Origin of the sequence: Streptomyces omiyaensis (assembly GCF_014650895.1) — a bacterium.
In the GTDB taxonomy this organism is placed as follows: Bacteria; Actinomycetota; Actinomycetes; order Streptomycetales; family Streptomycetaceae; genus Streptomyces; species Streptomyces omiyaensis.
Window position 1 is genome coordinate 227,345 of sequence record NZ_BMVV01000010.1, and the last position, 56,218, is coordinate 283,562.

At 71.6% G+C, this 56,218-nt stretch carries 52 protein-coding genes and 1 pseudogene (2 of these 53 cut by a window edge); 29 read left to right on the forward strand and 24 right to left on the reverse strand.

What is annotated here, in order from left to right:
* The 7 genes from pulA to IE287_RS19205 form a co-directional block, all read right to left on the reverse strand.
* Positions 1–2,870: the 5' portion of a pullulanase-type alpha-1,6-glucosidase gene (gene pulA / locus IE287_RS19175; RefSeq protein ID WP_189850299.1), read on the reverse strand. The gene continues 2,425 nt to the left of window position 1, outside the view; only the first 2,870 of its 5,295 coding nucleotides appear in the window; the start codon lies at positions 2,868–2,870; its stop codon lies beyond the left edge, outside the window.
* 69 nt (positions 2,871–2,939) lie between these two features.
* Positions 2,940–4,664 carry a carbohydrate-binding module family 20 domain-containing protein gene (locus IE287_RS19180; RefSeq protein ID WP_189850300.1) on the reverse strand — a complete coding sequence of 575 codons (1,725 nt, stop codon included), beginning with the start codon at positions 4,662–4,664 and terminating at the stop codon, positions 2,940–2,942.
* Positions 4,665–4,821: 157 nt separating this feature from the next.
* A complete protein-coding gene (locus IE287_RS19185) occupies positions 4,822–5,889 on the reverse strand; it encodes a LacI family DNA-binding transcriptional regulator (RefSeq protein ID WP_189850301.1) in 1,068 nt (355 codons plus the stop codon).
* Positions 5,877–7,544: a glycoside hydrolase family 13 protein gene (locus IE287_RS19190; protein ID WP_189850302.1), complete on the reverse strand. Its 1,668-nt coding sequence runs from the start codon at positions 7,542–7,544 to the stop codon at positions 5,877–5,879. Before IE287_RS19190 ends, IE287_RS19185 begins: the two co-directional genes overlap by 13 nt.
* A 50-nt stretch (positions 7,545–7,594) precedes the next feature.
* Positions 7,595–8,479, reverse strand: a complete 885-nt coding sequence (locus IE287_RS19195) for a sugar ABC transporter permease (protein ID WP_229883577.1) — start codon at positions 8,477–8,479, stop codon at positions 7,595–7,597.
* Positions 8,476–9,489 (reverse strand): carbohydrate ABC transporter permease, encoded by a 1,014-nt coding sequence (locus tag IE287_RS19200; RefSeq protein ID WP_189850303.1) that lies wholly within the window; start codon positions 9,487–9,489, stop codon positions 8,476–8,478. Before IE287_RS19200 ends, IE287_RS19195 begins: the two co-directional genes overlap by 4 nt.
* A gap of 20 nt (positions 9,490–9,509) precedes the next feature.
* A complete protein-coding gene (locus tag IE287_RS19205) occupies positions 9,510–10,787 on the reverse strand; it encodes an extracellular solute-binding protein (protein WP_189850304.1) in 1,278 nt (425 codons plus the stop codon).
* Positions 10,788–11,211: 424 nt separating this feature from the next.
* Between IE287_RS19205 and IE287_RS19210 the strand changes: the two genes are divergently transcribed.
* Positions 11,212–12,255 carry a LacI family DNA-binding transcriptional regulator gene (locus IE287_RS19210; RefSeq protein ID WP_189850305.1) on the forward strand — a complete coding sequence of 348 codons (1,044 nt, stop codon included), beginning with the start codon at positions 11,212–11,214 and terminating at the stop codon, positions 12,253–12,255.
* Between the two features lie 75 nt (positions 12,256–12,330).
* A complete protein-coding gene (locus IE287_RS19215) occupies positions 12,331–13,242 on the forward strand; it encodes a phosphatase PAP2 family protein (protein ID WP_189850306.1) in 912 nt (303 codons plus the stop codon).
* On the opposite strand, the gene IE287_RS19220 is transcribed toward IE287_RS19215, so the two are convergent.
* Positions 13,226–14,794 (reverse strand): amidohydrolase, encoded by a 1,569-nt coding sequence (locus IE287_RS19220; protein WP_189850307.1) that lies wholly within the window; start codon positions 14,792–14,794, stop codon positions 13,226–13,228. The genes IE287_RS19215 and IE287_RS19220 overlap by 17 nt on opposite strands.
* Positions 14,704–16,254 carry an APC family permease gene (locus IE287_RS19225; RefSeq protein WP_189850308.1) on the reverse strand — a complete coding sequence of 517 codons (1,551 nt, stop codon included), beginning with the start codon at positions 16,252–16,254 and terminating at the stop codon, positions 14,704–14,706. Before IE287_RS19225 ends, IE287_RS19220 begins: the two co-directional genes overlap by 91 nt.
* Before the next feature lie 146 nt (positions 16,255–16,400).
* Here IE287_RS19225 and IE287_RS19230 point away from each other — a divergent pair, with 146 nt between their 5' ends.
* Positions 16,401–17,054: a TetR/AcrR family transcriptional regulator gene (locus IE287_RS19230; RefSeq protein ID WP_189850309.1), complete on the forward strand. Its 654-nt coding sequence runs from the start codon at positions 16,401–16,403 to the stop codon at positions 17,052–17,054.
* Positions 17,055–17,118: 64 nt separating this feature from the next.
* On the opposite strand, the gene IE287_RS19235 is transcribed toward IE287_RS19230, so the two are convergent.
* From IE287_RS19235 to IE287_RS19245, 3 genes are all read right to left on the reverse strand, one after another.
* On the reverse strand, positions 17,119–18,315 hold the full coding sequence (locus tag IE287_RS19235; RefSeq protein ID WP_189850310.1) for an NAD(P)/FAD-dependent oxidoreductase: 1,197 nt from the start codon (positions 18,313–18,315) through the stop codon (positions 17,119–17,121).
* 123 nt (positions 18,316–18,438) lie between these two features.
* Positions 18,439–19,383, reverse strand: coding sequence for an RNA polymerase sigma factor SigJ (sigJ, locus tag IE287_RS19240; RefSeq protein WP_189850311.1), 945 nt, complete (start codon positions 19,381–19,383; stop codon positions 18,439–18,441).
* Between the two features lie 61 nt (positions 19,384–19,444).
* A complete protein-coding gene (locus tag IE287_RS19245) occupies positions 19,445–22,432 on the reverse strand; it encodes a bifunctional [glutamine synthetase] adenylyltransferase/[glutamine synthetase]-adenylyl-L-tyrosine phosphorylase (RefSeq protein WP_189850312.1) in 2,988 nt (995 codons plus the stop codon).
* Positions 22,433–23,019: 587 nt separating this feature from the next.
* Between IE287_RS19245 and IE287_RS19250 the strand changes: the two genes are divergently transcribed.
* Positions 23,020–24,984 (forward strand): PIG-L family deacetylase, encoded by a 1,965-nt coding sequence (locus IE287_RS19250; protein ID WP_229883578.1) that lies wholly within the window; start codon positions 23,020–23,022, stop codon positions 24,982–24,984.
* A 25-nt stretch (positions 24,985–25,009) separates the two neighbouring features.
* Here IE287_RS19250 and IE287_RS19255 read toward each other — a convergent pair whose 3' ends face one another.
* Positions 25,010–26,266: a cytochrome P450 family protein gene (locus IE287_RS19255; RefSeq protein WP_373307865.1), complete on the reverse strand. Its 1,257-nt coding sequence runs from the start codon at positions 26,264–26,266 to the stop codon at positions 25,010–25,012.
* Complete coding sequence (locus tag IE287_RS19260) at positions 26,263–27,546, reverse strand: cytochrome P450 (protein ID WP_189850314.1); 1,284 nt, start codon at positions 27,544–27,546, stop codon at positions 26,263–26,265. The genes IE287_RS19255 and IE287_RS19260 overlap by 4 nt, the downstream gene beginning before the upstream one ends.
* 263 nt (positions 27,547–27,809) lie before the next feature.
* Between IE287_RS19260 and IE287_RS19265 the strand changes: the two genes are divergently transcribed.
* Positions 27,810–28,241 carry a VOC family protein gene (locus IE287_RS19265; protein WP_189850315.1) on the forward strand — a complete coding sequence of 144 codons (432 nt, stop codon included), beginning with the start codon at positions 27,810–27,812 and terminating at the stop codon, positions 28,239–28,241.
* A 4-nt stretch (positions 28,242–28,245) separates the two neighbouring features.
* On the opposite strand, the gene IE287_RS19270 is transcribed toward IE287_RS19265, so the two are convergent.
* Together IE287_RS19270 and IE287_RS19275 are read right to left on the reverse strand one after the other, a co-directional pair.
* The gene (locus tag IE287_RS19270; protein WP_229883579.1) at positions 28,246–28,746 is read right to left on the reverse strand and encodes a GNAT family N-acetyltransferase; all 501 of its coding nucleotides are present in this window, start codon (positions 28,744–28,746) and stop codon (positions 28,246–28,248) included.
* Positions 28,747–28,903: 157 nt separating this feature from the next.
* A pseudogene (locus tag IE287_RS19275) lies at positions 28,904–28,990 on the reverse strand (glutamine synthetase); the annotation flags it as partial.
* 177 nt (positions 28,991–29,167) lie between these two features.
* Here IE287_RS19275 and IE287_RS19280 point away from each other — a divergent pair.
* Entirely contained in the window at positions 29,168–30,196 is a 1,029-nt protein-coding gene (locus IE287_RS19280) for a RelA/SpoT domain-containing protein (RefSeq protein ID WP_189850317.1), read from the forward strand.
* Between the two features lie 116 nt (positions 30,197–30,312).
* On the opposite strand, the gene IE287_RS19285 is transcribed toward IE287_RS19280, so the two are convergent.
* From IE287_RS19285 to IE287_RS19300, 4 genes are read right to left on the reverse strand one after another with little or no spacing between them, the layout of a single operon-like run.
* Positions 30,313–31,491: a tyrosine-type recombinase/integrase gene (locus IE287_RS19285; RefSeq protein WP_189850318.1), complete on the reverse strand. Its 1,179-nt coding sequence runs from the start codon at positions 31,489–31,491 to the stop codon at positions 30,313–30,315.
* Positions 31,491–31,703 (reverse strand): helix-turn-helix domain-containing protein, encoded by a 213-nt coding sequence (locus IE287_RS19290; RefSeq protein WP_189850319.1) that lies wholly within the window; start codon positions 31,701–31,703, stop codon positions 31,491–31,493. The genes IE287_RS19285 and IE287_RS19290 overlap by 1 nt, the downstream gene beginning before the upstream one ends.
* A gap of 2 nt (positions 31,704–31,705) precedes the next feature.
* On the reverse strand, positions 31,706–33,097 hold the full coding sequence (gene repSA, locus IE287_RS19295; RefSeq protein ID WP_189850379.1) for a replication initiator protein RepSA: 1,392 nt from the start codon (positions 33,095–33,097) through the stop codon (positions 31,706–31,708).
* A gap of 26 nt (positions 33,098–33,123) precedes the next feature.
* Positions 33,124–33,471 (reverse strand): hypothetical protein, encoded by a 348-nt coding sequence (locus IE287_RS19300; RefSeq protein WP_189850320.1) that lies wholly within the window; start codon positions 33,469–33,471, stop codon positions 33,124–33,126.
* A gap of 168 nt (positions 33,472–33,639) precedes the next feature.
* Here IE287_RS19300 and IE287_RS19305 point away from each other — a divergent pair, with 168 nt between their 5' ends.
* On the forward strand, positions 33,640–33,996 hold the full coding sequence (locus tag IE287_RS19305; RefSeq protein ID WP_189850321.1) for a GntR family transcriptional regulator: 357 nt from the start codon (positions 33,640–33,642) through the stop codon (positions 33,994–33,996).
* Between the two features lie 129 nt (positions 33,997–34,125).
* On the opposite strand, the gene IE287_RS19310 is transcribed toward IE287_RS19305, so the two are convergent.
* Together IE287_RS19310 and IE287_RS19315 are read right to left on the reverse strand one after the other, a co-directional pair.
* Positions 34,126–35,361 (reverse strand): helix-turn-helix domain-containing protein, encoded by a 1,236-nt coding sequence (locus IE287_RS19310; protein ID WP_308436873.1) that lies wholly within the window; start codon positions 35,359–35,361, stop codon positions 34,126–34,128.
* Positions 35,362–35,924: 563 nt separating this feature from the next.
* Positions 35,925–36,377, reverse strand: a complete 453-nt coding sequence (locus IE287_RS19315; protein ID WP_189850323.1) for a hypothetical protein — start codon at positions 36,375–36,377, stop codon at positions 35,925–35,927.
* Positions 36,378–37,104: 727 nt separating this feature from the next.
* On the opposite strand from IE287_RS19315, the gene IE287_RS19320 reads away from it, so the two are divergent.
* Positions 37,105–38,253, forward strand: a complete 1,149-nt coding sequence (locus tag IE287_RS19320; RefSeq protein ID WP_189850324.1) for a hypothetical protein — start codon at positions 37,105–37,107, stop codon at positions 38,251–38,253.
* 146 nt (positions 38,254–38,399) lie between these two features.
* Positions 38,400–39,176 carry an NUDIX domain-containing protein gene (locus IE287_RS19325; RefSeq protein WP_189850325.1) on the forward strand — a complete coding sequence of 259 codons (777 nt, stop codon included), beginning with the start codon at positions 38,400–38,402 and terminating at the stop codon, positions 39,174–39,176.
* Here IE287_RS19325 and IE287_RS19330 read toward each other — a convergent pair.
* Complete coding sequence (locus IE287_RS19330; RefSeq protein ID WP_189850326.1) at positions 39,160–40,296, reverse strand: NsdA family TPR-like regulatory protein; 1,137 nt, start codon at positions 40,294–40,296, stop codon at positions 39,160–39,162. The two genes, IE287_RS19325 and IE287_RS19330, sit on opposite strands and share 17 nt — an antisense overlap.
* A 633-nt stretch (positions 40,297–40,929) precedes the next feature.
* On the opposite strand from IE287_RS19330, the gene IE287_RS19335 reads away from it, so the two are divergent.
* From IE287_RS19335 to IE287_RS19410, 16 genes are all read left to right on the forward strand, one after another.
* Positions 40,930–41,205 carry a hypothetical protein gene (locus IE287_RS19335; protein ID WP_189850327.1) on the forward strand — a complete coding sequence of 92 codons (276 nt, stop codon included), beginning with the start codon at positions 40,930–40,932 and terminating at the stop codon, positions 41,203–41,205.
* Positions 41,202–41,378 (forward strand): hypothetical protein, encoded by a 177-nt coding sequence (locus IE287_RS19340; protein WP_189850328.1) that lies wholly within the window; start codon positions 41,202–41,204, stop codon positions 41,376–41,378. Before IE287_RS19335 ends, IE287_RS19340 begins: the two co-directional genes overlap by 4 nt.
* Complete coding sequence (locus IE287_RS19345; RefSeq protein WP_189850329.1) at positions 41,375–41,614, forward strand: hypothetical protein; 240 nt, start codon at positions 41,375–41,377, stop codon at positions 41,612–41,614. The genes IE287_RS19340 and IE287_RS19345 overlap by 4 nt, the downstream gene beginning before the upstream one ends.
* Complete coding sequence (locus IE287_RS19350) at positions 41,611–42,807, forward strand: hypothetical protein (RefSeq protein ID WP_189850330.1); 1,197 nt, start codon at positions 41,611–41,613, stop codon at positions 42,805–42,807. Before IE287_RS19345 ends, IE287_RS19350 begins: the two co-directional genes overlap by 4 nt.
* A gap of 81 nt (positions 42,808–42,888) precedes the next feature.
* Complete coding sequence (locus IE287_RS19355; protein WP_189850331.1) at positions 42,889–45,138, forward strand: FtsK/SpoIIIE domain-containing protein; 2,250 nt, start codon at positions 42,889–42,891, stop codon at positions 45,136–45,138.
* Between the two features lie 228 nt (positions 45,139–45,366).
* On the forward strand, positions 45,367–45,966 hold the full coding sequence (locus IE287_RS19360) for a DUF6197 family protein (RefSeq protein WP_189850332.1): 600 nt from the start codon (positions 45,367–45,369) through the stop codon (positions 45,964–45,966).
* A gap of 12 nt (positions 45,967–45,978) precedes the next feature.
* Complete coding sequence (locus IE287_RS19365) at positions 45,979–46,122, forward strand: hypothetical protein (protein WP_189850333.1); 144 nt, start codon at positions 45,979–45,981, stop codon at positions 46,120–46,122.
* Between the two features lie 15 nt (positions 46,123–46,137).
* A complete protein-coding gene (locus tag IE287_RS19370) occupies positions 46,138–46,329 on the forward strand; it encodes a hypothetical protein (RefSeq protein ID WP_189850334.1) in 192 nt (63 codons plus the stop codon).
* 7 nt (positions 46,330–46,336) lie between these two features.
* Complete coding sequence (locus IE287_RS19375; RefSeq protein ID WP_189850335.1) at positions 46,337–46,687, forward strand: hypothetical protein; 351 nt, start codon at positions 46,337–46,339, stop codon at positions 46,685–46,687.
* Positions 46,688–46,717: 30 nt separating this feature from the next.
* Positions 46,718–46,906, forward strand: a complete 189-nt coding sequence (locus IE287_RS19380) for a hypothetical protein (protein ID WP_189850336.1) — start codon at positions 46,718–46,720, stop codon at positions 46,904–46,906.
* A 10-nt stretch (positions 46,907–46,916) separates the two neighbouring features.
* Positions 46,917–47,582: a hypothetical protein gene (locus tag IE287_RS19385; protein WP_189850337.1), complete on the forward strand. Its 666-nt coding sequence runs from the start codon at positions 46,917–46,919 to the stop codon at positions 47,580–47,582.
* A 122-nt stretch (positions 47,583–47,704) separates the two neighbouring features.
* A complete protein-coding gene (locus tag IE287_RS19390; protein ID WP_189850338.1) occupies positions 47,705–48,607 on the forward strand; it encodes a bifunctional DNA primase/polymerase in 903 nt (300 codons plus the stop codon).
* Positions 48,608–48,732: 125 nt separating this feature from the next.
* A complete protein-coding gene (locus IE287_RS38600) occupies positions 48,733–48,945 on the forward strand; it encodes a hypothetical protein (protein WP_229883580.1) in 213 nt (70 codons plus the stop codon).
* Positions 48,942–50,483, forward strand: coding sequence for a YfjI family protein (locus IE287_RS19400; protein WP_189850340.1), 1,542 nt, complete (start codon positions 48,942–48,944; stop codon positions 50,481–50,483). The genes IE287_RS38600 and IE287_RS19400 overlap by 4 nt, the downstream gene beginning before the upstream one ends.
* A 309-nt stretch (positions 50,484–50,792) precedes the next feature.
* On the forward strand, positions 50,793–51,017 hold the full coding sequence (locus IE287_RS19405; protein WP_189850341.1) for a helix-turn-helix domain-containing protein: 225 nt from the start codon (positions 50,793–50,795) through the stop codon (positions 51,015–51,017).
* An 82-nt stretch (positions 51,018–51,099) separates the two neighbouring features.
* Positions 51,100–52,365, forward strand: a complete 1,266-nt coding sequence (locus IE287_RS19410; RefSeq protein WP_189850342.1) for a tyrosine-type recombinase/integrase — start codon at positions 51,100–51,102, stop codon at positions 52,363–52,365.
* 75 nt (positions 52,366–52,440) lie between these two features.
* On the opposite strand, the gene glnA2 is transcribed toward IE287_RS19410, so the two are convergent.
* On the reverse strand, positions 52,441–53,802 hold the full coding sequence (gene glnA2 / locus IE287_RS19415; protein ID WP_189850343.1) for a gamma-glutamylpolyamine synthetase GlnA2: 1,362 nt from the start codon (positions 53,800–53,802) through the stop codon (positions 52,441–52,443).
* Between the two features lie 204 nt (positions 53,803–54,006).
* On the opposite strand from glnA2, the gene IE287_RS19420 reads away from it, so the two are divergent.
* The 4 genes from IE287_RS19420 to IE287_RS19435 form a co-directional block, all read left to right on the forward strand.
* Positions 54,007–54,453: a hypothetical protein gene (locus IE287_RS19420; RefSeq protein WP_189850344.1), complete on the forward strand. Its 447-nt coding sequence runs from the start codon at positions 54,007–54,009 to the stop codon at positions 54,451–54,453.
* A 71-nt stretch (positions 54,454–54,524) separates the two neighbouring features.
* Positions 54,525–55,202 (forward strand): thioredoxin-like domain-containing protein, encoded by a 678-nt coding sequence (locus IE287_RS19425; RefSeq protein WP_189850380.1) that lies wholly within the window; start codon positions 54,525–54,527, stop codon positions 55,200–55,202.
* Positions 55,199–55,834, forward strand: a complete 636-nt coding sequence (locus tag IE287_RS19430) for a DUF305 domain-containing protein (RefSeq protein ID WP_189850345.1) — start codon at positions 55,199–55,201, stop codon at positions 55,832–55,834. Before IE287_RS19425 ends, IE287_RS19430 begins: the two co-directional genes overlap by 4 nt.
* 117 nt (positions 55,835–55,951) lie before the next feature.
* Positions 55,952–56,218 carry the 5' portion of a CBS domain-containing protein gene (locus IE287_RS19435; protein WP_189850346.1) on the forward strand. Its footprint extends 153 nt past the window's final position, so 267 of the gene's 420 nt are visible here — the first part of the coding sequence; the start codon lies at positions 55,952–55,954; its stop codon lies beyond the right edge, outside the window.

The window sequence follows — 56,218 nt, forward strand, 5'->3', positions numbered from 1 at the left end:
CGGAGCCAGCGGCCCTCGCTGCTGAGGGCGCCGTCGGTGACGGTGATGCCGCCCTCGGGGGCGTACACCAGCTGCTGGCTGGTGGAGTCGTTCGCCTTCACCTTCCAGACGACGGTGTTCCGGTCGATCCACTGCGCCTCGGCCTTGGCCAGGTCGAGGGCGGGGGCGCCGCCGGAGGTCGGCAGGAGGTACTTCGGCTGTCCGGCGAGGAGCCAGACCTCGTGGCCGGTGGCGGCGAGGTCGAGCGACTGGTCGGTGGGGAGGTCCTTCTGGTCGCCCTTGTGGAGGATGTACGAGAGCGAGGTGGCGCCCTCGGCGAGCGGGACCTCGTAGACGGCGCCGTACGCGTCGACGCGGGTGGGCTGGAGGGGCTTGGACCAGTCGGTGGGCTGGGCGGCGCCGGTCCAGAGGTGGAGGCCCCAGCCGTCGTAGTCGCCGTCCGCGCGCTGGTAGTGGATGACGGCCTTGGTCTTGTCCTGCGGGGCGGGGGCCGGGGCGGTGTCGGACTGGCCGTCCTGGCCCTGGGTGATCCAGACCTCGCCGGTGCGGCCGAGGGCGATGGTGCGCTGCGGGCCGTCGGCGGTGCCGGCCTTCTCGACGGTGTACGCGACGGAGGAGGCGCCCTCGGGGAGCTTGACCCAGGCGAAGGCGCCGTGGGCGTCGCGGCCGGTGAACGCGGCCTCCTGGCCGGCGGCCCTGAGGGTCCAGCCGTCGTAGTCGCCGTCCTCGCGCCGGTAGTGGACGATCGCGTACGGGCGCTCGACGGCGACCGGCTTCTCGGGGGCGGGGGGCGCGCCGGCGGTGGTGGCGGCGGTGGCGCTCGCGGTGCGCCCGGCGGCGTCGACGACGACGGCCTTGTAGCGCAGGGCGGTGCCGGCGGGGGCGGTCACGTGCTGGGTGACCTTGTAGGGGGCGTGGTCGGCGGTGCCGAGGGTCTGCCAGCGTCCGTCGCCGACCTGGGCGGCGAAGACGACGCGGCTCAGGGCGTCGCCGGTGACGTCGGCGGTGAGCTCGACGGTGCCGGTGGCGCCGGCGGCCGGGGCCTTCAGGGCGACGGACGGCGCCGCGGCGGGGGCCGGGAGCGGCCGGTCGGCCCGGAGGACCAGGGTGGAGAGGGCCGGGACGGTGACGGTGACCTTGCCGTCCTTCGCCGTGACGGCGCCCTGACCCCCGTACAGGGTGCGGAAGGAGGCGGAGTCGACGGGGACGTCGACGGTCTTCGGCACGGTGGCGCTGTTGGCGGCGACCAGGTACTCGACGCGCTGCTTCGCGTCGGTGCGGGTGGCGGCGAAGACGGAGCCCTCGGCGTAGCGCTGCCGCTGGACGCCGTCGCGCAGGGCGGGGTGCTCCTTCGTCAGCCGCGACAGCCGGGCGATGGACCGGTAGACGGGGTGCGCGGTGTCGTACGCGTCGGAGGCGTGGGTGCGGTCGGTGCCGAGCTGGTCGTCGTCGAGGTAGTCGGCGACCCGGGAGGCGAAGAGGGTCTGGCGGGCGTCCTTGTCGCCGCCGGCGCCGGTGAAGCCCTGCTCGTCGCCGGAGTAGATCACCGGGTTGCCCCGGGAGAGGAACATCAGCTCGTTGGCGAGGCCGGCCCGGCGGACGAGTTCGGCGTCGGAGGCGTTCGGGTTGTCCTGCTTCAGGAAGGTGCCGAAGCGGCCCATGTCGTGGTTGCCGAGGAAGGTGACCTGCTCGTAGGCGTTGGCCTTGTCGGTGGTGTACCGGTAGTCCTCGGCGAAGACCCGGGCGAGGCGGTCGGCGCCGGCGCCCTGGGAGGCGAAGGCGCGGGCGGCGTCCTGGAAGGGGAAGTCGAGGGTGGCGTCGAGCCGGCCTCGGGTGACGTAGGGGGCGGTGACGGTGGTGTCGGCGGAGTAGACCTCGCCGAACATGAAGAAGTCCTCGCGGCCCTGCTTCTTCGCGTAGGCGTCGAGCGCGGTGGCCCACTGGGTCCAGAAGTCGAGGTCGACGTGCTTGACGGTGTCGATGCGGAAGCCGTCGATGTCGAAGTCGCGGACCCACTTCTCGTAGATCCTCTTCATGCCCTCGACGACCTCGGGGCGCTCGGTCCACAGGTCGTCCAGGCCGACGAAGTCGCCGTACTCGGCGGACTCGCCCTGCCAGGTGGAGTCGCCCCGGTTGTGGTACATCTCCGGGTCGTTGAGCCAGGCGGGGACCTTGGTGCCGGCCTTCTCGACGGGGGTGTACGGGAAGGAGTCGGCGTCGACCTTCCCGATCGCGGTGCGGTCGTCGAAGGGGCGGCCCTCCTCGTCGAGGTAGGGGTAGGCGCCCTTGGGGCGGTAGCCGTACTTCTTCTCGGCGTAGTCGACGGTGTCGGCGGTGTGGTTGGTGATGACGTCGAAGAAGACCTTCATGCCCTTGGCGTGGGCCGCCGCGATCAGCTTCTTGAGGTCGTCGTTGGTGCCGAAGTGCGGGTCGACCTGGGTGAAGTCGGTGATCCAGTAGCCGTGGTAGCCGGCCGAGGCGTCCTTGCCCTCGCCCTGCACGGGCCGGTTCTTGAAGATCGGCGCCATCCAGATGGCGGTGGTGCCGAGGCCCTTGATGTAGTCGAGGCGCTGGGTGAGGCCCTTGAGGTCGCCGCCCTGGTAGAAGCCCTTGTCGGTGGGGTCGAAGCCGGTGGCGGTGCGGCTGCCGGTGAGCCCGCCGCGGTCGTTGGAGGTGTCGCCGTTGGCGAAGCGGTCCGGGAGCACGAAGTAGAACTGCTCGCGGGTGAGGTCCTGGCGGGCCGGCTCGGCGGCGAGCGCCCGGTCCGACGGCGGGGCCGGCGGGCGGGGGGCGGCGGTGGCGGGGAGGGCGGGCACGAGGGCCGCGCACAGGGCGGCGGCGAGCGCCACCGCCGTTCGCTTGGGTATCACGGGGTGCTCCCTGGAGGTACGGGAAGAGGGGGCCGCCCCGGTCGGGGCGGCCCGTGCGTGAAGGTGGGGTCAGCTGCGGAAGGTGTCGTTCAGGACGACCTGGCCGGAGGCGGGGACGGTCGCGGTGCGGTTGGCACCGGACTCCCAGGTCACGTTCCCGGCCGCGTCCTTGCGGACGTACTTGTACTCGAAGGCCGTTCCGGCGGGCAGGTTCACGGCCAGCTTCCACACGGGGTAGGAGGCCGGGTCGAGCTTGAGGGCGGCGGCCGGGGCCCAGTTGCCCAGCTCGGCGCGGTTGCCGGTGACGTAGATGTTCTGGCCTATCACCGTGGTGGCGGTGACGTTGAAGGAGGCGCCCGCGGTGGCGGGGGGCGTCGTCGGCGGGGTGGTGGGCGGGGTGGTGGGGGTGGTCCCGCCGCAGTTCACGGCGCCGGTGTGCAGGGCGAGGGCGGTGTTGGCGCCGAGCGTGGCGGTGAACTGGCCGTTCGTGCCGACCGTGACCGGGGTGTTCGACTGCACGTCGCAGTAGGTGCCGGCCGGCAGGGAGGTCTGGAAGGCGCGGGTGAGCGGGGACGACTCGTGGTTGATCGCCACGTAGGCCTTGGAGCCGCGGCCGAACGCGATCGCGTTGTTGCCGTTGTCCCACCACTGGGTGACGGCCTCGCCGCGGGCCGTGTTGCGGAAGGCGACCATGGAGGAGATCTCGCGCCAGGCGTGCTGGCACTTCCAGCCGTCGGTGTAGCAGGCGTTCACCTGGCCGCCGTTGGGCGGTCCGGCGTCCTTGTCGGTCCACTCGTAGCCGGAGTGGACGTCCGGGGAGCCGTAGGGCCAGGCCAGCATGAAGACGGAGGCGAGGGTGTAGTTCGCGCCGTCCTTGTAGCTGAGGGTGTCGCCGCCGCGCTCGGTGTCGTGGTTGTCGACGAAGACGCCGGACTGGCCGGAGGGCATGTGGCCCCAGGCCTCGCCGAAGTTCTTGAGGTAGGCGAGCTTCTCGTTCTGGAGGACCCGCTTGAGGTCGCGGGCGTAGCGGAACTCCTGGACGTCGCCGCTGCCGAGGTACTCGCTCGGGGAGACGGCCTCGCCGGCGCCGTGGATGGCCTCCAGCTTCCAGTAGGCGTTCGGGTTGGTCAGCCGGGACTTGATGTTCGCCAGGTCGGCGGCCGGCATGTGCTTGGCGGCGTCGATGCGGAAGCCGTCGACGCCCAGCGAGAGGAGGTCGTTGAGGTAGCCGGCGATCTTCCCGCGGACGTACTCCTCGCCGGTGTCGAGGTCGGGGAGCTGGACCAGTTCGCAGTTCTGGACGTTCCCGCGGTCCTGGTAGTTCGAGATGACGGACCGGCAGTCGTCCATGTCGGAGCCGGAGTAGAGGCCCGGGTAGTCGTACTTGGAGAACGGGGTCCCGCCCGTTCCGGTGCCGGAGCCGTTGGCCATGTGGTTGATGACCGAGTCCGCGACGACCTTCACGCCGGCGGCGTGGCAGGTGTCGATCATGTTCTTGAAGGCGGCGCGGTCCCCGAGCCGCCCGGCGATCCGGTAGCTCACGGGCTGGTACGAGGTCCACCACTGGGCGCCCTGGAGGTGCTCCTGGGGCGGGGAGACCTGGACGTAGCCGTAGCCGGCGGGTCCGAGGCGGTCGGTGCACTCCCGGGCCACCGAGGCGAAGTTCCATTCGAACATCACCGCGGTGACGTCCTTCGTCCCCGGCGGGGTGGCCTGTGCCGGGGCGTTCGCCGTGACGGCCACAGCGGCTCCCGCCACGAGGGCGAGTGCAGCGGCCACGGTCTTTCTTGCCATGCTTCCTCCTGTACGACGTCCCTGTCGTGTCGCGAGTCCAACTCGCCAGAGTGCGGTTCGCAAGAAGTTGCCGAAACATTCAGCAACTGTTTTCAGCCGCGACCGTAGGGGCGTACAGGCGTGCGGTCAATACTTCCGGCACGCCCTTCGCAAGGGATTACGCAAGGAGTTGCGGGGGCTGCGCGGTGGAACCGCGCACGACCAGCTCCGGCTGGAAGACGAACTCGGTGCGCTGCACCGGACTGCCCTCGATCTCCTCCAGGAGCGCGCCGACGGCCGCCGTCGCCATGGCCTGCACGGGCTGGCGCACGGTGGTCAGCGGAGGGTCGGTGAAGGCGATCAGCGGGGAGTCGTCGAAGCCGACGACGGAGACGTCCCCGGGCACGTCGAGGCCGCGGGCGCGGGCCGCCCGGACGACGCCGAGCGCCATCAGGTCGGAGCCGCAGACGATGCCCGTGCACCCCTCGTCGAGCAGGATCTCGGCGGCGGCGTGCCCGCCCTCGACGCCGAACAGGGTGGGCCGCACGAAGCGTTCCGCCTCCGCCCGTTCCACTCCCAGCATCTCGTAGAGCTCGGCGGCGAAGCCCTCGGCCTTGCGGCGCGAGGGCACGTAGCGGGTGGGTCCGATCGCGAGCCCGATCCGCTCGTGCCCGAGCTCGGCGAGGTGCCGCACGGCCATCCGCGCCGCGGCCCGGTCGTCCGGGGAGACGAAGGTGGCGTCGATCCGCTCGTGGTAGCCGTTGATGAGGACGTACGGCACCCCCCGCTCGGTCAGCCGGGAGTAGCGCGCCGGGTCGGCGGTCGCGTCCGCGTGCAGCCCGGAGAGGAAGACGATGCCGGCCACCCCGCGCTCGACGAGCTGGTCGACCAGCTCGTCCTCGGTGGCGCCGCCGGGCATCTGGGTGCAGAGCACCGGCGTGTAGCCGTGCCCGGCCAGCACCTGCTCCACGACCTGTGCGAAGGCCGGGAAGATCGGGTTGGTCAGCTCGGGCACCACGAGCCCGACCAGGCCCGCGCTGCGGCGTTTGAGCCGGACCGGGCGCTCGTAGCCGAGCACGTCCAGCGCGGCGAGCACCTTGTGCCGGGTCGCGCCGGCGACCCCCGCCTTGCCGTTGAGCACCCGGCTGACGGTGGCCTCGCTGACGCCCGACTGGGCCGCGATGTCCGCGAGCCGCGGGGCACCGGCACCGGTGCCCCGCGGCGGGGGGATCGTCACACCGCCCACCAGACGGTGGTGTCGGCCGGCACCTCTACGGCGTCGTCCGCGATCCTGACGTCCTCGTTGGAGAGGAGATACCGGCCGGGCAGCGGGACGGAGATGGCCCGGCCGGTGGTGTTGGCGGTGCAGACGAAGCCGTCGCGGCGGAAGGAGAGCACGCCCTCGGGCGCCTCCAGCCACTCCACGGCCTCGCCCGCACCGAGTTCCGGACGCTCGCGGCGCACGGCGAGCGCGCTGCGGTACAGCTCCAGGGTGGAGCCGGGGTCGCCGGTCTGCGCCTCGACGCTCAGCGCGCCCCAGGCCGCCGGCTGCGGCAGCCAGGAGCCGCCGTCGCCGAAGCCGTACGAGGAGCCCCCGGCGGTCCACGGGATCGGCACCCGGCAGCCGTCGCGGTAGCCGTCCTGGCCGCTGGCCCGCCAGAAGGACGGGTCCTGGCGGACCTCGTCGGGCAGGTCGGTGACGTCCGGCAGGCCGAGCTCCTCGCCCTGGTAGACGTAGGCGGAGCCGGGCAGCGCCAGCATCAGCAGGGTCGCGGCGCGGGCCCGGCGCAGGCCGAGCTCGCGGTCGCCGGGGGTGCGCAGCTGGGTGCCGAGGCCCGCCGGGTTGGCGAAGCGGGTGGCGTGCCGGGTGACGTCGTGGTTGGAGAGCACCCAGGTGGTGGGGGCGCCGACCGGGCGCATCGCCTCCAGGGAGGCGTCGATCACGCGGCGGAGCTCCGCGGCGTCCCAGTGGGTGCCCAGGTACTGGAAGTTGAACGCCTGGTGCATCTCGTCGGGGCGCACGTAGTGGGCGGTGCGCTCGACGGTCGGCGTCCAGGCCTCGGCGACGAGGACGCGCTCCCCGTCGTACTCGGCGAGGATCCGCCGCCAGGAGCGGTAGATCTCGTGGACGCCCTCCTGGTCGAAGAAGGGCATGACGTCGTTGCCGAGCAGCTTCAGCTGGTCGTGGGCGCCGATGTCGGGCAGGCCGGGGGCCTTGACCAGGCCGTGGGCGACGTCGACGCGGAAGCCGTCGACGCCCATGTCGAGCCAGAAGCGCAGGATCGAGCGGAACTCGTCGCGGACGGCCGGGTGGTCCCAGTCGAAGTCGGGCTGCTCCGGGGCGAAGAGGTGGAGGTACCACTCGCCGGGGGTGCCGTCCGGGTTCTCGGTGCGGGTCCAGGCGGGGCCGCCGAAGATGGACTCCCAGTCGTTCGGCGGGAGTTCGCCGTTCTCGCCCTTGCCCGGGCGGAAGTGGTAGCGGTCGCGCAGCGGGGAGCCGGGGCCCTCGCGGAGCGCGCGCTGGAACCACTCGTGCTGGTCCGAGGAGTGGTTGGGGACCAGGTCCACGATGATCCGCAGGCCCAGCCCGTGGGCCTCGCGGATCAGGGCGTCGGCGTCGAGCAGCGAGCCGAACATCGGGTCGATGGCCCGGTAGTCGGCGACGTCGTAGCCGGCGTCGGCCTGCGGGGAGGCGTAGAAGGGGGAGAGCCAGACGGCGTCGACGCCGAGCTCCTTGAGGTACGGCAGCCGGCTGCGGATGCCCACCAGGTCGCCCATGCCGTCGCCGTTGCCGTCGGCGAAGCTGCGGGGGTAGACCTGGTAGATCACCGCGTCTCTCCACCAGCCCGTGTCGGTGCCGGTGGTCGGGGCGGCGGCGGGGGTGGCGAGGTGCTGGGTCATGTCTTCCCTGGGAGGTAAGGAGGGGCGTACGGGTTCGGCGCTCAGGGCCGTCAGCCCTTGACGGCGCCGGCGGACATGCCGGTGACGAGGTGGCGCTGGGCGAAGAGGAACACCAGGGCGGCGGGGATGGCGATGAGGACGGAGGCCGCCGTCATCGGACCCCACTGGGCCCCGTACTGGTTGACGAACTTCTGCAGGCCGCCCGCGAGCGTCAGGTTCTCGTCGCCGACCATGAAGGCGGAGGCGTAGGCCACCTCGCCCCAGGCGGTGATGAAGGAGTAGAAGGCGGTCACCGCGATGCCCGGCTTGGCGAGCGGCAGGATGAGCCGCCAGAAGGTGCCGAAGGGGGTGAGCCCGTCGACGTACCCCGACTCGTCGATCTCGCGCGGGATGCCGTCGAAGAAGCCCTTCATCATCCAGGCGCAGAAGGGGACGGCGATGGTCAGGTAGGTGATGACCAGGCCGGCGGACTGGTTGAGCAGTCCCAGCGACGCCATGATGTTGTAGATCGGCACGATGAGGACGGCGACCGGGAACATCTGCGTGATGAGCAGGGTCCACATCAGGCCGCGCTTGCCGGGGAAGCGGAAGCGGCTGACCGCGTAGCCGGTGGTGGCGGAGATGAAGACGCCGACGAGCGTGGTGAGTCCCGCGACGAGGAGCGAGTTGCCGAACCAGGTGAGGAACGGGGTGTCCCTCAGCAGGTTGGTGTAGTTCTCGAACGTCGTCTCCTTGAAGAAGTCCGTGGTGGTCGCGTACTTCGCGGGCTTGAGCGAGGTCAGCAGGACCCACAGCACCGGGAAGACGGCGACGACGGAGGCGACGATCAGGGTGACGTGCAGCGCCACCGAGGCGAGCGGCGAGCGCCGGCCGCGGACCGGGGCGTTGGTGGCCGGGGGCGCGGCGTGGCGGGCCGTGGGGGTCGTGGTGGTCACCAGACTTCTCCCTGCTTGCGGAGGACGCGCTGGTAGATCGCGGCGAAGATCATCAGGAGCACCAGGATGAGGACGCCCCACGTGGACGACTGGGCGAAGTCGCGCGGGCTGATCTCGAAGGAGAACTTGTACGCCTGGGTGACGAGGATCTGGGTGGCCTCGCCGGGTCCGCCCCGGGTGAGCAGGAAGATCACCGGGAACATGTTGAAGGTCCAGATGGTGGAGAGGAGGAGGACCGTGGTGGAGACGGAGCGCAGGCCCGGCATGGTGATGTTCCGGAAGCGCTGCCAAGCGTTGGCGCCGTCCATCTCGGCGGCCTCGTAGAGCTCGCCGGGGATGGACTGGAGGCCGCCGAGGAGGGCGACCATCATGAAGGGGATGCCCAGCCAGACGTTGACGGCGATGACCGCGAACTTGGCCATCAGCGGGTCGTTCAGCCAGGGGACGGCGTCGAGGCCGACCCCGGAGAGGATCTGGTTGAGCAGGCCGCGGCGCTCGTCGTAGAGGAAGCGCCAGGCGAAGACCGAGACGAAGCCGGGGACCGCCCAGGGCAGGATGAGCATCATCCGGTAGACGGAGCGGCCGGCGATCTTCCGGTTGAGGATGTTGGCGAGGGCCAGGCCGAGGACGAAGGTGAGCGCCACACAGGACACGGTCCAGACGACCGTCCAGCCGAGCGTGCCGAGGAACTGGCTGCCGGTGAGCGCGTCGGTGTAGTTCTCCAGGCCGACGAACTCGTAGGTGGCCGGGATCTCGTTGACGCCGATCGACCGCGCGACGTTGCGCTCGTTGGCGTCGGTGAACGACAGGTAGATCCCGCGGACCAGCGGATATCCGATGATCACGCCGATCACGATCACCACCGGGGCGATCATCGCCCAGGCGTACCAGTGGGTGGCGAGGGAGCGCTTCGCCGCCCGTCGCGGGGTACCAGTTCCGCGGCTCCGGCCGCGGGCGACGTGCTCGCCCGCGGCCTTCGCCACCGACTGGCTGGGAGTGTCCACAGCCATCAGCCGGCCTGCCTTCCTTCTTACTTCCAGTCCTTCAGGAGCTTGCGGTAGGCGTCACCGACGGCCTTGGCGCCGGCCTCCGGGGTGGTCTGACCGGTGAGCACCTTGGTGTACTCGACCTTGACCGGCTCGAAGAGGCTGCCGCCCTCGGGGATCCACGGGCGCTGCACGGCCTTCTCGACGACCGGCTTGAAGAACGCGATCATCTCGTTCTTGGCCACCTCCTTCTGGAGGTAGGAGGACTGGCGGGTCGGGAGGAGGCTGAGCTCCTGGGCGACCGTGGCCTGGCTCTCGGCCGAGGTCATGTACTCGGCGAAGGCGTAGGAGGCGTCGAGGTTCTTGGAGCCGGCGTAGACGGCGAGGTTGTGGCCGCCCTGCGGGGCGCCCTGGCCGGCGGAGCCCGCCGGGACGGGGGCGATGCCGAGGTTCGCCTTGTCGGCGAACTCCTTGCCCGCGTAGGTGTCGGCCACGGCCCACGGGCCGTTGATCATCATGGCGACCTTGCCGTCCTTGAAGGCGGCCTGCATGTTGTCCCAGCCGTTGGTCGCGTCGGTGATCGCGGCCTTGGAGTCGACCAGGTCCTTGACGGTCTTGAAGGCCTTGACGCCCGCGGGGTCGTCGAAGGTGACCTTCTTGCTGTCGGCGTCGACCATGTCGCCGCCCTCGCCGTACAGGAAGGAGAGGAACCAGTACGGGTCGTCGCCGCGGAGGTACAGGCCGGTCTTGCCGGTCTTCTCCTTGATCGTGGCGGAGACGGTCTTCAGGTCGGCGATGCTGGTCGGGACCTCGACGCCGGCCTCCTTGAAGATCTTCTTGTTGTAGAAGATGCCCATGGAGTCGATGACCTGCGGCACGGCGTAGGTCTTGCCGTTGTACTTGGTGGAGGCGGCGGCCTGCTCCAGGAAGTCGCCCTGGTCCTTGAGGGCGGCGGTGCCGTCCAGCGGGGCGAGGTAGCCGAGGTCGGCGAACTCGGGGGTCCAGGCGACCTCGGAGCGGATCACGTCGGGGGCGCCGGAGCCGGACTGCGCGGCGTTCTTGAACTTGTTCTGGGCCTCGCCGAAGGGCACGTTCACGTACTTGACGGTGACCTTCGGGTGCTTCTTCGTGAAGTCCTCGGCGAGCTTCTTGAAGACCTTGTCCTCGGAGCCGACCGTGGAGGTGTCCCACCACGTGACGGTGCCGGAGAGCTCGCCCGAGCCCTTCGAGGCGCCGTCGGAACCGCTGTCGCTCCCGCCGCACGCCGCCAGGGTGACGCCCAGGGCCGCGACCAGCGCGGTGGCCGCTATGCCACGCCGCATGTGAACTCCTTCAACATGATCCCGGGGTGACGAGGGGCTGGAACCTTCCTCATTGCGACCGCTCCCTCGCGGCGCTCCGGGTTGCCAGGAACGTAACAGGGATGAAAACGAGCCGAAAGAGCTTGCGGGAATTTTCTGCAAGGACCGGGGATCGTTACATCCGCGTGTCCCGAAGGTTGCCGACGGGCCGCTTGACAGGGGCGCGGAGGGGCACCTTCCGCCCTTTCGCCCGGTATCTCCGCCCCCGTACGGGCCTGCGGGTGTCCCCCGGCCGGATCGGAACAGCTCGTTCCGCAACAACCGTCACCTGCGTCCCACCGCAAGACCTGCAAGACCTTGCGGTCGTCTTGCGGGTCCTTCCGGCGCGAACGGGACCCTTCCCCCTGGTGGGCAATACGCGCGGTGACCGGTACAGTCCACTCTCATGACCGCGCGGCTCGCCGACATCGCAGCCCAGGCGGGGGTCAGTGAAGCCACAGTCAGCCGCGTGCTCAACGGCAAGCCCGGTGTGGCCACCGCCACCCGTGAATCCGTCCTTGCCGCACTCGACGTGCTCGGCTACGAGCGACCGGTACGGCTGCGGCAGCGCAGCGCGGGCCTGGTCGGGCTGATCACCCCCGAACTGGACAACCCCATCTTCCCGGCCCTCGCCCAGGTCATCGGGCAGGCGCTGACGCGCCAGGGTTACACCCCGGTCCTCGCCACCCAGACCCCCGGCGGATCCACCGAGGACGAGCTCACCGACATGCTGGTGGAGCGCGGGGTGGCCGGCATCATCTTCGTCTCCGGTCTGCACGCGGACACCACGGCCGACACCTCGCGCTACGACCAGCTGCGCGGCAAGGGCGTCCCGTACGTCCTCATCAACGGCTTCTCCCCCAAGGTGCAGGCGCCCTTCGTCTCCCCCGACGACCGGGCCGCGATGCAGCTGGCGGTCACCCACCTCGCCGCCCTCGGCCACACCCGGATCGGGCTGGCCGTCGGACCGAAGCGCTTCGTGCCGGTGCTCCGCAAGATAGAGGGCTTCCGGAAGGGGATGCTGGACCGGCTCGGTCTCACCGCCGAGCGGTCCGAGGAGCTGATCCAGCACTCGCTCTACACCCTGGAGGGCGGACAGGCGGCCGCCGCCGCCCTGATCGCCAAGGGCTGCACGGCCGTGGTCTGCGCCTCCGACATGATGGCGCTGGGCGCGATCCGCGCGGCCCGGCAGCAGGGGCTGGACGTCCCCAGGGACGTCTCCGTCGTCGGCTTCGACGACTCCCCGCTCATAGCCTTCACCGATCCGCCGCTCACCACCATCCGGCAGCCCGTGCAGGCGATGGGCCAGGCGGCGGTGCGCGCCCTCCTGGAGGAGGTCGGCGGCACCCCGGCCCCGCACTCGGAGTTCGTCTTCATGCCGGAGCTGGTGGTGCGGGGTTCGACGGCGTCCGCACCGGCCGTCGCGCCCGCCCCGCTGCCTAGTCCCTGAGACGGAGAGGGTGCGCCCCACACCCGTCGGAGGGATGATCGGTCGGGGGGCGTGGATCTGGCAAACTCTCTGCCTATGGGTGAAACGACCGTGAAGAGTTTGGACGACCGGACGACCCCGTCGTCACCCATCGTGGCCGACGGCCGGTGGGCGTGGCTGCGTGCGCGCAGCCCCCGGCGCCCGCGCATCTGGTTCGAACTGCTGCTGATCGCGGTCAGTTACTGGGTGTACTCGCTGATCCGCAACGCCGTGCCGGAGCAGAAGGCCGAGGCGCTGCGGAACGCCGACTGGATCTGGCGGACCGAGGAGTCCCTCGGCCTCGCCTTCGAGCACGCCGTGAACCACGCGGTGAACTCGGTGACCTGGCTCATCGTGTCGATGAACTACTACTACGCGACGCTGCACTTCATCGTCACCATCGGTGTGCTCGTGTGGCTGTACCGATGGCAGCCGGGCCGTTACGCCGCGTTCCGCACCGTCCTCTTCGCCACCACCGCCGTGGCCCTGGTCGGCTACTACCTGTATCCGCTCGCGCCGCCCCGGCTGATGGAGGGCAAGGACTTCATCGACACGGTCCTGGTGCACCACACCTGGGGCTCGATGGCCTCGGGCGACCTCAAGCACATGTCGAACCAGTACGCGGCGATGCCGTCGATGCACATCGGCTGGTCGACCTGGTGCGGGCTGACGATCTTCTTCCTGGCGAAGGCGCCGTGGGCCCGGATCCTGGGCCTGCTCTACCCGGCGGCCACGCTGGTCGTGATCGTCGCGACCGCCAACCACTTCTGGCTCGACGCGGTGGGCGGCCTGATCTGCCTCGCCTTCGGCTTCGTCGTCGCCTACTTCTGGTACGGCACCTGGCCGCACCGCCTGTCGAAGCAGGTGGAGCCGCTCACGGCGGTCGCGCCGGCGGCGCCCGCCCCCGCGCGGGGGACGGACGCGCCCGCGCCCGCGGACCGCGAGGAGCCGGTCAGCTCCGGAAGGTGATCCGCCCGCCGCTCACGGCGAGGCGGACCGGGGCCCCCTCGGCCTCGTCCGCCGGCGCCTCGGCCGGGTCGAGGCCGAAGGCGGTGAGATCGGCGCGGAGCCCCGGGGCGATCCGTCCCGTCAGCCCCTCCTCCCCCGCCGCGTGGGCGGCGTGGGTCGTCATGCCCTCCAGCGCCATCAGTCCGGTCAGGCCGTGGCGGGCCGAGGCGGCGCCGCGCGGGGCGCGGGCGGTGGCGAGGACCTGGCGGGCGTCGAAGTGCGCGATGGGCCAGTCCGAGCCGAGCGCCAGGAAGGCCCCGGCGTCGCGCAGGTCGCGGCAGCGCCAGGCGCGCGCGGCGCGCTCCTCGCCGAGCCGCAGGGACCACTGGTCGGTGTGGTCGGCACGGGTGTAGGCGGTGTGCGGGGGCTGCATCGAGGCGGCGACGCCGAGCGCGGCGAAGCGGCCGAGCTGGTCGTCGGGGACGGTCTCGATGTGTTCGATCCGGTGGCGGGGGCCGCCGGGTCCGAAGGTCCCGGCGGTGTCCAGGACGTGCCGGACGGCCGCGTCGCCGATGGCGTGGGTGGCGGTGCCGACGCCCGCCCGGTGGAGCCGGCGCACGGCGGCGGAGTACGCCTCCGGGTCGGGCCAGAAGGCGTCGGTGCCCTGGCCGTGGCAGTCGGCGTGCTCCAGCCAGGCGGTGCCGCCCTCGACCGTGCCGTCCATGAAGAACTTCACGCCGCCGACCCGCCAGTTCCGGCCGGCCCGCTCCTGGAGCCGTACCAGGGCGTCCAGCTCGTCCTCGCCGGCGCCGGGCATGCACCAGGGCGCGAGCCGGAGCCGTACGGGCAGGTCGCCGTCCTCCTCGATCGCGGCGAGCAGGCCGGGCACGTCGGGCCCGCCGAGGTCCATGACGTGGGCGGTGGTGAGGCCGGTCGCGGCCATGCCGGAGAGCAGGGCGACCAGGCGGTCGCGGCGCTCGGCGTAGGGGGTGACGGGCAGGACCGGGGTCATCAGGTCCATGGCGGCGTGCTCGTTGAGATGGCCGGTGGGCCGCCCGTCGGCGTCGCAGACGATCTCGGAGCGCTGGTCGAAGGCGCGGGGGCCGTCGATGCCCGCGGCCTTGAGGGCGGCCTCGCTGGCGAGCGCGGAGTGCCCGTCGTAGAGGCGGAGGAAGGCGGGGGCTCCGGCCAGCACGTCCTCGACGAGGTCGCGGTGGATCGGGCGGCCGCCGAAGGCGTTGTGGTCGAGGCCGAAGCCGAGGATCCAGCCCCCGCGCCGCTCGGCGGAGCGGAGCGCGGCGCGCAGTCCGTCGAGGTCGGTGACGGCGGAGAGGTCGGTGCCGGTGAACATCTCCAGGCCCCACACGGGGTGGCTGTGGGAGTCGGTGAGGCCGGGGACGAGGGTGGCGCCGGCCAGGTCGACGGTCTCGGTGCCGGGCCCGGTCCAGTCGCGGACGTCGGCGGCGGAGCCGACGGCGGCGATCAGTCCGTCACGGACGGCGACAGCGGTGTGGCCGGTGAGCTCGGGGGCGCGGACGCGGGCGTGGACGAGGACGAGGTCGGCTGCGGACACGGCTGGGGTTCTCCTTGCGGTGCGGGGGCGGTGGCGGGCTCGGCGGCGAAGCGGGCGTAGACCTCGGGGCGGGTGCGGCGCAGCCGGCGCGCGAGCAGCAGGCCGAGGAGGAGGACGGCGGGGACGAGGGAGACGAGGACGGTGTTGACGGTGGCCGACGCGGCGGTGAAGAGCTCGACGTTCGCCGTGACGAGGGTGATCGCGCCGGCGAGCAGGACGAAGGCGGCGACCGGGGCGACCAGGGTGCGCCAGACGCCCTCCCGGTGCGGGGTCTTGCGGAAGAAGCAGGGGACGGCGAGGGCGGCGAGCAGCTGGAGGACCATCAGGCCGAGCATGCCGGGGGTGTTCACCCAGAGCAGGAGCTGCTGGTACGGGTCGGCCCCGGCGAGCGCGAAGGCGAGGACGACGACGGCGCCGAGCGCGGTCTGCGCGGCCCCGGCGAGGTACGGGGAGCGGTGGCGGGGGTGGATCCGGCCGAGGACCTTCGGGAGGACGCCCTCCTCGGCGAGGGCGAGGGTGTAGCGGTTGATGGCGTTGTGGAAGGCGAGGAGGGAGGCGAGGACGCTGGTGACGATGAGGACGTGCATCAGGTCGGCGGCCCAGGCTCCGACGTAGGTGGTGACGGCGGCGAAGAAGAGGCCGCCGGGGTCGTCGGCGGCCGCCCGGACGACCTCGTCCTCGCCGAAGGCCTGGATGACGGTCCAGACGACGAAGGCGTAGAAGAGGCCGAGGAAGGCGACCGCGAGGTAGGTGGCGCGGGGGACGGTCCGGTCGGGGTCACGGGCCTCCCGCCGGTAGATGACGGTGGACTCGAAGCCGGTGAAGGCGGCGAAGGCGCAGGCCAGGACGGCGGCGGTGCCGCCGGTGAGGACGTGCGCGGGGGCGAGTCCGGCGACCGAGAGGCCGTCGGCGCCGCCGTCGAGGAGGACTCCGGCGGCGAGCAGGACGAGGATGCCGGTCTCGGCGACGAGGAGGACGCCGAGGAGCTTGGCGCCGAAGTCGATGGAGCGGTAGCCGCCGTACCAGACGACCAGGAGGCCGGCGAGGGAGACCGGCAGCCAGGGGACGTCGGCGCCGAAGGCGGCGGCGGTGTCGGAGGTGGCGGAGCCGAGGAGGCCGTAGACCCCGATCTCCATGCCGTTGTAGCCGAGCATCGCGACGAGGGCGGCGGCGATGCCGAGGGGGACGCCGAGGCCGCGGGTGATGTACGCGTAGAAGGCGCCGCCGGAGCGGACGTGGCGGCTCATGGTGGTGAAGCCGACGGCGAAGACGGTGAGGGTGACGCCGGCGAGGAGGTAGCCGACGGGTGCGCCGATGCCGCCGAGCAGGATGGCGACGGGGGCGACGCCGGCCATGACGGTGAGGGGTGCGGCCGCCGAGACGACGAAGAAGGTGATGTCGCTGGTGGTGAGGGTGCCGGGGCGGAGGCCCGGCGGCTGGTCGGGGGTGGTTCCGGGCATGCGCGGGGAAGCCCTTCCGTGGCAGGGGGTTCCGTGGGGAGAACGGAAACCTAAAGGCTTTCGGTTGGCGCAATGTAACCTCGGCTTCGCCCGTCGGGGAAGAGCCCGCCGGGAAAGTCGGGAACGTGAACAGGGAGTGACCTCGCATGGGCCGGCCGCGCAGACCCCTCCTCGACCTGGAGCGGATCACCACCACGGCGCTCGCGGTCGTCGACGAGCTGGGCGACCTCAGCGTGCCGCAGATCGCGAAGCGGCTCGGGGTGCAGACGGCCTCCGTCTACCACCACGTGAACGGGCGGGACGGGATCATCGAGCTGATGCGCGAGCGGGTGGCCTCCGGCATCGACACGGAGGCGCTCGTCCGGGGCCCCTGGGAGTCCGGCATGGCCGCCTGGGCCCGCTCCTACCGGGCCGCCTTCGCCGCGCACCCGCGCGCGATCCCGCTGCTCATGGCCTCGCCCGTGCGGGCGCCGATGGTCCTCGGCCAGTACGAGCGGGCGGTGGCCCTGCTCCTGGACGCGGGCTTCGCGCTGCCGGACGTCATGCCGGTCATCATCGGCCTGGAGAACCTGGTGCTCGGTTCGGCGCTGGACCTCGCCGCGCCGGAGGCGATGTGGGAGGTGGCCGACGCGGCGGCCACCCCGCGCCTGGCCGCCGCGCTCGGCGCGGCCCCGGAGGGCCGCGCCGACCACGCCTTCGAACTGGCCCTCGCGGCCTATCTGGCCCACGTCCGGGGCCTGGCGGCCGAGGGCCGGAACGTCCCGGCGACCCCGGACCCCGGGTCGCCGGGCGCGCCGTAGCGGCCCGGCCGCGCACGGCGCCGGTGAGCCCCGGTGGAGCCGGGGCTCCGCCGGGGCCGGGTCCTCAGGCGGTCGCGCGGGCCGGGGCGGTCTCGCGGAGCGCCGGGGCGGCCACGCGGCGGCGGCGGGTGGGCAGGCCCATGGTCGGGTGGGCGACGCCCCAGACGGCGCCCTTGCAGATGATCTCCTTGTAGAGGACGGCGGTGCGGCCGGTGAGGGCCTTCTCCTTGGCCCGGTCGTCGGCGGTGACGAACTGGATCAGCGCCTCCCCCCGGCCCAGCGAGACGCACTGCTGGAAGTAGCGGATGGGGACCGTGGGCACCTCGGCGCCGGCGAGCCGGGCGGCGAGGGCGTCGGCGGCCTGCCAGGCCATGGGGACGCCCGAGGCGCAGGACATCCGCAGCGGCCTGCCCTCCGGACCGACGGCCAGCGCCGCGTCGCCGACGGCGTAGACCTCGGGGTGGGAGACCGAGCGCATGGTGGCGTCGACCACGATCCGGCCGTCGTCGCCCAGGTCGAGGGCGGTGGCGGCGGCGATGGGGTGGACGGCGAAGCCGGTGGTCCAGACGGTGACGTCGGCCGGGACGACCGCACCGTCCTCGGTGGTGACCCGGTCCCCGGCCACGGCGGCGACCGGCGCGTGCTCGTGGGCGGTGACGCCGAGCCGCGCCACGACCTTCCGCAGGTGGCCCCGGCCCTTCGCGGAGAGCCAGTCGCCGAGGCCGCCGCGGACCACCAGGGCCACGTCGAGGTCGGGGCGGCTCTCGGCGATCTCGGTCGCGGCCTCCAGCCCGGTCAGTCCGCCGCCGACCACCGCCACGGTCCCGCCGGCCGCCAGCCCGTCGAGGCGCGCGCGGAGCCGGAGGGCACCGGGTCGGCTCGCGAGCTCGTGGGCGTGGTCGGCGACCCCGGGCACCCCTCCGTCGTTCCAGCCGCTGCCGAGGGCGTAGACCAGCGAGTCGTAGGCCAGCTCCTCGCGTCCGGCGGCGCCGTCCACCGCGACCGTCCTGCGGTCGACGTCGACGGCGGCGACCCGGCCGAGCCTCAGCTCCACGCCGGTGCCGGCGAACATCGCGTCGAAGGGGCGGGGGGCGAAGTCCTGGCCGGCCGCGAGCTGGTGCAGGCGGACCCGCTCGACGAAGTCGGACTCGGCGTTGACGAGGGTGATGCTCACGTCCTCGCGGCGCAGCCGGCGGGCGAGGCGGCCGGCGGCGACGGCTCCGGTGTAGCCGGCTCCGAGGACGACGATGCGGTGCTCCATGACCGTGCTCCTGTCTGCGGGTCCGCGCCGTCTCTCCGGCGTGGTGTCGCCCCTTGAACCGGGCGGCCCCGCGTTTCCTGACAGGTTTCCGGTGTGACCCGCGTCACATCCCCCCAGGGGGTGTCAGAAGGCGAAGAGCGGTGCCTCCCCGTGTCCCCCGGCGGCCCACCGCTCGGTGGCGCGGTCCAGCTTGTCGGGGTTGACCTGGCTGCGGACGGCGACGATGCCGTCCGGCGTGACCTCCAGGCAGGTGATCCCGATGACCCGGCCGTCCACGACGGCGACGATGGCGGGCCCGCCGTTGGCGGTGCCCGCGTAGAAGGAGGGCGAGCCGCCGACCAGGGCCCGCTTGGCGTCGCTCGGCTTGAAGAGGCCGCGCAGGAAGGTGGCGACCGCGACCGCGCCCTCGAAGGCCCGGGCCCGGGCGGGGACCTTGCCGCCGCCGTCGCCGATGGCGGCGGCGTCCCGGGTGAGCAGCTCGATGAGGGGTTCGGTGCGGCCGCTGGTGGCGGCGGCCAGGAACTCCTCGACGATCCGGCGGGCGGCGGCCTCGTCGATCTCGGTGCGGGCCCGGCCGTCCGCGAGGTGCTTCTTGGCGCGGTGGAAGATCTGCTGGCTGGCGGCGGTGCCGATGTCGAGGATCTCGGCGATCTCCGCGTGCGCGTAGCCGAAGGCCTCGCGGAGCACGTAGACCGCCCGCTCGTTCGGCGTCAGGCGCTCCAGGAGGACGAGGACGGCGTACGAGACGGACTCGCGCTGCTCGGCGGTGTCGGCGGGGCCGAGCATCGGGTCGCCGGCGAGCAGCGGCTCGGGCAGCCACTGGCCGACGTAGGTCTCGCGCCGGGCGCGGGCGGAGGTGAGCTGGTTGAGGCAGTAGTTGGTGAGGACCTTGGTGAGCCAGGCCTCGGGGACCTCGATGCGCCCGACGTCGGCGGCCTGCCAGCGCAGGAAGGTCTCCTGCACGGCGTCCTCGGCCTCGGCCGAGGAGCCGAGCATCCGGTAGGCGATGGCCTCCAGACGGGGCCGGGCCGCCTCGAACCGGTGCACGTCACTCATGATCAGGGCCATGCCGGGATCGTATCCGGCCGGTCCCGGCGCGGCGACGGGGCGTCGCGCCGGGATCCAACCGTCAGTCCCCGTAGAAGAGTTCGTCGACGACCGCGCGGGCGCGCCGGGTGATCCGGCGGTAGTCGTCGACCATCTCGCCGACATGACCGGGGGCGTACCCCAAGTAGCGTCCCACGGCGGCCAGTTCGCGCGGGTCGGAGGGGAAGGTGTCGCCGGGGCGGCCGCGGACCAGCATGACCGCGTTGCGCACCCGGGTGGCGAGGACCCAGGCCTCGTCGAGCGTCTGGGTCTCCTCGGCCGGTATCAGCCCGGCGGCGTGCGCGGCGGAGAGGGCGGCCCGGGTGCGGGTGGTGCGCAGGCCCGGCTCGGCCCAGCCGTGGCGCATCTGGAGCAGCTGGACGGTCCACTCGACGTCGCTGAGGCCGCCGCGGCCCAGCTTGGCGTGGAGCGTCGGGTCGGCGCCGCGCGGCAGCCGCTCGGACTCCATGCGGGCCTTGAGCCGGCGGATCTCGCGGACCGCGTCCTCGCCGAGCCCCTCGGCGGGGTAGCGGAGCGGGTCGACCAGCTCGATGAACCGCCGGCCGAGCTCGGGGTCGCCCGCCATGGGGGAGGCGCGGAGCAGGGCCTGGGACTCCCAGACGAGGGACCAGCGGCGGTAGTAGGCCTCGTAGGAGGCGAGGGTGCGGACGAGCGGCCCGTTGCGGCCCTCCGGGCGCAGGTCCGCGTCGATCAGCAACGGCGGGTCGGTGGTGGGCAGCTGGAGGAGGCGGCGCATCTCGGTGACGACCCGGTTGGCGGCCCTGGCGGCCTCCTGCTCGTCCACGCCGGGGCGCGGCTCGTGGACGAAGAGGACGTCGGCGTCGGAGCCGTAGCCCAGCTCGTGCCCGCCGAAGCGGCCCATGCCGATGACGGCGAAGCGGGTGGGGAGTTCGTCGCCCCACTCGGCGCGGACGGCGGCCCGCAGCGCGCCGGCGAGGGTGGCGGCGTTGAGGTCGGTGACGGCCTCGCCGACCCGGTCGACCAGGGCGCCCGGGTCGGAGGTGCGGGGGCTGTCCTCGGTGCCGTACGAGTCGATGAGGTCGGCGGCGGCGGTGCGGAAGAGCTCGCGGCGGCGCACCCCGCGGGCGGCGGCGACGGCCTGCTCGGCGTCGTCCGCCCGGCCCACGGCGGCGAGGACCTCCGGCTCCAGGTGGTCCCGGCCGCGCGGCCGCAGCCCCTCGGGGTCGCCCAGTATGGCGACCGCCTCGGGGGCGCGGAGCAGCAGGTCGGGGGCGAGGCGGCCGGCGGAGAGGACCCGGGCGAGGTTCTCGGCGGCGGCGCCCTCGTCGCGCAGCAGGCGCAGGTACCAGGGGGTCTTGCCGAGGGCGTCGGAGACCTTGCGGAAGCCGAGCAGCCCGGCGTCCGGGTCGGCGGAGTCGGCGAACCAGCCGAGCAGCACCGGCAGCAGGGTGCGCTGGATGGCGGCCTTGCGGCTGACGCCGGAGGCCAGCGCCTCCAGGTGCCGCAGGGCGGCGACCGGGTCGGCGTACCCGAGGGCTTCGAGGCGCTGGCCGGCGGCCTTGGGGCTGAGCCGGGTCTCGCCGGGGGCGAGCTGGGCGACGGCGTCGAGCAGCGGCCGGTAGAAGATCTTCTCGTGGAGGCGGCGGACGACGGAGGCGTGCCGCCTCCACTCCTTGTCCAGCGTGGCGACCGGGTCGGTGCGCAGGCCGAGCGAGCGCCCGAGGCGGCGCAGGTCGCCCTCGCCCTCGGGGACGAGGTGGGTGCGGCGCAGCCGGTACAGCTGGATCCGGTGCTCCATGGCGCGCAGGAAGCGGTACGCCTCGTCGAGCTGGGCCGCGTCGGCGCGGCCGACGTAGCCGCCGGCGGCGAGGGCGGCGAGCGCGTCGAGGGTGGAGCCGCTGTGCAGGGTGGCGTCGCTGCGGCCGTGCACCAGCTGGAGGAGCTGGACGGCGAACTCGACGTCCCGCAGGCCGCCGGGGCCGAGCTTGAGCTCCCGGTCGACCCGGTCGACGGGGATGTTGTCGACGACCCGGCGGCGCATGGCCTGCACGTCGGTGACGAAGTTCTCGCGCTCGGCGGCCTGCCAGACCAGCGGCGAGACGGCGTCGACGTAGGCGCTGCCCAGCTCCGGGTCGCCGGCCACCGCCCGGGCCTTGAGGAGGGCCTGGAACTCCCAGGTCTTCGCCCACCGCTGGTAGTAGGCGAGGTGGGAGGAGAGGGTGCGGACGAGCGGGCCGTTGCGCCCCTCGGGGCGGAGGTTGGCGTCGACCGGCCAGATGGTGCCCTCGACGGTGGTCTCGGAGCAGATCCGCATGAGGTGGGAGGCGAGCCGGGTCGCGGCCTGGAGCGCCTTCGCCTCGTCGGCGCCCTCGGCCGGCTCCCCGACGAAGATCACGTCGACGTCGGAGACGTAGTTCAGCTCGTGGCCGCCGCACTTGCCCATGGCGATCACCGCGAGCCGGCACAGGGCCGCGTCGGCGGGTTCGGCCGCCCGGGCGATGGCGAGCGCCGCCCGCAGGGTGGCCGTGGCCAGATCGGCCAGCTCGGCGGCGGTCTGGGCGACGTCGGTGGTGCCGCACACGTCCCTGGCCGCTATCCCGAGGAGGCAGCGGCGGTAGGCGACCCGCAGGGCCACCGGGTCGGCCGCCTCGGCGAGTCCCCGCTCGAACTCGGTCACCCCCGGGTGCAGGTCGGCCGCCTCGTAGGTGACCAGCGCCTCCCAGTCCTTCGGGTGCCGGGCCAGGTGGTCGGCGAGCGCCTCGGAGGCGCCGAGGACCCCGAGCAGCCGGTCCCGGAAGGGCTTGGCGGAGAGCAGCGTGGTGGTGAGGGTCTGCCGCTCGGTCTCGGGCTGCGCCTCGACCAGCCGCACCAGGCCGCGCAGGGCGAGGTCGGGGTCGGCGGTGGCGCCCAGCGCGTCCAGCAGCACGGAGTCGCCGCGGAGCGCGGCGAGCTCGGGCAGGTCGAGCAGCCGCTCGGCCCCGGACGGATCGGTGAACCCGTGCCGCAGCAGCCGTGAGAACGTACTGCTCCTGCGTCCCGGCACCGTCATCTCCGCCGCTCCCTCCAGCCGCACGCCCGACGGATCGAGCCTATCCGCAGCGGCGGGGGCGGGCGTGCGGAAGGGCGGGGACCTTCCCGCCGGGCGCGCCTCCCCGTCCGGCGGACCTTCCCGTCCGGCGCGCCTTCCCGTCGGACGGGGTCAGGGTCGGGGCGGGGCCGGGCGCGGTCCGGGGCGGGGCGGGGCGGGTCCGGGGCGGGGCCGGGCGCGGTCCGGGGCGGGGCGGGTCCGGGGCGGGGCCGGGCGCGGTCCGGGGCGGGGCGGGGCCGGGCGCGGTCCCGGGCGGGGCCAGAGCTTTTCGTCCCGCCCGGAACGTTTCCTCATGCCCTGGCCCGGCGCGGATCACACGTGATCTCGGGCACATCGAGCCCCTGGGGGAACCCGCCGACTCCCCCTGCCCTGTAGTCATATGAATCGCCCCCGCACCGCCACGCCGTCGCCGTCCCGTCGCCGGCGCCCCCGACGCGCGCGCTCGCCCCGGCAGAGAGAGCCCTCCCCCGCCCATGTCCGTCCTCCGTCCCTCCAGCCCCTCGCGCCCCCGTCGCCTCATACGCCCCTTCCGTCACCGCCGGTCCCTCGTGACCGCGGTGGCGGCCGCCGCGCTGACCGGCGGCACCCTCGCGGGCGTGCTCACCGCGACGGCCGCCCAGGAGGAACCGGCGGCGGGCGCCCCGCAGGCCCCCGCGACGGCCTCGGTGCTCCAGTTCGTCTCCCACCCCGACGACGACCTGTACTTCATGAACCCGGACACCGCGCAGACGCTGGCCGACGGGACCCCGCTGACCACCGTGTACCTGACGGCGGGCGAGGCGAACGGCGTCAACTCCCGCGCGGCGCGGGCGGCCGTGACCGCGCCGGACAAGCCCGCGTACGCCGAGGCCCGGCAGAACGGCATCCGCGCCGCGTACGCCGAGATGGTCACCGGAGACCGCCGCAGTCCCTGGGACCGGAGCGTGATCCCCACGGCCGGCGGCGGCGAGGCCGAGCTCGACACCCTGCGGGACCACCCCGGGGTGCGGCTGGTCTGGCTCCAGCTGCGCGAGGCGGGCGCGGCCTTCGCCGACCGCCCGGTGAGCCTGCGGGGCCTGTGGCACGGCCGGATACCCGTGCTCGGTTCGCAGCGCGCCTCGGGGACGCCGGTCACCGCGGACTTCGCGTACTCGAAGGAGCAGGTCGTGGCCACCCTGGAGGGGCTGCTCGACCGCTTCCGGCCGACCTTCGTGCGCACCCTGGACCCGACGCCGGGCACCGACGTGAAGGCGGGGCGGCTGCGCGACCACCAGGACCACGCCTACGGGGCCCGGTTCGCGCAGGCGGCGCTGGCCCGGTACGCGGAGCGGCCCGGCCACCCGCCGGTCGGCGTGCAGAGCTACATGGGATACCCGAACACCTTCCTGCCCGCCGCGCTGGACGGGCGCAGCGCCGGGGCGAAGCTGCGCAGCCTGAGGACGTACGCGTGGGTGGACGGGACCGACCACTGCGGCAGCCCGGCGGGCTGCGGCGACCTGAAGATGGCCGACCGGCCGACCGGGGCGGGCTGGACGGGAACCGTGCGGTACGCGCGGGGCGCGTCGTCCGGCTGGCTCCAGCCGGACGCGGACGGCGGACTGCTGGCCTTCGGCGTCCAGGACGGTCGGCTGGCGACCTGGCGCCGGGGGGCCGGGGACGACTCCTGGCGGGGTCCCGAGCTGCTGGCCGGCGGGGGCCTGGACGGCGGCGTCGCCTCCGTGCGGCTGCCGGACGGACGGATCGCGGTCTTCGGCACCCGGACCTCCTTCGAGGGCCCGGCGGGCTACCGGCGCGAGGTCGTCGCGGTGGAACAGGCCGCGCCGGGCGGCGGGTTCGGGGCGTGGCGCTCGCTGGGCACGCCCGGGAAGCGGGACGAGGGCGACCGGACGCCGGACATCAGCGCGCCCGCCGCGGCCGTGGACTCCGCCGGGCGGGTCTCGCTCTTCCTGCGCGACGGCGACCACCGGCTCGCCGGGCGCGAGCGGCGGCCCGGCGGCGACTGGGGCCCGTGGCGGGCGCTCGGCGGGGCGGACCTGCACGGCGACCCGGTGGCGGCGAGCGACGCCCGCGGGCGGACGTACGTCTTCGCGGGGACGCCCCGCACGGTCCTGATGTGGACCGGCGCGTCCGGCGGCGGCCGGCCGGCCGGTCCGCTGCCGACCGGTCTGCCGCCGACGACGATCGCGCTGAGCGCGGGCCCGGCGCCGGCGGGCGAGGGCGTCCGGCTCTGGGCGCACGGGCCCGGCGCCGGCCGGCCGCTCGCGGCCGACTTCGCGGGCCCCGTCCGTCTCGCCCCGGTGCCCGCGCCGGCCGGCGGCGTCGCGGGCTACGGCCCGGTGAGCGGGGCGGGCGGCCTGGTGGCGGCCCGCTCCCGCACCGGCCGCCTCGCCGTGGCGGCCCTGCCGGGCACCGGCGGCGACGGCGGCTGGCGCCTCTCCGGCTTCCCCCTGGCGGGCGCCCCGGCGGCGGGTCCGGACGGGGTGGCCGCACTGGGCCAGGACGGCCGCCTGCACTGGCTCCCGTCCCCGCGCTGAGCCGGGCCCGCCGGGGCGCCCGGAATCAGGTGCCGAGGAGGACCGGGAAGGACTCCAGGTCGTTCTGGGTCATCACCGGGAGGTTGCGGAGCCCGGCGTCCGGGACGGCCAGCCGGAGGTCCGGGAAGCGGGCGAAGAGCGCCGGCAGGGCGATGCCCACCTCCACGCGGGAGAGGGCCGCGCCCGGGCAGATGTGCGGGCCGTGGCCGAAGGTCATGTGCCGGCCCGGCGCCGGGCGGGTGACGTCGAAGGCGTCGGCGTCCGGGCCGTGCCGCTCGGGGTCGCGGCCGATCACCCGGTAGGAGATCACCACGCCCTCGCCCTTCGGGATCACGGCGTCGCCGACCTCGACGTCCTCGGTGGCGAACCGCATCAGCAGGTGGGTGGTGGGGGTGTCCCAGCGCAGGGTCTCCTCGATCACCGCCTCCCAGGGGACCTCGCCGTCCAGCACCATGCGGAGCTGCTCGGGGTGGGCGAGCAGGGCGCGCACGGCGTTGAGGACGAGGCCGATGGTGGTCTCGTGGCCCGCCGCGACCATCGCCTTGAGGTTGCCGACGACCTCCTCCTCGGTCAGCGGCTCGCCGCCCTCGTCGGCGAGGATCAGGGCGGAGGTCAGGTCGTCGGTGGGCAGGGCCGTCTTCGCCCGGACGAGCTCCGTGTAGAAGACGTCGAGGTCGGCGAGGAGGGCGAGCCGCTCGTCCTGCGGGGTGAGCATCGAGAAGAACTTCTTGTACTGCCGGGTGAGCATCGCGTTCGCCCGGGGGTCGACGCCCATGAGCATGCCGACGACCCGCATCGGCAGCGGCTGCGCGAAGACGGCCTTGAGGTCGACGACGGCGCCGTCCCGGCCGCCCTCCTCCAGGGCGTCGAGGAGTTCGGCGGTGAACTTCTCGATGTCGGGGCGGATCGCCTCCAGGCGGCGCGGGGTCAGCGCCTGGGAGGTCTTGGCGCGCAGCCGGCGGTGCTCCTCGCCGTCGACGGTGAACATGGACCGGCCGGCGTCGATCATCCCGATGAGCGGCCAGGCGCGGGTGACCGTCCCGCCGGTCCACAGGTCCCAGGCGTTCAGGTCCTTCACCAGCCGGGGGTCCACCAGGAGGCGCCGGGCGTCGGCGTGACGGGTGACGGCCCAGGCGGGCACGCCGAGGAGGTCGATGCGGGCCAGCGGTCCGGCGGCGGCGATCCGGGCGGTCTCGCCGGCGAGGTCCCGGACCATCGGGTCGATGACGACGGGCGCGGCCTGGGCGGCGGCGGCCTGGGCGGCTGCGTGCGGGCAGGTCACGAGGGGGCTCCTGTGGTGGGTACGGGGGTGAACCGGACAGGCAGGGCGGTGGTGCCGCGCAGGAAGGCGGACGGGCGGCGGACCAGCTCCTCGGCGGGGACCGCCAGTTCGAGGTCGGGCAGCCGGTCGAGCAGGACCTCGATGCCGGTCCGGGCGATGATCTCGGCGATCTCCTGGGCGGGGAACGGGCAGCGGTACTCGCCGTGGCTGAAGGCCAGGTGGGCGCCGCCGCCGCCGTGCGCGGACGGGGCGCCGCCGGCGGCGCCCTGCCGGACCAGCGGGTCGGTGTTGGCGGCGCCGAGGCCGAGCAGCAGCATGTCCCCGGCCTTGATCCGGCGCTCGCCGAGGCGGGTGTCGCGGACCGGCCAGCGGCCGGCCAGGATCTGGGTGGGGCCGTCCTCCCAGAGCACCTCGGTCATGGCGTCGGCGACGCTGCGGCGGCCGCGGGCCATCGAGTCGGCGAAGTCGGACTCGGTGAGCATCAGCCGGACGGAGTTGCCGATCCAGTCGGCGGTGGTGAGGTGCCCGGCGGCGGTGATCGCCATCAGGTCGAGCACGTACTCCTCGTCGGTGAACTCCTCGGGGAAGGCGAGCATCCGGGAGGTCACGTCGTCGCCGGGCTCGGCGCGCTTGGCGGCGACCAGCCGGGCCATGTGCCCGGCGAACCGCTGGTGGGCGCTCTGCGCCTCCGGGCCGCCGTCGGCCAGGTCCTTCAGCACCCTCGCGATGTCGGCGCCCTCGTCGTCGGGGAAGCCGACGAGGCGGGCGAGGACGAGGACCGGGAGCGGCTCGCAGAAGGCGGCGACGAGGTCGGCGGTGCCGCGGCCGCAGAAGCGGTCGACGAGCCGGTCGGCGAGCTGCTCGCAGTGGCCGCGGATCTCGAAGGGGTCGACCGCCTCCAGGGCGGGCACGACCATCCGGACGTGCCGCCGGTGCTCCTCGCCCGCGCTGAAGTAGATGGAGGGCAGCGGCTGTCCGACCATCGGCAGCAGCGGCCAGTCCTCGGGGACGTGCGGCCACTGGTTCCACCGGCCGACGTCCCGGGGGAAGAGTTCGCCGTCGCTGGTGACCTGGTGGATCTCGCGGTAGCCGATGACCAGCCAGGCGGGGAGGCCGCCGGGCAGTTCGACGGGGACGACCGGGCCGTGCTCGCGCCGCATGGCCCGGTAGACGGCCTGCGGGTCGGTCTGGAAGCCGGGGCCGGAGAGCGGGACGGCGGCGGGGCAACCGGACGGGGGTGCCGGGTCGGGGGCGGACCCGGCGGAGGGGGCGCTCGTCATCGGTGCTGTCTCCTGTGGCGGACCTGTCGGCGACATGGCGGAGCCGTCGGTGGCGCGGCGGAGCCGTCGGTGGCACGACGGACCCACAGTCGATATACGGCCAACGGGTGGTCACTATAGGGAGGTTGGGGGGCTCCGTAACGGTCGTCGGCGATCCGTCTCGCTCCTCGAACGAAAAGATCAGGTCACCCGGTCGGGGGGAGGAGGCATGTCCGTCAGGTCGGCGACGTGCGGTGGACGGCGGCGTGCGGGACGGTGGTGCCATGAACTGGACACTGGAAGTCGTACCGGTCCCCGTCACCGACCTGGACCGGGCGAAGGAGTTCTACGCCGAGCGGTGCGGCTTCGCCGTCGACCTCGACGACGAGGTCGCCCCCGGGACGCGGATCGTCCAGCTGACGCCGCCGGGCTCGCGCTGCTCCCTCGCGCTGATCTCCGGCATGCCGCCGATGCCCGGCACCCGGACGATGGCCCCGGGCGCCCTGCACGGACTCCAGCTGTGCGTCACCGACATCGAGGCGGCCCGGATCGCGCTCGTCGAGACGGGGGTCGACGTCTCCCCCGTGATGCACGTCGGGCCGGGCGGCTGGGAGGAGGGCGGGGGAGGCACCTGGAACTCCTTCCTCACCTTCCGGGACCCCGACGGCAACGGCTGGATCGTCCAGGAGGCCCCCTCGGAGCTCTCGGAGCGCTGAACCGCTACCGCCCGAGCTCCACCAGGTAGCGCACCAGGCCGCCGTCCTCGCCCGCGCGCCGCATCCCGGCCCGCTCCATCACCCGGTGGGACGGGAGGTTGGCGGGGTCGGCGTCGCCCCGCAGGACGGCGGCCCCCGCCGACCGGGCGATGCCGATCACCGCGGCGAGCGCCTCGGAGGCGTACCCCTTCCCGCGCTCCCCCGGCACGACGCCGTACCCCACCGTCACGGCCCCGTCCGGTCCCGGCGGCCCGTGGAAGCCGATCCCGCCGACGACGAGCCCGTCCTCCCGCAGCCGCATCTGGTAGGTCCGGTACGGTCCCGGGTCCCCGTCCCCGGCGCACCGCCGCAGGAACGCCCCGACGGAGGCGAGGTCGCCCACGCCCGGGTAGCCCTCGCCCCACCGCTCCCCCGGCAGGAGCTCCCGGGCGGCGATCCGCTCGCCCTCGGCGACGGTCAGGGGATGGAGCAGCAGCCGCTCGGTGGCGACGGGTTCGATCTTCACGGGGGGGGAAGTCTGGACACCCCCCTCACGGCGGGCAAGGCATTTCCGGGCGCGGGCCGACACCGGTCCGCGCGACGGCCCGGAGACGGCCCGGGGACGCCCCGGGGCCGGCGGTTCCTCACCGCCGGCCCCGGGCCCTACCCGCTCCAGCCCGCGGTCACAGCACCGGCAGGTTCTTCCGCAGCTCGAAGGCGGTGACCTCGGAGCGGTACTCCTCCCACTCCTGCTTCTTGTTGCGCAGGAAGTGGCGACGCTCCTCGCCGACCTCGGGCACCTGCTGGTGATCCAGGTCTTACCGGCCGAAGACTGTTGGTCGCTGGTGGGCGTTGGTGTCTCTAGGTCACCTTCGGACGGCCCAGAGACGGCCCAACTTGGCGATAACCGCAGGCGGGCGTCAGCGCGGCCCTGTACGGTCGCGCCCATGAAGAGGTGGGTGGTTCCTGAGAACTCGAACAAGCGCGTCCAACGCGCGAGCCGGACGATCGGTAAGGGGACGGGCACGCCCGAGGAGATCCAGGAGGCGCGGGACGTCCTGAGTAACTACCGTCTCGCCCACGCATTTCCTCTGAATGCGGTGACCGTGACCGTGCGGCAGCGAGCGCTCGCCATTAACCCGAACGCTGTCGTGGCCGAGCGCCGGAAGCGCCTGCCCACGATCCTGGACAAGCTGAAGCGCCACCCGACGATGAGCGTGACCACCATGCAGGACCTGGGGGGCTGCCGGGTGGTCTTCGAAACCGTCGCTGAGGTGGACGAGTTGGTCAGGGCCCTGAAGGACTTGCCTCGGAGCAAGAACCGCGTCAAGAAGGTCTACGACTACCTACGAGATGACCCGGGGCCACGTGCTTCTGGCTACCGGGGCGTTCACCTGGTGTACGAGTACGGAGCCTCGAAAAAGGAATATCAAGGCCTGCGGATCGAGCTGCAGGTGCGCACGCTGCTCCAGCACGCCTGGGCGACCGCCGTCGAGACCATGGATTTGTTCTCGGGCAGCGAGCTGAAGTACGGGAAGGGTGACCCGGACGTACTCAGGTTCTTCGTCCTGGTCGGCTCGCTCATGGCGCATGAGGAAGGCACCAACCCGGTGCCCGGCACCGAGGGGACGCGGGAGGACCTGACGGCCGAGTTGGCACACCTAGAGGCGAACGTCGGCGTTCTGAAGCGGCTAAGGGGCTACGCAGCGATCGTGGGCGAACATGCCAAGACGGACCGCCGGAACACCTTGACCCTCGAACTCTGGCGGAACAAGGGACGGCTCACGGTGACGGTACACGAGACGCTGGCCGCCGCAGAGGCCCGGATCACCGAGTTGGAGGCAAGGGACGACGAGAACCTGGACGCGGTGCTCATCAACATCGCCCGGATCAGCCAGCTGCGCGACGCGTACCCGAACTACTTCGCAGACACCGGCCGTTTCACCAAGTTCGTCGAGGGGTGTCTAAACGCCTGAAATGACACAACTGCCGCGGTGCTTGCCCCCGTAGCCCATGGACAAGCACCGAAGCGGGGCAGGAACGGTTTTCAAGACCTTTCGTCGATCAAGGTCGTCACACACTCCGCCGCAGGTCAGACGCGGGCCGGGGCGCCAGCGGAGCCGTCGTCATCGTCGTCGTGCCCGCTACGTGCCCCATCGCCCTCCTCGTGCCCCTCGAACCAGGCATCGGAGGCCGCAGCCACCTCGGTGTCTCGGCCAGCCACAGGGCGAGCGTAGTGCCGGGTGGTGACGCTCGCGTTGGAGTGACCGAGCCTGTGCGCAGCCGTCATCACGCCGTACCGATCGGCCACCCAGGTGCCGTGCGACGCTCGAAGATCGTGGGGGGTGACGTCTGAAAGGCCGGCCGCAGTGACCGCAGGGTCAAAGTGCGCTTTGCGCCACTGGTTGTAGCGCAGGGGTCGGCCAAAGCTGTTCGTGAAGAGCAGCGCATCGGCACCGCCCGGCAGCGTGTCGAGGTAGGCGCCGAGCCGCTTCGTCAGTGACGGGGCCAGGGACAGCGAACGTTTCTGGTGCGACTTCGGGGTGTCGAAAACCAGGGTCCCGTTCGCCTCGGCGAGGTTCTCGTCCACGACCAACATGCAGCCGGGCACGTCCACGTCCATGCGTCGGAGAGCGAACGCCTCTCCGATCCGCAGGCCGGCGAAGGCGAGCAGGGCGATCAGTAGATCATGCGGCGCACTGGCGCTCCGGACGATACGGGACACCTCCACCTGGGTGAGGATGTGCGGCTCGGTCTGCGGCATCCGAGGAAGGCGCACACCGCGACACGGGGTCTGTGCAATCAGCTCGTTGTCGACGGCGGAGGCCATGACCTGAGACAGCACCCTGTACGCCTGCCGAATGCGCGAGGCACTGAGGCCAGCGGCCTTCATCTCTCCGACCCACTCAGCCACGGTGATCGGCCGGAGGCTGGAAAGCTCCCGATCGCCGAGCACGGGATTGATCCGCGACTCGATTAGCGACCGGTACGACGCCTGTGTCTTGTGCTTGAGCTGGGGCGCGACAGCAGCCAGCCAGCGGGCGGACCAGTCTCTGACCGTGGCCGCTCCCTCAGCCGGATCGATCCATCGCCCGTCTTCGATCTCCACTCGCTTCTTCGCCAACCACACGTCCGCGTCGGTTGACGTGGCGAAGGTTCGGTCGGCCGGGCGAAGAACACCGTCCGGCCCCGGGTAGCGGGCCTGGAACCGACCCGAGGGCAGCTTGCGCACGCGCCCGAAGCTCCGGCGAGACTTCCGCTTGCGTGCCATCAGGCAGCCTTCCTCAGCATGGCCAGGGAGCGGACTACGACCGGCTCCACGGTGTTGGCCGTGACGAAGGCAGCGACCGCGCTCTCCGGGATGCGGACGTGTCGGCCGACCTTCACGAAGGTGATCCGGCGCTCCTCGATCAGGCGCCGAGGGAAGCGAACGGTGGTGCCCAGAAGCTCGGCCACCTCTCCCACGCTCAGCAGTCGGTCCATGGTCACCACTCCCCCAGTTCGGCGTCTTCGAGTTCGGTTCGTGCTTCGCGTGCGGTGTCTCGGTTGGTGCGGATGTCTCGGGCGATGCCGGCGGCGAGCCAGGACTCTCCCGGGGTGTGGCCGTGTCCGGCGTAGGTCCAGTGGGCGATCACGAGGGTGGAGCCCTCCGGGTCGTCGTCCGGTTCGGGCAGGCCGCGTTCGCGTCGTTCCTGGGCGGCGCGGTAGTCGGCGCGGGTCTGGCGCAGGGCGCCGAGGGTGGTGGAGTAGGCGCGGGATTTGGTGGAGAAGTGGCCCCGGAAGCCGAGCATGTGGGCCCAGCGGGCCAGCATCCGGCCGGGGAACTCGGCGTCGAGGTTCCAGCAGGCTTCGATCAGGCGCCGGGTGTGTGCGGGGATGTCGAGGGCGGCCAGCTCCGCCAGTTCGCCGATGCGGCGGTCGACGGTGCCGGTGGTCTCGGCGGCCTTGGTGGCGTACTTGGCGACGTAGGCGGCGACGGCCTGTTCGGTCAGTTCCTCCTGGCCGAGCGCGCCGATGGGCTGGACGTCGACCTGGGTGCCCCACCGCAGCGTTCGGGCGGGCTGGGTGTCGGTGGCGGGGAGGGTGACGGCGACGCGGGCGGCAGCGGCGCGGATTGCGTCGTCCAGCACAGTGACCGAGGCCCAAGAGGGTGGGGCGGTGTCGGGTCCGTCGGGGCCGTCGAGGCGGACCACGGCGTGGAAGTGGATCGCGCCGCGTTTCTGGAACTCGGCGACCTTGCCGAACGAGACCCGGCACGACTCCTTGAGCGCGGCCTGGGTGATGCCGGCGCGGGCGGCGATCTCGCGGCGGAGGTAGATGGTGAAGCGCTGCCAGAGCTGTCCGGCGTGGTTGTTCCACAGCACCGCGCCCGCGTAGTCGTAGCGTGCCGGGTCCAGGGCCGTGCCGAGGGCGGGATCGTTCTCCGGATGGGCGGCGGCGCAGCGGCAGCGGCCGGAGGCGGGACGGTTGTGGACCGGGCCGAAGGACGGGGCGGTCAGGGTTGCGAAGACCCGGGGATGGTTCCGGACGGTGGCGGGGACGTTCTTGGTCTGGTCGCCGGTGATCCCTGCGCGGATCAGGTGGTAGGTGTCCCCGGCGTAGGTCCAGGCGCACGAGGGACAGCGCGAGGCCCGGCGGTTGCCGCAGGCGACCCGTAACCGGCCCCCGGGCTCATCGACGGTGGAGTACGAGTACAGGACGTCCCCGGTACGGCGGTCGCGGGTCACGGTGCTGCCGGACAGGTGGATCGGGTCCGAGCAGCCACCCGTACGCCGCACCTGCTCACGCCACCGCTCGAACCCGGGGGTGTTCGCCACCCGCAGGAGATCCGCCAGCGCGAGGGGATCGGTGCCCAGAGAGGCCGCGACACCAGCCACGGCCTCCGGGGCGACGGGGAAGACCGTCACGCGGCCACCGCCACACCGACGGACGCCGTGGCCTGGGACACGCACTCGATGAGGCGAGCGACGTGGGCCGCGTGCCGCTGCTTGGCCTTCTCGCTGACCTCGATCAGAGCGATCGAGCGGACGGTGTGCTCGTTGAGGCCGGAGCCCGCGCAGTACTCACAGAAGATCATCCCCGGATTGGCCTCTTCGTCCGCCCAGCCGGAGCCCTCGCAGACCGAGCAGTCGGCCCAGGGGTTCGACGTGAGGAAGTGCAGGCACTCAGCGGGATCGGGGCACCGGTCCTCCATGCACGCGGGGCAGTTCGGACCCGACAACGACCGGCGGTAGACCACAGCAGCAGGCATGATGAGACTTCCCTTCGAGGGACGGGAGCGGCGCATCTGCTTGGCGGTAGGGCGCCGCTCCCGACTGGGGTTCTCTAGCTTCTCTTGTGTTACCTAGATTAGTAGGAAGTTCGAAGAGCGCAAGCCTCTGGGGCAGACTTCTTTAGATAACTTAGGTAACTTGAGATCGTGACCGTGAGCCCGGACGACCCCCGCAGCGCCTACGCGCAGGTAGCCGACGACCTCCGCAACCAGATCGCGCGCGGAGGACTGAAGGCCGGCCAGCGACTGGAGGGCAATGCCAAGCTGGCCGAGCGGTACGGCGTGGCAGCCATGACAGTCCGGCACGCGCTGAACGTTCTTCGAGACGAAGGCTTGATCGTGAGCCAGCAGGGTCGGGGAACGTTCGTCGCCAGCGATCCGCCATCCGTCGAGGCCGAGCAGGGCTCAACCATGGCCAACGAACTTGCAGAGATCAAGGCCGCCCTGGACCTCATCAACTCGCGGCTCGACCGTCTTGAAGGCCGCGTTGGCGATCTGCCGTGACGGTGGCAGACAGGCGATCGACTCGCTGAACAGCCTCCGCCAGCTTTCTCCGGATCTCGTGCAGTTCGGCTAATAACCGCGCCCTGTCTGCAACCTTCACGGCAGTACTCCCCCTGGTAGATGTCGCGATCAGCCCAGCTTCATGTGTCCCGCCAGTCGCCGGACCTCTTCGGCGCGTTCGTGCTTGTCCGTGGACCGGAGGTCATCGACGAGGTTGCGAGCGATCGGCCGATTGCGGACGTGCTGCGGGGCGATGGAATCCGCCCGAAGGATCGCGTCAGCCGCCGGCGCAGCCTTTCCGTTCATCATGTGCCCCGCTGCCGTGCACACCCAGAAGTGGGACTGTCGCTCGCCGGACGCGATACCCATCACGTCCACAAGCTCCGCTCGCGAGGACACGTCTCGCGGGTGCCCCAGTTCGAGGCTCACCTCAACGGCGTGGATTTCGGTGTTCACGGCGTTGAACTGCGTCTGGAATACGTTGCCGCCCAGGGGAAGCCCACCTGCCACGTCGCGAGCTTCGGCAAGATGCGACTCCGCTTCCGCCCGGTCCCAGAGGCGCGACCACGCCACGGCGGCACGCAAGTGCATGGCCCCCCAGAGAGAACGCACCGATGCGTCACCCTCCGCCATATGCGGTTCGAGGTCGTCCAGGGCGCGGCGCGCCATGTCTTTCGCCGCGGCGAGTTCCCCCTCATGAAGCCAGACCCCACACAGGTCCCAGCGGGCCGCCGCCTGAAGAACCGGAGACTCGGCACGCTCGGCGGCCACCAACTCCCGCTGCACAGCGCTCCACCCGAGATCATGGTGACCGAGCAGGTTGGAAGACACCCGAGCCATGTGGCTCGACCGAAGCATCAGGGCTTCTGCCTTCAACACATCCTCGCCCTGCGCCACGTCGCAGAGGACGATCAATTCGCGGAGGATCGCCGGCAGGACGTCGCCAAGCGCAGTGAACCGGGCATCCTGCCTGAGCCGTTCAGCGGCTTCGACCCTCGCAGTCAAGTTCGCCAGGGTGGGCATCTCGGTCATGGTGATGAGGGCGGCACCACCAGGCATCGTGGCCTGCTGGAGAGCGAGACGAAGCCCCGGAATGGCAGCGTGCCCCGAGTCCAGATCCGACGTCTCGTGCCGGTAGGGCTGCCCCGTCAGCTCGATGACCTCAACGCCCAGGACCTCAGCGAGCTGCCCGAGCACGCTCATCCGGTCGAGCGGAAGCCGTCCGGTTTCGATCTTCGAGACCCAGCTCACGGAGCGATTGACCGCAGCAGCCAACCGAGCTTGATCCCAACCGGCTCGACGCCTCGCCCTCGCTACACGCTGCCCCGTACTCAACTCCGCCCCCATGATGGGCCTCCCTTCCATACTCCGAAGGTACCCACCACCGGGAAGCACGACTGTCAGGAAAAGTGACAGCGGCCGATCGAACCACCATGCAGCCAAGCCGAGTTACAGATTTCTCTACCTCATCAAGCACCCGGCTGCGCTCCGCTCCGCCGGGCGGGCTTCCCGGCTCCGCTCGGGGCGCCGCTCCTGCCTTCGGCCCGCTCCGCCCCCGCTGCGCCGACGCCCGCCCCTGCAAGACGGGATAGGCCCAAGAGCATGAGTCCGAGCCCCAACGGCCGCCGGTTCCCCAAGCTCACCGACATGCCTCCGGCGGGGGCGCTCAGGCTCCGGGATGGGAGGGGCCCGCGAGCGGGTGCCGGCCGGTGGGGTGTAGCGGTGGGGAACTCCCATCCCGCCTGCCGTCGACCCAGGCAGAGCCGAGCAGACACGGCACCGGGCGTCCAGGTCGTTCGTACAGTGGCGCGCTCCACCTGGACGCCCGGCACCGCGCCTGCTCCACGGTGTGTGGGTCGACGGCAGACGGGATGGGAGTTGGGGTGAGTGGTGGGCATGGGGTTGAACGCCTACGCACTCGCGCCCCCCTACAGTCTTTGACGAAGTTCGGCGAGAGCAGTTTTGGCATGCTGATGAGCATCAGTTGCAGACGTCGCCTGCCGCGCAACGATTGTGGCCACTCGTTCTGGGCTGTCCCCGCTACGAGTCACGGCATCAAGCATGGCCTGCCCCTTCAAAATCACCATGCGCAGATAGGCATCGAGGAGGCTGTCGGACACAAGATGGCTTAGCTCATCGATTCGGGCCACGGCCTCCCGCACACCTGTCCGCTCAAACCACTCAGCGTCCCTGTACATGATCGGGGCGCTGTCAGTGACGTCCAGGACCTTCCCCAAGAGTCCAACGAGCTCCTCAGGGGGACCAAAGCGTCGACGCCGGTTCTGGCGATGAACAGTCCAGGCCGCCCACATGCCGGCTGGTCCACCAATCGCACCGATAGAGCCACCCACCGCAGCAACCCAATCCGCTGCATCGGACATTCAGCACCCCTCCCCATCCGTGCCCCTGCCGTGCCCGCTCAGCCGGGAACTCACGGGGAAGCACGGTCTCAACGGCGACTCTCACGCGAAACACCCCCTGACCAGAACTCCTGATCAGGGGGCGTCACCTTGCGGTGGGTGTGGGATTTGAACCCACGGTGACTCGCGCCACGACGGTTTTCAAGACCGCCCGGCGGACAGCACTCGTACGCCGTCTGACCTGCGTCTCCCTCGTAGACTAGCCATCGACGGGCGATTCTGGCCCATGCATGGCCCATAGGCGCCCGCATCCTGGCCGGGAAGAGATCCGCCAGGCGCCTCGCCGCCTACCCTCGCACTGCCGTGACGAGGGCCGCGACCGCCCCCAACAGGCCGGCACCTGCCGTCACGCAAGCAAGCCAGAGGCTAGCTCTCCGGTGTCTCTCTTCACTACGCTCCGGCGGGAGAGGGCTGCCGGTCTGCATGTGTCGCTCCTCTTCTTTCAGGCCCTGAGGCCGTTGCCCAGGCTTGAACACGCAGCTCCGCCCTAGTCGTCGAAGGCTTGAGGGCGGGGCTGCTCCATCTGCCCTGAGTCAAGCTGTCCGCCTCGCAGAGTGAGAACTTGCTGGCAGAACTCGGCAACTTCCGGACGCCGGCACGGGCGTTGACCTAGCCTTCCGCCATACCTCCGGACGCTCCCAGCCAGCTCCGGACGCATCCGGACGGTTACGGACATGGAGGGACTCACTTGCAAGCTGGCTTGGACAGGCGGCTCCAAGAGCTTCGCCTGCGGGCGGGAAGCCCGACCTATCGAGAGATTGAACGCTTACTGGAACGGCAGGGCCGGCAGGAGCGGATAGCCCGTTCAACAATCCAGGAAAAATTCACCGGAAAAAGCACACTAAAGCTTGGCGAAGTCCTGCGGCTGGTCGAGGCACTCGCCGAGCATGCGCGATTTATTGGAGCTCCCCTCCCTCCCCAGGAAACAGATCAAGAGGCATGGCGCCAATGGGTGGTTTCCGCTCAAGCGAGCCACTCCACACCCGAAGAGACGAAGGCCGCAGCTCCCGCGAACATCGACCTCGAATGGCCCCTAGATCCGCTCTATCAAGCCGGAATGCTGGACGTCGTTGAGATCGTACTCGAATCGCGAGGCCAACCCACTGCTAACTGGCTTCCACGCGTAGCTCGAGAAATGATGCGCGCCGAAATGTCATGCATGTCGTTCATGAGAACCGCCGCCATGGAACCGCCGCTAGAAACGGTAAAGACGGCAGCAGCCCTACATCAAGAGTTTCCAAATTTTGCCGAACCAGATACGGACGACCCCTGGGCACTGAGGAGTGCGCCGGGAAACTCTGAAACCGTACTTACGCTACTGCGGTTCACGGCGCGGAAGCATGGCAGCACCGCCGCTCCTACAGTGGTAGCGGGCCTCCGCAGGGCTGGCATAGGTGAGTATGTCGAGCATCTTTTGATTTGCATTGGCCAGTGGCATTTGGCGCCAAACATAGAGAAAGCCGTCTCACATCTGCGCGCAGCAGAGATGAATCGCGACGCCAATAATCTACTCGCCTTGACAGGATCTCAGCGCATACTTGACCGCACGTTCGAGATCGCAGAACACTTCAACAAAACTAATGCCATTAGCGATAGGGACACCATACTTCGCGCGATGGCTACCGATCCATTGCGAATGCTTGCCGCCTTCGAAGGATCCAAGGATTGGCCCGATGCAGAGAAGATCATCGACACTCTGATACTTTTGATTCACCCTTCCAATAATGCGGACTTCTGCGAGGCATTCCAAGAGAACGAGGATTTTAAACATTTGGCAGTCCGCTTGGGAGGGTGGTCCGGAGGAACGGGAAGCTATCCGGATGAGCCACCCTTCTAGCTGAAAGGCGTCTCGGGCCGTCACACCGGTTTCCTGAGTGCTAAGACGGTACTGTCGAAAGCAAGAGCGGCTAGGCAGAGCCACCTCTGCCCAACCCCCATTAGGCTAGGGACAATCAATCGACGATCCTGGAGTGTGTACCGAGGATGGGACCCAAGACGCAGAGGGTCTACGAGACGATCCGTTCGTGGATCGAGTCCGGACGCTACGGCCCTGGTGACAAGCTGCCGTCCGAGCGAGCGCTGAGCGCCGAGCTGGAGATCGGCCGTACCGCGCTGCGTCAGGTGCTCGCCCGTCTGACGAACGAGCACTTCATCAAGGCTCACGACCGCAGCTCCTACCGCGTGCTCGGCGGCGAGAGTGTCCCGACGCCGGGGGAGATGGAGCCGTGGAAGATCCACGGCTCGCGCCACGTCTACGAGAACCGGTGGGTGAACCTGGACCTGGTCGACGTCGAGCCCCCCGGAGTCGAACGCTTCGAGCACCACGTCGTCCGGCTCTTCCGCGTGGCAGTCACCGCCGTGATCGATGACCAGGACCGCGTGCTCATGCTGTGGCGGTACCGCTTCGTACCGGAGCAGTGGGGTTGGGAACTGCCTGGCGGAATCGTGGACGCGGGCGAGGACGCGGCCACCACGGCGGCCCGCGAGACCGAGGAGGAGACGGGGTGGCGCCCCAGCCCCGTCGAGCACGTGGTGAGCTACCAGCCGATGATCGGGATGGTGGACTCGCCGCATGAGATCTTCGTGGCCCGCGGCGCCGAGAAGGTCGGCGAGCCGACCGACGCCGAGGAGGCCGGGGAGATCGCCTGGATCCCCCTCGACGACATCCCGCGCCTGATGTCCGAGGGCAAGCTCATGGGCTCTGGCACCCTCGTCGCCCTGCTCCACATCCTCGCGTCCCGGTCTAGAGGCGCCCGGTAAGAAGCTCCACGCGCCGGCGGTACCGCACGGACCCCGTGCGGTTCGCCAGCAACCGGGCCTTCTGAAGATGCTTCCGCGCTTCGTCTAGCTCGCCGCGGGCGAGGTGTGCCTGGGTGAGGTCGCAGTGGATCCCGGAGTTCGCGCGGACGAAGGTCTCATCGGCACTGCGGAGCGACGCGTACAGCTCCTCCATCGCTGAGGCGTCACCGAGCTTGGCCAGGACGTTCCCACGCCACCTCGACAGGTGCCCGGTGTTGAGGAAGATGCTCAGCATGTCGGCGTCCCGGACCTCGCCGTCGTCCGGGAGAAGCGCGGTTGCCCGCTCCAGGGCGGCCCTCGCGGCCGATTCCATCTCCGGGCCGCCGACAGCGACACACAGCTCCGCCTCTGCCGCCGCAAGCCACGCCCTGAGTCGAGGTGACTGGCGTTCGGGGTGGGTGCGCTGGGCGTCTCGTACAAGCTCGACCGCCAGCTGAGGCCGACCGGCGTCCGCGAGTACGTACGCCTGTTCCCCCATGGCGTGCGCGAGGTACAGCGGGGACTCGGCGTCCTGGGCCGCCTTCTTGGCGAGCTCGTACCGTCGCCATGCCCGATCCACGGCGCCGGCGTCCAACGCCTGCCAGGCGGCGAGGGTCGATGCTCCAGCGAGGGCCGTCGCGATGGGTCGCCGCGCCCCTGGCAGCACCGCGAACGTCAACGCCTCCTCCATCGCCGCCAGATGGCCGTTCATCTGGTCGACCAGGCCGGTCGCACCCATCTGGCGGTCCATGGTCCGGAGTAGCTCGGTCTGCGCCAGGAACGACGGGACCATTGCCTGACTCAGACTGCCGGCCGCATCGATCCGGCTGAGTAGGTCCGCGTAGCCGTCCGCCTGCGGTTCGGGTGTCTCGTCCTCGCCCCGCAGCTCCGCGTCCGTGGCGCCCAGGAGTGGCCGCAGGATCGCCGCGTAGCGATCCGAGATGGTGCGTCGCCCGTTCTCCCACTCAGACACGTAGGTCTTGAGGCTGGCCGCCGAGGCGATATCGATCAGCCGTTGCTCCGCGAACCGTCGCATCTCGTGAATCAGCCGGTCCTGCGACCACCCTCGCGCGGTCCGGATCGCCTTTAACCCCTTAGCCACGCCGCCTCCGTAAAGCCGCAGGTGAGAGCTGGTTAACAGCTTTGAGGTTAACCCCAGTTGGCTACCGAGGCACCCCACTTGAGCCGTTCTCTGGAGGAGCACACCGACACGCAATCCGAACCAGGGGTTGCATCTGGTGCGCACCAGATGTCAATCTATTGGTGCGCACCAGATGGGTCGAAGGACCCGGGTCCGGTGCGCCCCAACTCAACAGCGTGATCCACCGCAGCAACACGGTCGTGAGGACGCCGGCCGCGGCGAGTGGAGACCAGCCGATCGAGACCGGGCCCGCGTCACAACCGGGCCCCACACCCCACACAGGGGGACACGCAGTCGGCTCTAAAGAACCGCGTGGCCGACATTGACGCCGCGACGCGCTCCGGGAATCGGACCTTTCCGGGGTCAGCGGCACCACGCGAGTCGGAGGTCCGACGCAGTACCCCACGATTTCCGCAGCCTCGGCTGCGGCCGGTTGCCTCCTCCGTCCGTCCGGCCCCCTTCTCCGGGGTGCCGTACGGGCGGGGTGGTGGGGAGCCGGAAGTACCCACGACTCCAAACGGCGAGAGGCCCCGGTGCGCGAACACCGGGGCCTCGGTTCGGGCCGTCCCAACCCCGTGAAAGGAAGTACGACCCATGAACGTGATCGTTGCCGGTCAGAGGATCGTTACTCGGGCCGAGCTGATCGAGGCCGCGCTCGGCTTCGACGCCGACCCGACCGAGGCCCTGGAGTTCGACTCGGCGGTCGGCCAGGACGCGCTGCGCGACATCGTCGCCGTCCTGGAGGCCGAGTCCGAGGCCGACACCGATGTCGACGCCGAGGACCTCGCCTACTACCGCAGCCTGCTCGGCGCCCGGGTGCTGGCCTTCCCCCGCCGCTCCGCCCTCGGCTTCGAGCGGGGTGCCGCGTGAACCGCTTCGTCTTCTGGACGCTCGTGACGCTGTGCGCCGCACTCGTCTCCTGGGGGGCGGCCATCTCCAACTGGGACCTGCTGCTCCTGGGGGCGTTCGTCGAGGCCGGCGTCATCGGCGTCGACCTCCTCCTGCTCCGCGCCGACCGCCACGAGGCGGGTGAGGAGCTGTGAGGACCGCCGCTCAGATCCTGCTGTTCGTGCTGACCGTCCTGGAGCTCGCCCTCGGCCTGGTGGCCGGGACGGTCGCGCTGCTGAGTCTGGTCACCGAGACGATCGCGCGGGCCGTGACGGCCGTCGATGAGCGCTTCGCCCGACGGTTCCGCCTGGCCCGTGTCTCCCCCAAGCTCCGCAAGGAGCTCGCCGACGTCCTGTACGGAATCGCGACCCCTGCCGGAGGTGCTCGATGAGCTCGTACCGCGAAGACCGCCGGGCCGACCGGGCCGCCGAGCGGGCCCAGGACCGCGAGGACCGCCGCCTGGAGCTCGACGCCCAGCGCGAGCGTGAGACCGCGCAGGCCGAGGAGAAGCGCAAGGACGCCGAGGCCAAGCGCCGCCAGGAGCAGGCCGACAAAAAGGCCCGCGCGGCCGAGAAGCAGGCGAAGAAGGCGGCCACGGCCGCCAAGCGGGTGAAGCTCATCCGGTGGCTGAAGGCGAACCCGGCAACGCTGTTCGTGGCGTTCGTGATGGTCGCCTCGATCGTCCCGGCGATCCTGTCCCAGATCGGCGCCCTGACCGGCGCGAGTGTGGCGGCGCCGATGGCGGGCCTGCTCGCGGCGATGCTGGAAGGCGGCGCCTGGGCGATCACCTTCATGGGCAAGCAGGCCGAGGACGCCGGCCGCGAACCGCGGAAGTACCGGATCGGCACCTGGGCCGTCGCCACTGTCGCAGCCGCGGTGAACTTCTGGCACGGCCTGGAGGCGTACGGCGAGCACCCGTGGGTCGCGTTCGTCCTCGGCGCCTCCTCGCTGTTCGCGATCTACATCTGGGACCTGAAGACCCACGGCTCCCACGGCAAGACCAAGGAGCAGAAGAAGGCGGAGAAGGAGCGTCGCGCTCACGTCGCCGCCCGCCGCAAGCACCACCCGCAGATCGTCGAGCAGGCCGTCAAGCTCCAGGCCGCCCTGCCGTACGGAGTCCTCGACGACGAGGCCGCGTTCGCCGCCGCGTGGCGGATCCACACCGGCGCCGAGCCCGGCCTGTCCGCTCAGCTCTACGCCACCGCGACCGAGGCCGTCCTCCACCTTGGGGCCGCGTTCGAGCTCGGTGACGACGTCCGCGAGGAGCTCCTGGAGACCGGCTTCAAGGCCGCCCGTCTCAACCCGTTCGCCGAACTCACCCAGACCCCCACATCTCAGGCGGGACTTGGGGAGAACGCCTCTTCGGCTCCTGCTCCGACCGGCCGTGCGGACGGCCCTGAGGGCAAGTCCGAGGAGGAGCTCGAAGCGCTCCTGCCGGACGCCCTCGCGGCCGCCGCCGAGCTCGTTGCCGAGGGCCGTCAGATCTCCGCCCACGGCCTGGCGAAGAAGCTCCAGATCCGCCGCGTCGATGCCGCCGTTCTGCGCAACCGCGTCATCGAGCAGCGCCGCCTGCACGTCGCCTGAACCACCCCATGTACGCGGGGCCCGGCCTCCGCCTGGCAGCACCGGCCGGGCCCCGCTACCTCACCAGGAGGCACAGCAAGCATGACCGAGCACCTCACCGAACACACCCCCGCCCCCGCCGACTCCGGCCCGGAGCCGATCGCGACCGTCACCTTCCTCCACCCCGCCCCGGCGACCGTCCCGCCGATGCCGGCCGAACCGCCGACCGTCGGCCCGGACGACCGCACGGTGGTCCTGGAGACCGCCCGGATCATCCTCGACAAGCCCACCGCACCCGCCCCGGTGGTGGGTCGGGTGGAGAAGGTCGACCTGGACGACTTCGACGCCGACGCCCCGCTCATCCCCGCGTGGATGTACTCCGCCGAGGGATGGGCCGCGTGGGCCGGAGTCTTCTACCGGGCCCGGCGCCGGGACTTCCGCCGCTGGGTCCGCCGTCAGCCCACCCAGCGCGGCCACGTCCGACAGTTCGGCCGCGGCGCCCGCCGCACCCACGAGTGGGTCGTCGGCTTCGAGGGCGTGCGCGTGCAGTCCGCCGCCCACACCGCCCACGTCCTGACCCGCGAGGCCAAGCTCGCCGCCCGCCACGCCCGCTTCACCCCCCGCATCCTCGGAACCAAGAAGGAACTCGCCATGAAGGCATCCGAGAAGGCGACCAAGACCGCCGAGGAAGCCGTCCTGCTGCACAAGAAGGCGAAGAAGGACCGCAACCGCGCCCGCAACCTCCGCGCCGGCGTCGCCTACGGCCCGCCGCTCACCGCCATCGGCACCGGCTACGTCATGGCCGGCGGCCTGGGCTTGGCCGCCGGGCTGCTGTCGACGTTCGCCGGGGGCGCGTTCGTCGGCCGCAAGCCCTACGACGAGGAGGCGGACTGGACGAGCGACTGGCGCTCGCTCGGCGACGGCGACCGCATGACCGCCCCCATGCTCGACCAGACCTTCCGCGCCGCAAAGGTCATCGGCTCCGAGGAAACCCTCGGCGTCGTGCAGATGCCGATGCTCGACGCCCGCGGCGCCTGGACGGCCGTCCTCGACCTGCCCCCGGGGGTTCCGGCGAAGAAGGCGATCCGCGCGACCGACGAGCTCGCCGCCGCGTTCGGCGTCGAGGAGGCCCAGGTCTCCGTCTCCAAGCGCGGACGCGCCGGCCGCATCGAGCTCTACGTCTCCCGCGACCTGCCCTTCACCGACAAGGCCAAGCCCGGCCCGCTCCTCGCCCTCGAATCCCCCGCCGACTTCTGGGGCCGCATCAGCATCGGCCCGGACGTCCGCGGCATCCACCAGTCCATCTCCGTCGTCGAGCGCTCCGGCCTGATCGGTGGCGAACCCGGCGCGGGAAAGTCCGCGTCGGGCAACACGATCCTGCTCGCCGCCGCGCTCGACCCGCGCGTCATCCTGCACCTGGCCGACGGCAAGGGCGGCGGCGACCTGGAGCCCTTCGAGCCGCTGTGCGAGGCGTACGAGGGCGACGCCGACCCCGAGGCGTTCGACAAGATGCTCGACGACGAGCTGACCGACATGAAGGCCCGCTACGCGTTGCTGAAGAAGCTCGGCAAGCGCAAGGTCACCGAGGACCTCGCGGCCAAGTACCCCGAGCTGCGGCAGAAGCTCCTCTGGGTCGACGAGCTCATGCTCTACACCACCGACGACGAGTACGGGAAGAAGATCACCCGCAAGCTCCGCAACCTCGTCTCCCGGGGCCGGGCGGCCGGGATCATCACCTTCTGCGCCACCCAGAAGCCCGGCTCCGACGTCGTCGACACCAGCCTCCGCGACCTGCTCTCCATCCGCTGGGCGCTGCGCTGCACCACCCCCGAAGCCTCCGACACGATCCTCGGCAAGGGCGCCGCCGCGAGCGGCTACAGCGCGAAGACGATCCAGTCGGAGATGCGGGGCGCCGGCCTGCTGTGGGCCGAGGGCACCAACCCCACCATGGTCCGCGCCGACTACTACACCGACGACCAGGTCACCGCCCTGATCGAGCGCGCCACCGAATGGCGCCGCGCGGCCGGGACCCTGCCGAGCGGCCCGGTCACGCTCGCCGAGCAGCTCCTCAAGCTCGGCGACGAGGACGCCGCGATCCTCGCCCACCTCCTCGACGTCTTCCACCACGACATCCCCGACATGACCGCCGACTGGCTCCCCGGCCAGGTCCTCCTCGACCACCTCAAGGGCCAGGGCCTGGCCGTCACCGCCGAGCGGCTCGGCGCGCTCGTCGTCCGCATCGACGAGGAGAAGGTCAAGCGCCCCTGGGGCGAGAAGGGCTCCCGGCTCTCCGGCTACCCGCTCGCCCGCGTCGAGGCCACGATCACCGCCCGATTCGGGCTCACCGCCTGATTCCGACCCGGACACCACCCGGACCGATGCCCGACTTGACCCGGATTACCCCCGGGCGAGACGAGCCCCGACCTGGACGCGGGACCCGAGTCCCGGACGCCCCGCGTCCAGGTCGCCCCCAGATCCGTCCGGGATGCCCAACGCCCTGACCTGCGCAAACGCGGAGCCGTCCGGGCTCTGTCCGGGTCTCCGTCCTAGCCCAAACCGGTACATAAGGAGTCAGGCATCGTGACCGCCCAGACCCTCACCGCCCCCGCCGTCCCTGCCCCGGAGTACGCCGCCGAGGCGGCGCTCCTGGTCCGTGAGATCGAGCAGTACCTCACCGCCCGCGTCCGCACCACCGCCCACCCGCTCGTCACCAAGACCACCGCCGAGCTCATCGCCGAAGCCCTCGGCACCCCGGCTCCGTTGGCCGGGCCGGCGCCGGTCCTCGCCCCGCCCGCCCGCACGCTGCGGCTGCTGCCGGACTGGGTCCTCGCCTTCCCGCTGCTGCGCCAACTCCACGGTGCCGGAAGGCAGATCAGCGTCGCTGAGCACCTGGAGCTGACCGCGCTCGTCATCGAGCGCTACGGCTGGCACCGCGGCGCCCTGCGCTCCACCTCCGGCCGCCGCTGCATCCTCGGCGCCCAGGCCGTCCTGTTCCGCCTCGGCTACGGCAACGAGACGACCGCCATCGCCGCCGGCCACCGCCTCCAGGCCGTCCTCGCCGCCCGCGGGATCACCGAGCCCTACCACCGCTGGAACGACGCCACCGGCCGCACCCGCGCTGAGGTCCTCGCCCTCGTCCGCACCGCCGCCACCCACGCCCGCCGCACCACCACCGCCTAGGAGGCCGACCAGATGAAGAAGCGCCCTCCCGACCCGAGGAGCGACGGCTGCGCCGGAGACAAGCCGACGGTCGGCACCGCCCGCCTCGGCAACAACGCCCGTAAGCACGAGCGCCCCGACATCACCCGCAAGCCCCACGGCCCCAAGGCTTCCTGACCTGAGGAGACAGACATGTTCAACGCCGGAGACAAGGTCCTGATCGTCGCGTGCGAGGACGACCCGCGCGCCATCGGCAAGACCGGCCGCGTCCTCGACGAGGTCCCCCCGGGGCCGCTCACGAACGGCCGGTGGACCGTCGACCGGATTAGCATCTGGATCGCCCCGGTCCTGGTCCACGCCCACGAGATCCGCAAGATCGGCTGACCGCCGCATGATCTCCCGCGACCGCATCCGCCAGATCCGCGCCGAGTCCGAGCACCGCACCCACGAGTGGGCGGACCGGATCATCGACGAGCTCCTCGCAGAGGCCGAGACCCGCCACGCCGTCGACTTTGCCGTCCGCGGCATGACCGACGCCCAGGGCCGCAACCTCGCCCAGCGCATCACCACCGTCCAGCGGCACGGCACGCCGCCCACCGCTGCCGAGCTCGACGAGGCGTACGACCTGCTCGTCCTGCTCCTCGCGGCCGGTGCCAAGTACGGGATCACGCTCGACGACTGGGACTGGGTCGCCGACCTGCCCGGCACCTGCCGCGACCTGATCCGCCACAAGCACCGCTGACCACACCCACTCCCCGAAAGGAGATCCGCCGTGGCCATAACCGTCTCGCTCGTCGCCCTGTTCGGGCTCGTCCTGTTCTTCCTCCTGCGCGCCGGAAACCTCGGCTACGGCTCCGCGTTCACCGCCGCCGGATTCGGCTTCTTCCTCGCCTCCACCGGCGCCGCCACCCCCATCAACCAGCTCACCAACAGCGTCATCGACGCCCTCTCCAACCTCTGAGGAGCCCCGCATGACCCGCACGACCCTGCCCTGGTTCGAGACCCTCACCGACAGCGCCTACGCCCTCGGCGCCGCCGCCCGCGAGACCCGTACCGCCCACCAGGCCGCGCAGGCCGCCGTCGCCCAGTACGACCTCGACCGCGTCCGCCTCCTCGACGGCGAGATCACCGTCCCCGGCCTGTTCACCGCGCCCCGGCCCCACGACCGCGCCGTGATGGGCATCGGCAAGGCGCTCCAGGAGTGCCAGGACCGGATGGAGCGCCTGCACACCGACGCCGCCCTGAGCTACGCGTACGGCACCGCCTGGGCCATCCTGCGTGTCCTCAACGGCCAGGAGCCGCCCCGGATCGAGCTCGGCCTCACCGCCGAGGGCTGCCTGATCATCCCGGCCGAGCTCGCCCCCATCCCGCCCGCGATCGAGGGCCTGGAGCGCTGGTGCGACAACGCCAAGTTCGACAAGGCCCGCCAGCGGTGGTGGGAGTGCAACTCCGCCGGCGAGTACGCCTCCGCTGTCGCCGACCAGGACTACCTGGCCGACCACGAGGCGAACGAGATGCACCAGGCGCTGGACGTGGCCCAGGGCGAGGCCGATGCCGCCTACGCCTACGGCGTCCTCGCCGAGTCCGCCCTCCACTACGCCCTGCTCGGCCCCTGCGCCCGACACAACCGCCCGTAGCTACGCCGAGGGCGGCCCCCCATCTCGCCAAAGAACCGGGGCCGCCCTCGTCCACCAGCACCTTCTAGAGAACTGGAGACACCTAGCATGACCTATCCGAACGTGTCGCGGCAGGAGGCCGCGTGCTGACGGCTGCTCCTGGCACCCTTCAGGCGGCGCTCGACGCCGCGGCCCGGGGCTGGGCGGTCTTCCCGCTCCGGCCCGGCACGAAGCGCCCCGCCCTGCACGGCGAGGCCCGCTGCCCCCGCACCGGGGCCTGCTCGGGCGGTCACGTGAAGTGGGAGGAGAGGGCCACCACCGACCCCGAGCGGATCACCCGCGCCTGGGCGCAGGCCCCGTTCAACATCGGCCTGGCGACCGGACCGTCCGGGCTCGTCGTCGTCGACCTCGACATGCCCAAGGACGGCGCCGCCGGCCCCACCGGCGCCGAGGTCTTCGCGGGCATCTGCGAGCGCGCCGGCCAGCCGTTCCCGACCACCTTCCGGGCCGGGACGGCATCCGGTGGCCAGCACCTCTACTTCACCGCCCCGAGCGGTCCGCTTCTCGGCAACTCGGCCGGACTGCTGGGCGAGTTGGTGGACACGCGGGCGTGGGGCGGGTACGTCGTCGCGCCTGGCAGTGTGACGCCCGGCGGGGCGTACACGGTCCTGGACGACGCCCCGGTCCTTCCGCTGCCCGGCTGGCTCCTGGAGGCGCTCACGGCCCGCCAGGAGCCCGCACGGCCCCGCACGGTCGCCCCGGCCGTGCCGAGGGCGGGCGGGAGCCGTGCGGCCCGTGCGGCGCTGGAGCGGGAGTGCGCCAACGTCCAGGCCGCGCCGGCGAAGCAGGCGAACAACACGCTCAACCGGTCCGCGTTCCTGGTGGGGCGGTTCGTCGCGTGGGGCGACCTCGACCGCGCGGTGGTGGAGGAGGCATTCCAAGGGGCGGGGGAGGCGAGGGGATTGACCGCGGCCGAGTGCCGCGCCACGATCCGCAGCGCCTTGGACAGCTCCATCCGCAAGGCCCGGCCCCGGGAGGCGGCATGAGCCCCCGGAATTCCTCCCCCTTGGAATGCTCTCCCGCCACCGACCGGCCCGGAGCCGCCGCTCAGCCGGTGCGTCTGCGGGCCGTGGGCACCCGGAAAGGCGTCGCCGAAGGCGTCCCTTCTGGCTTGGACCCGCACCCGACCTCCGGGCCGAGGATCCTCGCGATGCTCCACATCGGCGCGGCCGGCCGCAACGCGATGCCCACCGCGCACTCGTGGTGCTCCTGCGGCCGGGACCTGAAGGCGTTCGGACACCAGCAGGTCGCCCGGCTCACCGACGACCACACCCGCCACCGCACCACCTGCCCGCTGCTCACCGAGGGAAAGGAAGCCGCATGAGCCCGCACGACCCCGAGCTGTGGGCCGGGTTCGAGGAGATGACCGCCGAGGACATCGCCGGACCCGTATGGGACGAGCCCGTCCCGCTCAACCCCCGCGGCAAGCTCCCCTCCTTCCCCGTGGACGCGCTGCCCGACTGGCTCGCCGCCATGACCGCGGGCGTAGCCGAGGAGACGCAGACGCCCGTAGACCTCGCCGGGTGCCTCGCGCTGGCCGTCGTCGGGACGGCCGCCGGCGGGCGGCTGACGGTGTCCGTGCGTGGGCAGTGGAGCGAGCCGGTCAACCTCTACACCGCCGTCGCGCTGCCGCCCGGCAACCGCAAGAGCGCCGTGTTCGGGCTCATGACCAAGCCCCTGCTCGCCGCCGAGAAATCCCTCATCGAGCTGACCGCGCCCCATCGGGCCGAGGCCGCGGCTGCGGCGCGGATCTCGAAGGCGGCGGCGGAGCGGGCCGAGAAGCTGGCCGCGAACGCCGAGCCCGAGAAGCTGGCCGAGCTGACCGCACAAGCCGTGGCCCTGTCCGAGGCCGCCGAGCGGGCCGTCGTCCCGGCCGAGCCGCAGCTCGTCGCCGACGACGTCACCGCCGAGAGCCTGACCACGCTCCTCGCCCAGCAGGACGGCCGCATCTCGATCCTGTCCCCCGAGGGGGAGATCTTCGAGATCATCGCGGGCCGCTACTCCGGTGCCCCGAACATGGGCATCTTCCTCAAGGGCCACGCCGGCGACATGGCCCGCGTGAACCGCCAGGTCCGCGAAGCCCAGTACATCGAGACCCCGGCCATCACCATGGGCCTGGCCGTCCAGCCGGACGTCCTGGACGCCATTGGACAGATCAAGGGCGCCGACGGCCGCGGCCTGCTCGCCCGGTTCCTCTACTCCAAGCCCGAGTCCCTCGTCGGCTACCGCAACCTCACCCCCGAACTCCTCGCCCCCGCCACCGCCGACACCTACGCCCAGAAGCTCGGACACCTCGCCCTGACCCTCGCGGCCTGGACCGAACCCGTCGCCCTCACCCTCACCCCCGAAGCGGACGCCGTCCTCCTCGCCTACCAGCGCGTCACCGAGTTTCGCCTGCGCAAGGACGGTCCCCTCGCGCCCATCATCAACTGGGCCAGCAAGCGCGACGGCGCCGTCGCCCGCATCGCCGGGCTCCTCCACCTCGCCACCCACCCCGAGGACGCCTGGCACCGGCCCATCGCCGCCCAGACGATGGCCGCCGCCACCCGACTCGGCGACTACTTCACCGCCCACGCCCTCGACGTCTTCAACGCCATGAAGGCCGACCCCGCCCAGGAAGCCGCCCACACGGTTCTGACCCACCTGAGCGAGGCCCGCACCGCGACCTTCACCAAGCGCGACCTCTTCCGCGCGATGCCCCGCAGCGAGTTCCCGGCCATGGGCGACCTCGACCCCGCCCTGGAGCTGTTGGAGGAACACGGCTGGCTCCGCCAGCAGCCCCCGCCGCCCCGCACCACGCGCGGCGGCCGGCCGCCCTCGCCCCGCTACGAGACCCACCCCCGCGTCACCACCGCCGCCTGAAAACCCCCGAAACCGCTGACAGAACTGACAGAACCTCCCGACCAGCCGCCTGAACTGCGAAAGCAAGGGTTTCCGGAGCTGTGACAAAACCTCCGGAAACTCTGACAGAACTCAAAAAACCTCCCCGCCGGGCAGGCGGCCCGGTCTGACAGAACCTAGGTTTTCGAGGTTCTGTCAGAGTTTTTTGAGGTTTTGTCACAGCGGCCAAAGTGGCCAAACCAGCAGGTCAGAGGCCATACGGCGAGGTTCTGTCAGTTCTGTCAGCACTTTCCGGGGTTTCCGCGCCCCGGACCGAGCTGAAGGAGCCCGATGGCCACCGCCAAGACGCCCCAGCCCGACACCAACCTCCCCGCCCGGTACCTCAAGCCTGAGGACATCGCCGCCCTCTTCGAGGTCCCCCTGGAGACCGTCTACCACTGGCGCAAGCAGCGCACCGGCCCGCCCGGATTCCGCGCCGGCCGCCACGTCCGCTACGACCCCGTCGCCGTCCAGGCATGGGTCGCCGAGCAGAGCGAACTCGACGCCGCCGCCTGACCCATCTCTCACCGGCCCGTGCCGCCCCCGTCGTGGGGCGGCACGGGCCTTTCCCGTACGTCGAAAGGAACCACAGCCACCCATGGCCGGCCACGTCCAGGACCGCTGGTACAAGACCGAGACCGACGCCAATGGCAAGGAGCGCCGGGTCAGGACTAATCGCTACGGCAAGGGCAGTCGCTACCGGGCCCGGTACATCGGCCCCGACGGCACCGAGAAGTCCAAGTGCTTCCCGGACAAGCAGAAGCGCCTCGCGGACAAGTGGCTCTCCGCCATCGAGGCCGACATGAGCCGCGGGCAGTACATCGATCCGTCCGCCGGACGGATCACGTTCCGGCAGTACGGCGAGAAGTGGCTCGCCTCGCAGACCACGGACCCGACGACACGGACGACCGTCGGCGTCCACCTGCGCCTGCACGCGTTCCCGTACCTCGGGACGCGGCCGATCGACTCGTTCCGTCCCGAGCACATCCGTGAGTGGCTCGCAGCGCTGGAGAAGCCCCTGCCGGTGTCCTCGTACCGCCGGGTCATCTTCGCCAGTGTCTCCGCCGTGCTCGCTGCGGCCGTGGACGACGAGCTGCTCGCCAGAAACCCGTGCAAGTCCCGTTCGGTCCGGCCGCCGGCGCCGGTCGAGCCGCGGGTTCGGCCGTGGACGTCAGGCCGGGTGTTCGCCATGCGCTCCGCGCTGCCGAAGCGCTATCAGGCGATGGTCGACATCGGCGGCGGCTGCGGTCTCCGCCAGGGCGAGATCTTCGGACTGGCCGAGGAGCATGTCAGGTTCGACACCGGATGGCTCCACATCGCGAATCAGGTGAAGGTCGTCAACGGGCATCTCGTCTTCGGTCCGCCGAAGCGTGGAAAGGAGCGGGACGTACCGCTCCCCCGCCAGGTCGCTCGTGTCCTCCGCGAGCATGCCGAGGAATTCCCGCCCGTCGCCGTCTCCCTGCCGTGGTTGAAGCCCGACGGTCCGCTCGTCACCAAGCGGCTGTACTTCTCGCTCACCGGCGGCGGCGCCGTGCGCCGGACCGACTTCAACACCCGCGTGTGGAAGCTCGCCCTCGTCCAGGCTGGCGTGATTCCGGAGCCCAAGGAGGGCGAGCGGCACCAGGCTGCCCGCGAGCACGGAATGCACGCGCTGCGGCACTTCTACGCGTCCGTGCTCCTCGACGCCGGCGAGAACATCAAGGCGCTCAGCTCATACCTCGGGCACGGCGACCCCGGGTTCACGCTCCGGGTCTACACGCACCTGATGCCGAGCAGCGACGGGCGGGCCCGCCGGGCCGTGGACGGGCTCTACGAGGTCCCCGGTTCGACGTCTGACGGCCCAGGGACGGCCCAGGCCGATTAGGACGCCTGAGGGGCGACGGTTCACGACCGTCGCCCCTCAGCCTCAGTTCCCAGCTCTACCTGTCCTGACCTGCGCTTACAGCACCGGCAGGTTCTTCCGCAGCTCGAAGGCGGTGACCTCGGAGCGGTACTCCTCCCACTCCTGCTTCTTGTTGCGCAGGAAGAAGTCGAAGACGTGCTCGCCGAGGGTCTCGGCGACCAGTTCGCTCTTCTCCATGAGGGCGATCGCCTCGCCGAGGTTCTGCGGGAGGGGCTCGATGCCCATCGCGCGGCGCTCGGAGTCGCTGAGCGCCCAGACGTCGTCGTCGGCGCCGGCGGGGAGCTCGTACCCCTCCTCGATGCCCTTGAGGCCGGCGGCGAGGAGGACCGCGTAGGTCAGGTAGGGGTTGGCGCCGGAGTCGATGGAGCGGACCTCGACGCGGGAGGAGCCGGTCTTGCCGGGCTTGTACATCGGGACGCGGATGAGGGCGGAGCGGTTGTTGTGGCCCCAGCAGATGTAGGAGGGGGCCTCGCCGCCGGAGCCGGCCGTGCGGGAGGAGCCGCCCCAGATGCGCTTGTACGAGTTGACCCACTGGTTCGTCACGGCGGAGATCTCGCCCGCGTGCTTCAGCAGGCCCGCGATGAAGGAGCGGCCCACCTTGGAGAGCTGGTACTCGGCGCCCGACTCGTAGAAGGCGTTCCGGTCGCCCTCGAAGAGGGAGAGGTGGGTGTGCATGCCGGAGCCCGGGTACTCCGAGAAGGGCTTCGGCATGAAGGTCGCCTGGACGCCCTGCTCCAGCGCCACCTGCTTCATGACCAGGCGGAAGGTCATGATGTTGTCCGCGGTGGAGAGCGCGTCGGCGTAGCGGAGGTCGATCTCCTGCTGGCCGGGGGCGCCCTCGTGGTGGGAGAACTCGACGGAGATGCCCATCGATTCGAGCATGGTGATGGCCTGGCGGCGGAAGTCCATGCCCACGTTCTGCGGGGTGTGGTCGAAGTAGCCCGAGTTGTCGGCCGGGGTGGGCCGGGTGCCGTCGAGCGGCTTGTCCTTCAGCAGGAAGAACTCGATCTCGGGGTGGGTGTAGAAGGTGAAGCCGAGGTCGGACGCCTTGGCGAGGGCCCGCTTGAGGACGAAGCGCGGGTCGGCGAAGGACGGGGAGCCGTCCGGCATCAGGATGTCGCAGAACATCCGGGCCGTGCCGGGCGCCTCGGCCCGCCAGGGCAGGATCTGGAAGGTGCCCGGGTCCGGCTTGGCGATCATGTCGGACTCGTACACCCGGGCGAAGCCCTCGATCGCGGAGCCGTCGAAGCCGATGCCCTCGTCGAAGGCCTGCTCCAGCTCGGCGGGCGCCACGGCCACCGACTTGAGGAACCCGAGCACGTCCGTGAACCACAGGCGCACGAAGCGGATGTCGCGCTCTTCGAGCGTACGGAGCACAAATTCCTGCTGCTTGTCCATTTCCACACCCATCCTCGCTGGTCAGGCCGCCTGCTCCCACCGCCTCGGGCAACATCGGGGGGCACCTGAGCATCCCACCACATGGTTTCGCGCACGTTGCACACCCATACTGCCCGTTCGGGTGTGACACAGATAACCGAGGGCTGTCGGAAGTCCTACCCCGTCCGGCCCACGGAGCCGTCCCGCCCACTACGATCTGCGCCCATGGGAGCCCTGCGGCTCGAACGCCCGTACCGGCACGCGCGTCCCCTGGCACTGGTGAGTGCCGCGGCGACGCTCCTCGCCGCGCTCTTCGTCTGTCTGGGGAGCGGACCGGCGGGGCCGGGCGGCCATCCGGGGCACGGGCGGACCGCCGGCACGGGCCCGGGGTCCGGCTCCGGCACCGCCGCCGCTCCCGCCGCCGGCCCCGCCGCCACCCCCGTCCCCGGGACCGGCCGGGCCGCGTACGTGTGCCCGTACGACCGGGGCGACTGCTCCCTCTTCCCCTCGCTCTCCCCCGCGGTGCTCGGCGCCCCGCCCCTCGACCCCCCGCTGCACGCGGAGGACCGGCTGCCGCGCTTCGACGCGCTCGCCCGCGACGGTGCGGCGGGCGGTCCCGGGGTCCGGCCGCGCGCCCCGGACCTGCACGTCCTTCAGGTCCTGCGGACCTAGGCCGGTTCTCCCGCCCTGCCCCGAACGACCCTTTCCCCCTCGTGAATCTTTCCCAGAAGGACGACACCACCATGGCCGCCAACCGCTCGAACACCGCCGACCGCCGCGCCCGAATAGAGGAGATGCGCCGCGCCGAGCAGGCCCGCGAGCGCCGCAACCGCTTCCTGACCATCGGCATCTCCGCCGTCGTCGTGCTGAGCCTCGTCGGCTTCGGCACCTTCGTGCTGATGAAGAAGGCCGACGAGGAGGAGGCCAAGGAGGCCGCCGCCAAGGCCCCGATCGCGGGCGAGAAGTCCTGGGACGCCAAGAAGCTGGGCCGCAACCACGTCGAGACCGCGGTGAAGTACGACACCAAGCCGCCGGTCGGCGGCGACCACCACCCGGTCTGGCTGAACTGCGACGGCGACGTCTACGACAAGGCCGTCCCCGAGGTGAACGCCGTGCACTCCCTGGAGCACGGCGCCGTCTGGGTGACGTACAACAAGAAGGCGGCCGAGGCGGACGTCAAGAAGCTGAAGGACAAGGTCTCCGACACCCCGTACACGCTGATGAGCCCGGTCGACGACCAGACCGGCGCGATCATGCTCTCCGCCTGGGGCAAGCAGGTGACCGTGGACAGCGCGAGCGACCCGCGCGTCGACGCCTTCTTCACCAAGTACGTGCAGGGCGCGCAGACGCCCGAGCCGGGCGCGGCCTGCACCGGCGGCGTCGGCGCCGACGGCGTGGGCGGCGCAGGGATGGGCCAGTGACCCCCCGCCGCACCCGGTACGCGGCGATCACCGCGGTCGCCCTGTCGGTGCTGTTCGCCGCGGGCGCGGTCACGGTCGCCTCGGCCGAGCGCGAGGAGGCGCCCCGCACCCCGGACTCCGCCTCGGCGGACGCCGGCTTCGCCCGGGACATGTCGGTCCACCACCAGCAGGCCGTCGAGATGTCCTTCGTCGTCCGGGACCGGACGACGGACGAGTCGGTGCGCCGGCTCGCGTACGACATCGCCAACACCCAGGCCAACCAGCGCGGGATGATGCTCGGCTGGCTGGACCTGTGGGGCCTGCCGAAGGTCGAGTCCGGCACCCCGCCGATGACCTGGATGGGCATGCCGGTCACCGGCGACGCCGCCGCCAAGGACGGCGCGCTGATGCCCGGCATGGCGACCAGGACGCAGCTGGACGCGCTGCGGAAGGCCTCCGGCAAGGAGGCCGAGATCCTCTACCTGCGGCTGATGACAGCCCACCACAAGGGCGGGGTGCACATGGCCGAGGGCTGTGTGCAGAAGTGCTCGGTCCCGCTGGAGCGGGACCTCGCCCAGGGCATGGTCGACGCGCAGGAGTCGGAGATCGCGCTGATGGCGGACATGCTCCGCAAGCGCGGCGCGACCGCCTGAGCCGGCGGCTCCCCGGCCCCCGTGACCCGCTGCGGTCGCGGGGGCCGACGCGTGCCCGCAGAATGAAGGCGCTCGGGGACGTACGTGCGAGGACGTTCGACGAAAGGTACGCACCCCATGACCACGGCGAAGGACATCATGCATCCGGGAGCCCAGTGGATCCCGGCCCACGAGACGCTCGACCGCGCGGCGCAGATGATGCGCAACCTGGACGTGGGGGCCCTCCCCGTCGCCGACGAGAACGAACGGCTCTGCGGCATCGTGACCGACCGCGACATCGTGGTCCGCTGTGTGGCGATGGGCCACGACCCGGCGGAGGTGACCTGCGGCGAGATCGTCCAGGGCACGCCGCGCTGGATCGCCGCGGACGCGGACGTGGGCGCC

What these genes read in the sequence shown, in the direction of transcription:
- IE287_RS19280 (WP_189850317.1), top strand. Translation starts at nt 29,168, where the DNA reads ATGAAGAGGTGGGTGGTTCCTGAGAACTCGAACAAGCGCGTCCAACGC.
- IE287_RS19285 (WP_189850318.1), bottom strand. Translation starts at nt 31,491, where the DNA reads ATGGCACGCAAGCGGAAGTCTCGCCGGAGCTTCGGGCGCGTGCGCAAG.
- IE287_RS19370 (WP_189850334.1), top strand. Translation starts at nt 46,138, where the DNA reads ATGTTCAACGCCGGAGACAAGGTCCTGATCGTCGCGTGCGAGGACGAC.
- glnA2 (WP_189850343.1), bottom strand. Translation starts at nt 53,802, where the DNA reads ATGGACAAGCAGCAGGAATTTGTGCTCCGTACGCTCGAAGAGCGCGAC.
- IE287_RS19335 (WP_189850327.1), top strand. Translation starts at nt 40,930, where the DNA reads ATGAACGTGATCGTTGCCGGTCAGAGGATCGTTACTCGGGCCGAGCTG.
- IE287_RS19180 (WP_189850300.1), bottom strand. Translation starts at nt 4,664, where the DNA reads ATGGCAAGAAAGACCGTGGCCGCTGCACTCGCCCTCGTGGCGGGAGCC.
- IE287_RS19230 (WP_189850309.1), top strand. Translation starts at nt 16,401, where the DNA reads ATGGGCCGGCCGCGCAGACCCCTCCTCGACCTGGAGCGGATCACCACC.
- IE287_RS19425 (WP_189850380.1), top strand. Translation starts at nt 54,525, where the DNA reads ATGGCCGCCAACCGCTCGAACACCGCCGACCGCCGCGCCCGAATAGAG.
- IE287_RS19215 (WP_189850306.1), top strand. Translation starts at nt 12,331, where the DNA reads ATGGGTGAAACGACCGTGAAGAGTTTGGACGACCGGACGACCCCGTCG.
- IE287_RS19355 (WP_189850331.1), top strand. Translation starts at nt 42,889, where the DNA reads ATGACCGAGCACCTCACCGAACACACCCCCGCCCCCGCCGACTCCGGC.
- IE287_RS19190 (WP_189850302.1), bottom strand. Translation starts at nt 7,544, where the DNA reads ATGACCCAGCACCTCGCCACCCCCGCCGCCGCCCCGACCACCGGCACC.
- IE287_RS19200 (WP_189850303.1), bottom strand. Translation starts at nt 9,489, where the DNA reads ATGGCTGTGGACACTCCCAGCCAGTCGGTGGCGAAGGCCGCGGGCGAG.
- IE287_RS19205 (WP_189850304.1), bottom strand. Translation starts at nt 10,787, where the DNA reads ATGCGGCGTGGCATAGCGGCCACCGCGCTGGTCGCGGCCCTGGGCGTC.
- IE287_RS19350 (WP_189850330.1), top strand. Translation starts at nt 41,611, where the DNA reads ATGAGCTCGTACCGCGAAGACCGCCGGGCCGACCGGGCCGCCGAGCGG.
- IE287_RS19315 (WP_189850323.1), bottom strand. Translation starts at nt 36,377, where the DNA reads ATGTCCGATGCAGCGGATTGGGTTGCTGCGGTGGGTGGCTCTATCGGT.
- IE287_RS19375 (WP_189850335.1), top strand. Translation starts at nt 46,337, where the DNA reads ATGATCTCCCGCGACCGCATCCGCCAGATCCGCGCCGAGTCCGAGCAC.
- IE287_RS19235 (WP_189850310.1), bottom strand. Translation starts at nt 18,315, where the DNA reads ATGGAGCACCGCATCGTCGTCCTCGGAGCCGGCTACACCGGAGCCGTC.
- IE287_RS19260 (WP_189850314.1), bottom strand. Translation starts at nt 27,546, where the DNA reads ATGACGAGCGCCCCCTCCGCCGGGTCCGCCCCCGACCCGGCACCCCCG.
- IE287_RS19385 (WP_189850337.1), top strand. Translation starts at nt 46,917, where the DNA reads ATGACCCGCACGACCCTGCCCTGGTTCGAGACCCTCACCGACAGCGCC.
- IE287_RS19245 (WP_189850312.1), bottom strand. Translation starts at nt 22,432, where the DNA reads ATGACGGTGCCGGGACGCAGGAGCAGTACGTTCTCACGGCTGCTGCGG.
- IE287_RS19420 (WP_189850344.1), top strand. Translation starts at nt 54,007, where the DNA reads ATGGGAGCCCTGCGGCTCGAACGCCCGTACCGGCACGCGCGTCCCCTG.
- sigJ (WP_189850311.1), bottom strand. Translation starts at nt 19,383, where the DNA reads ATGGCCCTGATCATGAGTGACGTGCACCGGTTCGAGGCGGCCCGGCCC.
- IE287_RS19365 (WP_189850333.1), top strand. Translation starts at nt 45,979, where the DNA reads ATGAAGAAGCGCCCTCCCGACCCGAGGAGCGACGGCTGCGCCGGAGAC.
- IE287_RS19325 (WP_189850325.1), top strand. Translation starts at nt 38,400, where the DNA reads ATGGGACCCAAGACGCAGAGGGTCTACGAGACGATCCGTTCGTGGATC.
- IE287_RS19300 (WP_189850320.1), bottom strand. Translation starts at nt 33,471, where the DNA reads ATGCCTGCTGCTGTGGTCTACCGCCGGTCGTTGTCGGGTCCGAACTGC.
- IE287_RS19290 (WP_189850319.1), bottom strand. Translation starts at nt 31,703, where the DNA reads ATGGACCGACTGCTGAGCGTGGGAGAGGTGGCCGAGCTTCTGGGCACC.
- IE287_RS19210 (WP_189850305.1), top strand. Translation starts at nt 11,212, where the DNA reads ATGACCGCGCGGCTCGCCGACATCGCAGCCCAGGCGGGGGTCAGTGAA.
- IE287_RS19400 (WP_189850340.1), top strand. Translation starts at nt 48,942, where the DNA reads ATGAGCCCGCACGACCCCGAGCTGTGGGCCGGGTTCGAGGAGATGACC.
- IE287_RS19410 (WP_189850342.1), top strand. Translation starts at nt 51,100, where the DNA reads ATGGCCGGCCACGTCCAGGACCGCTGGTACAAGACCGAGACCGACGCC.
- IE287_RS19310 (WP_308436873.1), bottom strand. Translation starts at nt 35,361, where the DNA reads ATGGAAGGGAGGCCCATCATGGGGGCGGAGTTGAGTACGGGGCAGCGT.
- IE287_RS19265 (WP_189850315.1), top strand. Translation starts at nt 27,810, where the DNA reads ATGAACTGGACACTGGAAGTCGTACCGGTCCCCGTCACCGACCTGGAC.
- IE287_RS19225 (WP_189850308.1), bottom strand. Translation starts at nt 16,254, where the DNA reads ATGCCCGGAACCACCCCCGACCAGCCGCCGGGCCTCCGCCCCGGCACC.
- IE287_RS19405 (WP_189850341.1), top strand. Translation starts at nt 50,793, where the DNA reads ATGGCCACCGCCAAGACGCCCCAGCCCGACACCAACCTCCCCGCCCGG.